52 protein-coding genes and 4 pseudogenes (1 of these 56 running past the window's edge) are annotated in these 55357 nt (G+C 70.4%); 25 read left to right on the top strand and 31 right to left on the bottom strand.

The features are described 5' to 3' along the window. Window positions 1-54: 54 nt before the first annotated feature. Window positions 55-1833 (top strand): multicopper oxidase family protein, encoded by a 1779-nt coding sequence (locus tag ACFY3J_RS07305; RefSeq protein ID WP_390840485.1) that lies wholly within the window; start codon window positions 55-57, stop codon window positions 1831-1833. Between the two features lie 198 nt (window positions 1834-2031). On the opposite strand, the pseudogene ACFY3J_RS07300 reads toward ACFY3J_RS07305, so the two are convergent. Continuing rightward, window positions 2032-2109: pseudogene (locus ACFY3J_RS07300) on the bottom strand (IS5/IS1182 family transposase); the annotation flags it as partial. A 10-nt stretch (window positions 2110-2119) separates the two neighbouring features. Here ACFY3J_RS07300 and ACFY3J_RS07295 point away from each other — a divergent pair. Beyond that, the gene (locus ACFY3J_RS07295) at window positions 2120-2581 is read left to right on the top strand and encodes a hypothetical protein (RefSeq protein ID WP_390840484.1); all 462 of its coding nucleotides are present in this window, start codon (window positions 2120-2122) and stop codon (window positions 2579-2581) included. A gap of 265 nt (window positions 2582-2846) precedes the next feature. Next, a complete protein-coding gene (locus tag ACFY3J_RS07290) occupies window positions 2847-3341 on the top strand; it encodes a hypothetical protein (RefSeq protein ID WP_384172221.1) in 495 nt (164 codons plus the stop codon). Between the two features lie 181 nt (window positions 3342-3522). On the opposite strand, the gene ACFY3J_RS07285 is transcribed toward ACFY3J_RS07290, so the two are convergent. From ACFY3J_RS07285 to ACFY3J_RS07265, 5 genes and pseudogenes are all read right to left on the bottom strand, one after another. Beyond that, complete coding sequence (locus tag ACFY3J_RS07285; protein WP_390840483.1) at window positions 3523-4653, bottom strand: hypothetical protein; 1131 nt, start codon at window positions 4651-4653, stop codon at window positions 3523-3525. A 514-nt stretch (window positions 4654-5167) separates the two neighbouring features. Further along, complete coding sequence (locus ACFY3J_RS07280) at window positions 5168-5620, bottom strand: SRPBCC domain-containing protein (RefSeq protein ID WP_384172216.1); 453 nt, start codon at window positions 5618-5620, stop codon at window positions 5168-5170. A gap of 298 nt (window positions 5621-5918) precedes the next feature. Continuing rightward, complete coding sequence (locus tag ACFY3J_RS07275) at window positions 5919-6338, bottom strand: hypothetical protein (protein WP_390840482.1); 420 nt, start codon at window positions 6336-6338, stop codon at window positions 5919-5921. A gap of 89 nt (window positions 6339-6427) precedes the next feature. Beyond that, a complete protein-coding gene (locus ACFY3J_RS07270) occupies window positions 6428-7087 on the bottom strand; it encodes a hypothetical protein (RefSeq protein ID WP_390840480.1) in 660 nt (219 codons plus the stop codon). 96 nt (window positions 7088-7183) lie between these two features. Further along, window positions 7184-7309, bottom strand: a pseudogene (locus ACFY3J_RS07265) (DUF4291 family protein); the annotation flags it as partial. A 289-nt stretch (window positions 7310-7598) separates the two neighbouring features. Here ACFY3J_RS07265 and msrA point away from each other — a divergent pair. Then, window positions 7599-8111: a peptide-methionine (S)-S-oxide reductase MsrA gene (gene msrA / locus ACFY3J_RS07260; RefSeq protein ID WP_390840479.1), complete on the top strand. Its 513-nt coding sequence runs from the start codon at window positions 7599-7601 to the stop codon at window positions 8109-8111. Between the two features lie 68 nt (window positions 8112-8179). Here msrA and ACFY3J_RS07255 read toward each other — a convergent pair. Further along, window positions 8180-8342: pseudogene (locus tag ACFY3J_RS07255) on the bottom strand (peptide-methionine (S)-S-oxide reductase); the annotation flags it as partial. Window positions 8343-8551: 209 nt separating this feature from the next. Next, entirely contained in the window at window positions 8552-9670 is a 1119-nt protein-coding gene (locus ACFY3J_RS07250; protein WP_384172204.1) for a hypothetical protein, read from the bottom strand. Window positions 9671-9801: 131 nt separating this feature from the next. Here ACFY3J_RS07250 and ACFY3J_RS07245 point away from each other — a divergent pair, with 131 nt between their 5' ends. Then, window positions 9802-10956: a cystathionine gamma-synthase gene (locus tag ACFY3J_RS07245; protein ID WP_384172201.1), complete on the top strand. Its 1155-nt coding sequence runs from the start codon at window positions 9802-9804 to the stop codon at window positions 10954-10956. A gap of 3 nt (window positions 10957-10959) precedes the next feature. Here the strand turns inward: ACFY3J_RS07245 and ACFY3J_RS07240 are convergent, their stop codons facing one another. From ACFY3J_RS07240 to ACFY3J_RS07230, 3 genes are all read right to left on the bottom strand, one after another. Continuing rightward, window positions 10960-11208 carry a hypothetical protein gene (locus ACFY3J_RS07240; RefSeq protein ID WP_384172198.1) on the bottom strand — a complete coding sequence of 83 codons (249 nt, stop codon included), beginning with the start codon at window positions 11206-11208 and terminating at the stop codon, window positions 10960-10962. A gap of 139 nt (window positions 11209-11347) precedes the next feature. Next, entirely contained in the window at window positions 11348-11851 is a 504-nt protein-coding gene (locus tag ACFY3J_RS07235) for a sigma factor-like helix-turn-helix DNA-binding protein (protein ID WP_384172195.1), read from the bottom strand. A gap of 155 nt (window positions 11852-12006) precedes the next feature. Next, entirely contained in the window at window positions 12007-12504 is a 498-nt protein-coding gene (locus ACFY3J_RS07230) for a MarR family winged helix-turn-helix transcriptional regulator (protein WP_384172192.1), read from the bottom strand. A gap of 161 nt (window positions 12505-12665) precedes the next feature. Here ACFY3J_RS07230 and ilvA point away from each other — a divergent pair, with 161 nt between their 5' ends. From ilvA to ACFY3J_RS07215, 3 genes are all read left to right on the top strand, one after another. Continuing rightward, the gene (ilvA, locus tag ACFY3J_RS07225; protein WP_384172189.1) at window positions 12666-13895 is read left to right on the top strand and encodes a threonine ammonia-lyase; all 1230 of its coding nucleotides are present in this window, start codon (window positions 12666-12668) and stop codon (window positions 13893-13895) included. A gap of 221 nt (window positions 13896-14116) precedes the next feature. Next, entirely contained in the window at window positions 14117-15136 is a 1020-nt protein-coding gene (locus ACFY3J_RS07220; RefSeq protein WP_384172186.1) for an ATP-binding cassette domain-containing protein, read from the top strand. Next, window positions 15133-15990, top strand: a complete 858-nt coding sequence (locus ACFY3J_RS07215) for an ABC transporter permease (protein ID WP_384172183.1) — start codon at window positions 15133-15135, stop codon at window positions 15988-15990. Before ACFY3J_RS07220 ends, ACFY3J_RS07215 begins: the two co-directional genes overlap by 4 nt. Window positions 15991-16098: 108 nt before the next feature. On the opposite strand, the gene greA is transcribed toward ACFY3J_RS07215, so the two are convergent. Continuing rightward, window positions 16099-16596 (bottom strand): transcription elongation factor GreA, encoded by a 498-nt coding sequence (gene greA / locus ACFY3J_RS07210; protein ID WP_141358977.1) that lies wholly within the window; start codon window positions 16594-16596, stop codon window positions 16099-16101. A gap of 205 nt (window positions 16597-16801) precedes the next feature. Continuing rightward, window positions 16802-17200 carry a DUF4307 domain-containing protein gene (locus tag ACFY3J_RS07205; RefSeq protein ID WP_390840478.1) on the bottom strand — a complete coding sequence of 133 codons (399 nt, stop codon included), beginning with the start codon at window positions 17198-17200 and terminating at the stop codon, window positions 16802-16804. Window positions 17201-17403: 203 nt separating this feature from the next. On the opposite strand from ACFY3J_RS07205, the gene mca reads away from it, so the two are divergent. Then, a complete protein-coding gene (gene mca, locus ACFY3J_RS07200) occupies window positions 17404-18282 on the top strand; it encodes a mycothiol conjugate amidase Mca (protein ID WP_281156665.1) in 879 nt (292 codons plus the stop codon). Window positions 18283-18288: 6 nt separating this feature from the next. Next, complete coding sequence (locus ACFY3J_RS07195; protein ID WP_172632864.1) at window positions 18289-18534, top strand: hypothetical protein; 246 nt, start codon at window positions 18289-18291, stop codon at window positions 18532-18534. 23 nt (window positions 18535-18557) lie between these two features. Here ACFY3J_RS07195 and ACFY3J_RS07190 read toward each other — a convergent pair whose 3' ends face one another. After that, a complete protein-coding gene (locus tag ACFY3J_RS07190; protein WP_384172175.1) occupies window positions 18558-21761 on the bottom strand; it encodes a tetratricopeptide repeat protein in 3204 nt (1067 codons plus the stop codon). 194 nt (window positions 21762-21955) lie between these two features. Here ACFY3J_RS07190 and ACFY3J_RS07185 point away from each other — a divergent pair, with 194 nt between their 5' ends. Then, complete coding sequence (locus ACFY3J_RS07185) at window positions 21956-24070, top strand: thioredoxin domain-containing protein (protein WP_390840477.1); 2115 nt, start codon at window positions 21956-21958, stop codon at window positions 24068-24070. Between the two features lie 39 nt (window positions 24071-24109). Here ACFY3J_RS07185 and ACFY3J_RS07180 read toward each other — a convergent pair whose 3' ends face one another. The 4 genes from ACFY3J_RS07180 to ACFY3J_RS07165 form a co-directional block, all read right to left on the bottom strand. Next, a complete protein-coding gene (locus ACFY3J_RS07180) occupies window positions 24110-24841 on the bottom strand; it encodes a Mut7-C RNAse domain-containing protein (RefSeq protein ID WP_390840476.1) in 732 nt (243 codons plus the stop codon). Between the two features lie 34 nt (window positions 24842-24875). Continuing rightward, window positions 24876-25514, bottom strand: a complete 639-nt coding sequence (locus ACFY3J_RS07175; protein WP_384172166.1) for a TetR/AcrR family transcriptional regulator — start codon at window positions 25512-25514, stop codon at window positions 24876-24878. A gap of 14 nt (window positions 25515-25528) precedes the next feature. Next, complete coding sequence (locus ACFY3J_RS07170; protein WP_390840475.1) at window positions 25529-27082, bottom strand: MFS transporter; 1554 nt, start codon at window positions 27080-27082, stop codon at window positions 25529-25531. A 138-nt stretch (window positions 27083-27220) separates the two neighbouring features. Next, entirely contained in the window at window positions 27221-27934 is a 714-nt protein-coding gene (locus ACFY3J_RS07165) for a hemolysin III family protein (RefSeq protein WP_384172161.1), read from the bottom strand. Between the two features lie 287 nt (window positions 27935-28221). Between ACFY3J_RS07165 and ACFY3J_RS07160 the strand changes: the two genes are divergently transcribed. The 3 genes from ACFY3J_RS07160 (at window position 28222) to rfbC (ending at window position 31904) form a co-directional block, all read left to right on the top strand. Then, window positions 28222-30069, top strand: coding sequence for a phosphoenolpyruvate carboxykinase (GTP) (locus tag ACFY3J_RS07160; protein ID WP_390840474.1), 1848 nt, complete (start codon window positions 28222-28224; stop codon window positions 30067-30069). Window positions 30070-30334: 265 nt separating this feature from the next. Continuing rightward, window positions 30335-31279 (top strand): glucose-1-phosphate thymidylyltransferase RfbA, encoded by a 945-nt coding sequence (gene rfbA / locus ACFY3J_RS07155; protein ID WP_390840473.1) that lies wholly within the window; start codon window positions 30335-30337, stop codon window positions 31277-31279. 25 nt (window positions 31280-31304) lie between these two features. Then, the gene (gene rfbC, locus ACFY3J_RS07150; protein WP_384172152.1) at window positions 31305-31904 is read left to right on the top strand and encodes a dTDP-4-dehydrorhamnose 3,5-epimerase; all 600 of its coding nucleotides are present in this window, start codon (window positions 31305-31307) and stop codon (window positions 31902-31904) included. Between the two features lie 273 nt (window positions 31905-32177). On the opposite strand, the gene ACFY3J_RS07145 is transcribed toward rfbC, so the two are convergent. After that, window positions 32178-32876, bottom strand: a complete 699-nt coding sequence (locus ACFY3J_RS07145; RefSeq protein ID WP_390840472.1) for a hypothetical protein — start codon at window positions 32874-32876, stop codon at window positions 32178-32180. Between the two features lie 90 nt (window positions 32877-32966). On the opposite strand from ACFY3J_RS07145, the gene ACFY3J_RS07140 reads away from it, so the two are divergent. From ACFY3J_RS07140 to rfbD, 3 genes are all read left to right on the top strand, one after another. Continuing rightward, window positions 32967-33170 carry a hypothetical protein gene (locus ACFY3J_RS07140; RefSeq protein ID WP_384172146.1) on the top strand — a complete coding sequence of 68 codons (204 nt, stop codon included), beginning with the start codon at window positions 32967-32969 and terminating at the stop codon, window positions 33168-33170. Window positions 33171-33343: 173 nt separating this feature from the next. Then, window positions 33344-34318 carry a dTDP-glucose 4,6-dehydratase gene (rfbB, locus tag ACFY3J_RS07135; protein WP_390840511.1) on the top strand — a complete coding sequence of 325 codons (975 nt, stop codon included), beginning with the start codon at window positions 33344-33346 and terminating at the stop codon, window positions 34316-34318. After that, window positions 34315-35226: a dTDP-4-dehydrorhamnose reductase gene (rfbD, locus tag ACFY3J_RS07130; protein WP_384172143.1), complete on the top strand. Its 912-nt coding sequence runs from the start codon at window positions 34315-34317 to the stop codon at window positions 35224-35226. The genes rfbB and rfbD overlap by 4 nt, the downstream gene beginning before the upstream one ends. A 55-nt stretch (window positions 35227-35281) precedes the next feature. On the opposite strand, the gene ACFY3J_RS07125 is transcribed toward rfbD, so the two are convergent. Next, the gene (locus ACFY3J_RS07125) at window positions 35282-35752 is read right to left on the bottom strand and encodes a tetratricopeptide repeat protein (RefSeq protein WP_384172140.1); all 471 of its coding nucleotides are present in this window, start codon (window positions 35750-35752) and stop codon (window positions 35282-35284) included. 343 nt (window positions 35753-36095) lie between these two features. Here ACFY3J_RS07125 and ACFY3J_RS07120 point away from each other — a divergent pair, with 343 nt between their 5' ends. Further along, complete coding sequence (locus tag ACFY3J_RS07120) at window positions 36096-37190, top strand: glycosyltransferase (protein ID WP_390840471.1); 1095 nt, start codon at window positions 36096-36098, stop codon at window positions 37188-37190. Between the two features lie 83 nt (window positions 37191-37273). Here ACFY3J_RS07120 and ACFY3J_RS07115 read toward each other — a convergent pair whose 3' ends face one another. After that, the gene (locus ACFY3J_RS07115) at window positions 37274-38548 is read right to left on the bottom strand and encodes a glycosyltransferase (RefSeq protein ID WP_384172135.1); all 1275 of its coding nucleotides are present in this window, start codon (window positions 38546-38548) and stop codon (window positions 37274-37276) included. Between the two features lie 657 nt (window positions 38549-39205). Between ACFY3J_RS07115 and ACFY3J_RS07110 the strand changes: the two genes are divergently transcribed. Together ACFY3J_RS07110 and ACFY3J_RS07105 are read left to right on the top strand one after the other, a co-directional pair. After that, entirely contained in the window at window positions 39206-39997 is a 792-nt protein-coding gene (locus ACFY3J_RS07110; RefSeq protein WP_384172132.1) for a DUF6445 family protein, read from the top strand. A gap of 396 nt (window positions 39998-40393) precedes the next feature. Beyond that, the gene (locus ACFY3J_RS07105) at window positions 40394-40684 is read left to right on the top strand and encodes a hypothetical protein (protein WP_384172131.1); all 291 of its coding nucleotides are present in this window, start codon (window positions 40394-40396) and stop codon (window positions 40682-40684) included. 211 nt (window positions 40685-40895) lie between these two features. On the opposite strand, the gene ACFY3J_RS07100 is transcribed toward ACFY3J_RS07105, so the two are convergent. From ACFY3J_RS07100 to ACFY3J_RS07090, 3 genes are all read right to left on the bottom strand, one after another. Beyond that, the gene (locus ACFY3J_RS07100) at window positions 40896-41333 is read right to left on the bottom strand and encodes a hypothetical protein (RefSeq protein WP_384172128.1); all 438 of its coding nucleotides are present in this window, start codon (window positions 41331-41333) and stop codon (window positions 40896-40898) included. A 102-nt stretch (window positions 41334-41435) separates the two neighbouring features. After that, window positions 41436-42647 (bottom strand): pyridoxal phosphate-dependent aminotransferase, encoded by a 1212-nt coding sequence (locus ACFY3J_RS07095; protein ID WP_384172125.1) that lies wholly within the window; start codon window positions 42645-42647, stop codon window positions 41436-41438. Between the two features lie 140 nt (window positions 42648-42787). Then, complete coding sequence (locus ACFY3J_RS07090) at window positions 42788-44287, bottom strand: DUF2079 domain-containing protein (protein WP_390840470.1); 1500 nt, start codon at window positions 44285-44287, stop codon at window positions 42788-42790. A 290-nt stretch (window positions 44288-44577) separates the two neighbouring features. On the opposite strand from ACFY3J_RS07090, the gene ACFY3J_RS07085 reads away from it, so the two are divergent. Then, window positions 44578-45450, top strand: coding sequence for a trypsin-like serine peptidase (locus ACFY3J_RS07085; RefSeq protein WP_384172120.1), 873 nt, complete (start codon window positions 44578-44580; stop codon window positions 45448-45450). Window positions 45451-45484: 34 nt separating this feature from the next. On the opposite strand, the gene ACFY3J_RS07080 is transcribed toward ACFY3J_RS07085, so the two are convergent. Further along, window positions 45485-47128: an amidohydrolase family protein gene (locus ACFY3J_RS07080; RefSeq protein WP_384172117.1), complete on the bottom strand. Its 1644-nt coding sequence runs from the start codon at window positions 47126-47128 to the stop codon at window positions 45485-45487. A 20-nt stretch (window positions 47129-47148) separates the two neighbouring features. Further along, a complete protein-coding gene (locus tag ACFY3J_RS07075; RefSeq protein WP_384172114.1) occupies window positions 47149-48414 on the bottom strand; it encodes an amino acid deaminase in 1266 nt (421 codons plus the stop codon). A 110-nt stretch (window positions 48415-48524) separates the two neighbouring features. On the opposite strand from ACFY3J_RS07075, the pseudogene ACFY3J_RS07070 reads away from it, so the two are divergent. The 4 genes and pseudogenes from ACFY3J_RS07070 to ACFY3J_RS07055 all read left to right on the top strand — a co-directional run. After that, window positions 48525-48737, top strand: a pseudogene (locus ACFY3J_RS07070) (sugar kinase); the annotation flags it as partial. A 164-nt stretch (window positions 48738-48901) separates the two neighbouring features. Further along, entirely contained in the window at window positions 48902-49663 is a 762-nt protein-coding gene (locus ACFY3J_RS07065; RefSeq protein ID WP_390840469.1) for an IclR family transcriptional regulator, read from the top strand. Continuing rightward, a complete protein-coding gene (locus ACFY3J_RS07060; protein WP_365430011.1) occupies window positions 49660-50079 on the top strand; it encodes a RidA family protein in 420 nt (139 codons plus the stop codon). The genes ACFY3J_RS07065 and ACFY3J_RS07060 overlap by 4 nt, the downstream gene beginning before the upstream one ends. A gap of 77 nt (window positions 50080-50156) precedes the next feature. Next, a complete protein-coding gene (locus ACFY3J_RS07055) occupies window positions 50157-50780 on the top strand; it encodes a hypothetical protein (protein WP_390840468.1) in 624 nt (207 codons plus the stop codon). A gap of 68 nt (window positions 50781-50848) precedes the next feature. On the opposite strand, the gene ACFY3J_RS07050 is transcribed toward ACFY3J_RS07055, so the two are convergent. The 5 genes from ACFY3J_RS07050 to ACFY3J_RS07030 all read right to left on the bottom strand — a co-directional run. After that, window positions 50849-52126: a hypothetical protein gene (locus ACFY3J_RS07050; protein WP_390840467.1), complete on the bottom strand. Its 1278-nt coding sequence runs from the start codon at window positions 52124-52126 to the stop codon at window positions 50849-50851. A gap of 56 nt (window positions 52127-52182) precedes the next feature. Next, complete coding sequence (locus ACFY3J_RS07045; RefSeq protein ID WP_384172101.1) at window positions 52183-52707, bottom strand: SigE family RNA polymerase sigma factor; 525 nt, start codon at window positions 52705-52707, stop codon at window positions 52183-52185. Between the two features lie 181 nt (window positions 52708-52888). After that, complete coding sequence (locus ACFY3J_RS07040) at window positions 52889-54598, bottom strand: chitinase (protein ID WP_384172098.1); 1710 nt, start codon at window positions 54596-54598, stop codon at window positions 52889-52891. Between the two features lie 150 nt (window positions 54599-54748). Then, window positions 54749-55144 carry a hypothetical protein gene (locus tag ACFY3J_RS07035; protein ID WP_384172629.1) on the bottom strand — a complete coding sequence of 132 codons (396 nt, stop codon included), beginning with the start codon at window positions 55142-55144 and terminating at the stop codon, window positions 54749-54751. A gap of 28 nt (window positions 55145-55172) precedes the next feature. After that, window positions 55173-55357: the 3' portion of a hypothetical protein gene (locus tag ACFY3J_RS07030; protein WP_384172095.1), read on the bottom strand. The gene runs 379 nt beyond the window's last position; 185 of the gene's 564 nt are visible here — the last part of the coding sequence; the start codon falls outside the window, past its right edge; the stop codon is at window positions 55173-55175.

The raw sequence follows: 55357 nt of genomic DNA, 5'->3' as shown, positions 1-55357 counted from the left end.
CTTGACCCGGCGGTGATACGGAAGTACGCGGCCGAACTTGTGATACCGCCCGTCATGCCGCTGGACAGCCGGGCCGGCCGGGACGTCTACACGATCGGCATCCGGCAGTTCCGGCAGCAGGTGCTTCCCCCGGGCCTGCCGGCCACCACGGTGTTCGGATACGGCTCGACCGGCCATCCCGAAACGTTCCACTGTCCCGCGTTCACCATCGAAGCCCGGCACGGGCGAGCGGTCCAGGTCAGGTGGGTCAATCAACTGGTCGACAAGAACGGCGGATATCTGCCGCATCTGCTGCCGGTCGATCCCACACTCCACTGGGCGAACCCCCCGGGCGGGGCCGAGCGGCGGGACTCACGCCCCACGTTCACCTCGACACCCGGGCCGTACGACGGGCCGGTTCCCGTCGTCACCCACCTGCACGGCGGAGCGAACACGGAGGAGAGTGACGGATACGCCGAGGCCTGGTACCTGCCCGACGCGCAGGGCATTCCCCCCGGTTACGCCCGAGTCGGCTCCTTCTACGAGGAGTTCGCGAAGAAGTCCGAGGCGAAGTCGGGTGTGCCCTGGGGCCCGGGCGAGGCCGTCTTCCACTACGCCAACCGCAGCCGGGCCGCCACTCTGTGGTTCCACGACCACACCCTGGGCATCACCCGGCTGAACGTGTACGCCGGAATGTCGGGCTTCTACCTGCTGCGCGGCGGGCCGTCGGACCTGGGGGAAGGCGTCCTGCCCGGGCCGGCGCCGAGACTCGGTGACCCGCCCGGCACGCGCTACTACGAGATCCCGGCCGTCATCCAGGACCGCTCCTTCCGTACCGACGGGACCCTGTTCTATCCAGCGAGCCGGGCGCTCTTCGACGGGTTCAAGGGCCCTTATGTGCCCGGAACCGACATTCCGCCGATCTGGAACCCGGAGTACTTCGGCAACGCGATGGTCACCAACGGCAGGACCTGGCCGGTGCTGCCCGTGGAACCGCGCCGCTACCGGTTCCGGTTCCTCAACGGCTGCAACGCACGCACCCTGATCCTGAAGATCGTCACCGACCGACTGGCCCGCAGGCCGGTACCGGCAAAGCTCCCCCTGTGGCAGGTCGGAACCGACGGAGGCTTCCTGCCTGCACCCGTTCGGCGCGACCAACTGCTGCTCGCCCCGGCCGAACGCGCGGACGTCGTCGTCGATTTCTCCTCGGCCCCGGTCGGCACGGAGCTGTACCTGATCAACGAGGGACCGGACGCCGTGTTCACGGGCGGCGCGGTCGGGACCGGTTTCCCCGCGGCGAACCCGAAGACCACTGGGCAGGTCATGAAATTCGTGATCAAACCGCTCGTCACGGCGGACACATCGACGCCTCCCGCACAGCTCACGCTGCCCTCCTTCGAGCCCCTCGGCGCAGCAGACCGCACCCGACAGGTCAGTCTCGGCGAGGTGGCCTCGGCCCGTGTGCCGGGCGTGAGCCCCCGCGAAGTTCTGCTCGGCGTCATCGGCCCGAACGGCAAATCGAGACTCCTGGGATGGGCCGATCCCATCACGGAGAACCCGGCCGTGGGATCGACGGAGATCTGGGAGATCCACAACCTGACGAAGGACGCCCACCCCATTCACATCCACGAAGTGCAGTTCCAGGTCGTCGACCGGCAAAAGCTCCCGGCCGGCGGCCGTCGTCCCCCGGAGGCATGGGAGCACGGTTTCAAGGACACGGTGCTCGCCTATCCGCAGGAGACAACCCGGGTCAAGGTGCGCTTCGGTCAGCCAGGCCGGTACATGTGGCACTGCCACCTGCTGGAACACGAGGACAACGAAATGATGCGTCCCCTGCGCGTCGGTCCGGCCTGACACTCCATCAGCCAGCTTGGCCCCCGCCCCGCTGTCCGAAAGGTGCCGCTGGTGCCACCGCTCAATGGTCAAGGGACGTCTCGCGCGGCGTACCGGAGCAGGGCGCCGAAGCGCAACCACCCCAGCAAATAAGCGTTCAGAGGTGCGACGCCCCGGGTGGACAAGGCGGTGGATTTCGCCGACCGCGTCGGCCAGGGTTCCGAGCATGGGCTGGTGAACGCCGTGGCCCTTGAGCCGGCAGTCCCGCAGGATCTTCCAGTCCTTCAACCGCGACAGGTCCGACGGCGTGCTCGAAGGGATGCCGTTGATCGATCCCACGAACGCCGTCACGCATGGCGTCGGCACTCTGCTCACCGAACACGGCGAGTCGATGCCGCAGCGGATCGCCGGGCTTGTTCCGGGAGTCCGGGGCGTGAAGGCGTTCCATCTCTTTCCCGCCGACCAGTGGACGAGCCCGCCCGGTGGTGGCCAGTCCCGTGTGACGGTGGTGATGTGCGGCGACGATGCGACGGCACTGCAGGTCGTCGGCGAACTGGTCCGTGATGTCGGCGGAGTTCCGGCGACTCCGGGAACGCTGGATCGCGTGCGCCAGTTGGAGGAGGTGGCGGGTTTCGTCATCGGCTCGGCCTTCGCAGGCTTCGACCCTGGTTCCGCCGTCCCTCACGTCCCTCGAACGACGGGAGCGCCGGCCCACAGGGGGAGGCGTATCGCCCCACGCTCGGTGATCTGTCACGGACAGGGTCTGTGAACGCGGCTTGATGACCCAAGTCAAGCCTCGCTCACAGACGTTGTCGTGCTGTGAGCGAGGTGCTCGCAGGTGAACCCTCACGTCTTCCTCAGGAAATGCGAGGAAGCTGGTAGCCCACCTCAAGCACTGGCATGATCGCGTCAGCGTCGGCATGTCCCGAGGAGTCGCAGGGCAGCAACCGCGTCCTCACCATCTCCACGCCGCCTTCGGGAGGACTGATATGTCTCACCAGCCCCGTGCAGGACTGAGCCTCCTGTGCGCTGCGATGATCTTTCCCGTCGCCGCGTGCACGACAGATCATCCGGATGCCAGGCAGGCCACGCAGCCCCTGCGTTCCTCCTCGTCCAGCCCGGCAACAGCAATCGCCGCGCCGATCACCACGCAGCCCTCCGTGCTGAAGCCGCCGGAGCTGGACAACGGCGAGGCTCTCGCCGGCCGTCAGAAAGTGACCAGCGGGAATGCCAGCATCGCCTACAGCAAGGGCAGGGAGGGCGACGCCCTCATTGTTTCGGTGCGCTGCCAGGGCGAAGGGAAGATCAAGGTTGTCGTACGGTCCGTACGCACCTCCTTCCCGCTGGAATGCGTCGCCGACGAGGTCAGCACCTTCTCCAACCAGATGGCCGTGACGGGGGCGGACCGGGACGGCATCGTCTCGGTCGAGGCGCCCTCAGCCGTGCGTTGGTCCATGACCATCGCCCATGGCGCACCAGCACAAGAAGAGCCACCCGAGGACGGCCAAGAGGTTGTCGACGCGGCTTGATGACCCACGTCAAGCCGTGTTCACAGACCTTTCGGCGGCGGTCCTCCGGCGGAATGGCGCCGGAAATCGCTCGTCATCCTGCGACCCTTGGACGGTCGGCTCTCCGTGTCACGGCGCACCCACACAGGCCGCGACACGGGTTCCACGGGACCCGGGTCTGGGAGACAGGGGCGCAGCTCCCTCACGCCCCGCGCATGTCTCCCGCCTCTGAGTCCTCGTCCGCCGCCTCGGACTCGATGACCCAGCTGCCTCGGGCCTGCACCTGATAGACGCCGGGCCCCGGCAGGCGGAGCGGCAGGTCGGCGTCGCCCTTGCCGCGGGCGGCCTCGGCCCACTCGGCGAGGTCGTCGTCCAGGGCCAGCAGCCGTACGTCGCCGCGCCCGCGGTGCCGCAGCACGGCCGGGCCGCCCGGGCCCGCGTACCGTACGAGGTCCCCACCGCGCCCGTGGATTCGCTCGGTGAACTTTGGTACGGCGTCGGCGGGTTCGGCCCACGCCTCCCAGTCAGCCCGGGCGGCTCCCCGGAACTCCACCAGGAACCGAGCCACTTCGCGGTTGCCCGAGAGCCGCAACGGCACCCGGGCGTGCACAGGCTCGAAGCCGTCGCCCAGCGTGAAGCCCTTGCGCTGGTTGTGGCGCAGCAGCAGGACGACGGTCAGCTGCTCGGCGCTGTCGCTCCGCACCACCAGCACGGCGGGCCGCCCCACGGCCGGCAGCCGCACCCGCGCGGATCCAGGTCCCTGCCCGTACGCCCGCTCGCCAGCCCCCTCACCCGCTGCAGGATGGGCGGCGGCCCGCAGGGGCCCCGGCTGCCGGAGCGCGGCCCCGGACCCCACCCGCCGGGGAACGGGAAGCCCCCCTTCTTCCCCGCCGCGCCGCTCCTCCAGCCGCACCCCGCACGCTGCGCACACCGCGACATTGCGGGTGGCCCCCTCCGCCGGGGCCCAGGGCAGCTCGCGCACGGCGCGTCCGTGCCGGGCGTCGAAGAAGCAGAGCGGCAGCCGACGGGGCAGCGGCAGTCCCGCCCGCCGGGCATCGAGACAGGCCAGCGCGTGCCACCCGTCATCCAGCGCCCGCAGCACGTCGAGGGCGTCCTCTCGGTCCCGGTCTCCGACAAAGGCCCGCTTGGCCTCCTCGTACGCGTCGAGGGCCCGCCCCAGCTCGGCGCGCATCGCATCGGTGGCCCCCGGCTCCCCCGGCGAGAAGTCGTGCTCGTCGAGCGCGGCCCCGAACGCGGTGATCCGTGCCTCCGCCTCGGCAAGCTCCTCCGCCCGCCGCCGAGCCGCCCCTCCGAACCATCCCCCTAGCCGCAATGACAGTGACTTAAGCGGCTACTGACGCTCCGGGCGAAGGCGTTTCCGCACGTCAGAGCCTCGAAGTGCTACATAAGTCATCGGTATTGCCCCTAGCCGCGCCCAGGAGCGTCTGTCCTCGGCCATGCGACCACCCCCCTCTGGGGTGATCGTAAGCCGGGGCGAGGTCTGGAAACTCCCCATCCCAGCCGCGCGCGAGCGGCCCGCGTCCTTGATCGCCATCATTGCGGTTCTGGTTCGGGTCTGATTGGCCGCTGCGCTCAACCTGAGCTATCCGAGCGGTGCGCGGCTGCACTCCGAGCGCGGACGGATCGCCCCACTCACCTGTCTGCGGCTCCGGCCGCTGGCGCCGCACAGGAGTCTGTCAACGCGGCTTGATGACCCACGTCAAGCCGTGTTCGCGACCCTTTTCCCGCACCAGATCGAACTGCTCAGTCGGTCGGCCGGGGGACAGGACCGGGCGTGTTCCGGCCTGCCGCGTGATCCAGGGCCGATGGTGAGCTGTGAGCGGGGTTCAGTCCCTCGCTCCATCGGCCAGGAAGGCGCTCAGGCTGTCGAGGAGCATGGTGCTGCCCTGCTCGGCCATGTCGCGTTCCTCCGCGGTGTCGCAGGTCTGGCGGAGCACGATCTGCGTGTGGTGGTCGTCCTGCTCGTCGAGTTCCATGGTCATGACCGCGGGCGCGGACTTGCCGGGTACGTCCATGCCGACCACCAGGAGGCGGTTCTCGACGACCTCAAGATAGGAGCCGGCCAGCGGGAACTGTCCGCCGTCGGGCGTGACCATCATGGCCTTCCACACTCCGCCCGGCCGCACGTCCATCTCGACGGAGCCGGCAGCGGCGTAAGCCCACTGGGCATACTGCTCGGGGGTGGTCCACGCCCGCCACGCCTTCACCGCGGGGGCGTCCAGCGTTCGAGTCAGCTTGTAGGAGAAGCCGTCGGCCGGGGTGGTCTGATCGGTGCTCATCTTTCGTCTCCTGATCTCATGTTGCTCGGGACTGTCGCACCTGTAGACGCCCGTGGGCGCGGAGATTCATCGGTCTGCTGGAACTTTCTTGCGCGGCCATGCTGGTACGGCACGAACTCGGCGAAGGAGCGGAGGCACAAGCCCGGTCTCTGTACCGACAGCTCTCCCACCCCCCACGGAACCGTTCGAGGATCTCAGGCTTGATCCATGTCAAGCCTCGCTCACAGACCTTGTGATGACTCTCTGAGGTCGGTTCGCGCGAAGTCGGTCGTCAGGTTGCCATTTCCGGCGACCGGCGTCAGGTATCAGATGCGTAGTAGGCGGCGTACCAGGCTGAGTGCCCTGCGGCGGAGAAGTCCTCGAAGTCGCCGGCCGCTTCGCAGCGGAGCAGTCGTTGCAGTGCCGCTTCGGCTTCGGGAAGGCGTAGGCCCGAGAGGTGTGCCTTGGTCCTGGCCAGTCCGCTTCCGCACAGCAACTGAATGTCGATCGAGCAGTCGGCATCCATGCTGGACGACTTGGCCTGCCAGATGAGCAGCACGTCGTCGAGGTTCGCGGCGTTGAACAGCTGTACGCAGCACAGTTTCATCAGCGCTGTGTCGCCGTCTCCCTGAGCACGCCTCTCCAGCCGGGTTTCTGCGGTGAGCAGGCCTCGTACTTCGTCGAGGTTCGCCCCGGTGGGGTGCAGGCCGTAGCGGTTCAGGCTCTCGTCTTCGTCCATCGCCATGCCTTCTCGGTCGGAGCGGTCAAGGATTGTTCCGGGTCACGCCATGCCGATCACCGTCGGATTCGACCCCAGGCTTGGTTCGGTCAGGCTTCGGCGCCGCCGACGTGGCTGTGGTCCGTCCTGCGTGTCCACAGTGAGATGTCGCTGCTCGTTGCCACGGCGATGGTCTGCCCGGAGGGCGAGAAGCCGAATGCGCGGAGTTCGGAGTAGCAGGAGTGGAAGATGTGCCACCACCGTTCTCCGTGGGGACCGGAGTGGGGCAGGCCTCCGTCGGCGGAGAGCAGGACACGGTCGTTCGGCCAGGCCGGGCTGACGATCTCCAATGTCCAGCCGTCCGCGGTGGTGGTGTGAAGCCCGCCGCCGAAGAGCCCCGCGATGCGCACGCGGCTACCGCTGACAGGCCCCAGTCCCGGGCAGGACAGGTCGGCAACCGCGTCGGGGGTGCTCTCCTCGGGGTCGGGGTCGCGATCCCGGGCGATCTTCTCGCCCGTGACCGCATCGAACAGGCCATGGCCGTCGTGCGATACGGCCATCACCAGGTCATGGCCGGTGACCGGGTGCGAGGCGAAGCCGATCCCGAGAAGCCCGCCGACCGGGACGTACGCGATGCGCTGCCAGGGCTTGGGCGCCGGCAGCACGGGAGCCGCGAGAAGCCTCTCCCGCAACGCCTGCTGATATGCGGAAAGCCCCGGTTCAAGGTCCGACTGCTCGACCGGAGCCTCCTTCTTCGTCCACCTCGTCATACATCCATGATCCACACTCCGGCCACTTCACCCGAGAGGGTTGACGCAGGCCAGTGAGCAGACGCGTGTCCCTGAGGTCTGTGAACGCCGCTTGGTGACCCACGTCGTCCTGTCCCGCTTCCAAGCTGCGGGGAAACGGCCGTCGCGGACGGTGGGCAGGCCGATTTCCGGGCAGTACGCCTGGTAGACGGTGATCGTGTATTCCGAGTGGGCCGCACGGATCGTATGGCGTACAGCGTGGAGTCGGCCGGTTCAGGCGGCCACTCATTTTCGGCTGCCGTCCCCCGTGACGGAGAGCGCCGGTGGGGCACCGTGCGGACAGCCGGCGCCACGGCTCTTCAGTACCTCGGCGCGCTCCTCGTGGTGGCCGGTGATCGGCGACCGCGGGGCGGGTTGGACGGGCACGGAATCGCTTCGAGGCCTCGCGCGTTGAGGGCAGTGGCATGGGATGCCGGTGGTGTGCGAGCCGAGCAGCCCGAGCGACCGAGCTGACAGACATTGGAGGGCCGTAATGGCTGCGCAGACGCAGAGGGCAGTGCTGGCCGGCGGATGCTTCTGGGGGATGGAGGAGCTGATCCGCCGGCTCCCGGGCGTGACGGCGACGCGGGTCGGATACACAGGGGGTGACGTGCCGAACGCGACGTACCGTAACCACGGCACGCACGCGGAGGCCATCGAGATCCTTTTCGACCCCGCGAAGACCGACTTCCGGGCGATCCTGGAGTTCTTCTTCCAGATCCACGACCCGAGCACCAGGAACCGCCAGGGCAACGACATCGGCCTCAGCTACCGCTCGGCGATCTACTACGTGGACGACGAGCAGAAGCGGATCGCCGAGGACACGATCGCGGATGTCGACGCCTCCGGACTGTGGCCCGGCAAGGTCGTCACCGAGGTGGAACCGGTCGGCCCCTTCTGGGAGGCCGAGCCCGAGCACCAGGACTACCTGCAGCGTTACCCGGACGGCTACACCTGCCACTTCCCGCGCCCGGGATGGCGGCTGCCCGCCCGCGCGGAGGACTGACCACGAGGCGGCTTGGCGGGGCGGCGCCGGCCCCGCAGGCGCGGCCCGGCTGTGGAGTCTCGGCCGGTCGGCGTCCGCACCACGCGAACCGCCTCCGTGTGGCCGGTCAGGCCCGAGCAGACCTCCTCGTAGGTGGGGTTGGTTCTCCGTGGAGCCGCCCTGGTAGCCCACCAGGGTCGTCCACACGCCCGTCGGGAGCTGCCAGAACTTGCGCTCGGCTCCCCAGAAGCACAGCCGAAGAGCGTGGGGTCTGGTCCGGGGCGGGCCCGTCCGTCACAACGGGCCCGTCGGTTTCGCCGCTCCCGCGTGCGCGGGCGGCGGCATAGAGGACAACGATCCTGCCGCCGCCGTCATTCCGGCGGGCGCACCGGCTTCCGCCGCGGCGGGGTCAGGCGGTCGACCCGGTGGCCGAGCCTGTCCGACCGCGCGGCCGGGACCGCTCAGTGGCGCAGTGTCGCCGGGCTGCCGCCGTTGGCCTCGTAGCCCGCCACGGCCAGGGCCCGGTAGACGGCGAACTCCGCCGCCGGGTCCTCGGACAGGGTCCACGGCACCGCACCCACATGGCCGTCGACGTGTATCAGCTGGCTCATCGCCTCCGCCCAGCGCTCGGAGCGGACCAGGAAGAAGAGCAGCAGGTGGCGGACATGGGCGAGCATCGGGTCGTCGGGACGGGCCGCGTGCACCGCGAAGAGCGCGCCGTGGACCGCCTTGGTCACGACCTCGCTCTGGTAGAAGCCCCTGACCAGGTTGACCTCGGGAAGGTGCTCGAAGACCGCGAACAGCGGCATGGCCGCCAGCAGCGAGCCCCGGGGCGCGCGAGCCGCGGCGGCCTCCGCGAAGGAGTACGCCAGCTCACGCGAGCCGTGCCACTTCTCGCACCAGTAGTGCAGGGCCGCCAGATGTGCCCCCGTGTGGGCCGGCGCCCGGTCGAGGATCTTCAGCCACAGCTTCTCGAACTCCGGCTGCGAGTACGCCAGGCCCCGCGCCACGGACAGCTCGACGATGTACGGGACCGGGTCGCCCGGGGCCAGCAGCGCCGCCTGCCCGCACGCCTCCCGGGCCTCCTCCATGATGATCCGGAACTCGTCCGTGCCCGGCGTCGCCGTACGCCATGCCTGCTGCACCAGGAACTCGGCGTGCACCGCCGCGCCGCCCGGGTCCTTGGGTGCCTCGGCCCGCCACACCCGCAGCCACTGCCCGCCGGGCGTCTCGCTGACCCCGCCCGGCCGCTGCTGGAGCTCCAGCGAGGCCGCCCCGGCAAAGGCCTGGATCCGCTGCCAGCGCAGCTCGCCCTCCTTCTCCGTGCCCGCCAGGAGCTGGGAGGCGGCGCGGTAGTCCTGCGTGCGCTGCACCAGCTCCAGGACGTCGAGCAGGTCCTGGTCCGGTCCGGGCATACGGACGTCGAGTTCCTCCTGCCGGACGAATCCGTAGTTCGCCGGGTCCGCGGCGTCCGGGTGTCCGGGCGCTACCTGCTCGATGCCTGCACGCCTGCGCCTGAGGAACGGGACCAGCACGAAGCCCAGCATGGCCAGCGCCATCAGGACCCAGAAAATCTCCATGCGACAAGCGAACCAGACGGCGCCGACACTTGGCCAACCTGTGCCGCGAGCCTGTGGACAACCCGGGCCTCCCGGGCGGCCCGGGGCCTGCCGTCCGCCACCACCCCCACAGGCGCATTACCCTCGGGCCCATGAGCGACAGGCACATCAGTGAGCACTTCGAGACGCTCGCGATTCACGCGGGCAACACCGCCGACCCCCGGACCGGGGCGGTCGTCCCGCCGATCTACCAGGTCTCGACCTACAAGCAGGACGGCGTGGGCGGACTGCGCGACGGCTACGAGTACAGCCGCAGCGCCAACCCGACCAGGACCGCCCTGGAAGAGAATCTCGCCGCCCTGGAGGGCGGCCGCCGCGGACTCGCGTTCGCGTCCGGACTGGCGGCCGAGGACTGCCTGTTGCGTACGCTGCTCAGCCCCGGCGACCACGTCGTCATCCCCAACGACGCCTACGGCGGCACCTTCCGCCTGTTCGCCAAGGTCGTCTCCCGGTGGGGCGTGGAGTGGTCGGTCGCGGACACCTCCGACCCGGCCGCGGTACGGGCCGCCATCACCCCGAAGACCAAGGCCGTGTGGGTGGAGACCCCCTCCAACCCGCTGCTCGGCATCACCGACATCGCCGCCATCGCTCAGGTCGCACGGGACGCGGGCGCGAAACTCGTTGTCGACAACACCTTCGCCACGCCGTACCTCCAGCAGCCGCTCGCGCTCGGCGCGGACGTGGTCGTGCACTCGCTGACCAAGTACATGGGCGGCCACTCGGACGTCGTCGGCGGCGCGCTGATCGTCGGCGACGCCGGGCTGGGCGAGGAACTGGCGTTCCACCAGAACGCGATGGGCGCCGTCGCCGGCCCCTTCGACTCCTGGCTGGTGCTGCGCGGCACCAAGACGCTCGCGGTGCGCATGGACCGGCACAGCGAGAACGCGACGAAGGTCGCCGACATGCTGTCCCGGCACGCGCGCGTGACGCAGGTCCTCTACCCGGGCCTGCCGGAGCACCCCGGTCACGAGGTGGCCGCCAAGCAGATGAAGGCGTTCGGCGGCATGGTCTCCTTCCGGGTCGAGGGCGGCGAGGAGGCGGCCGTCGAGGTCTGCAACCGCGCCAAGGTGTTCACGCTCGGCGAGTCCCTGGGCGGCGTCGAGTCGCTGATCGAGCACCCCGGGCGCATGACGCACGCGTCCGTGGTGGGCTCCGCACTGGAGGTGCCCGGGGACCTGGTGCGCCTGTCCGTGGGCATCGAGAACGTCGACGACCTGCTCGACGACCTGAGGCAGGCCCTCGGCTAGGGGTTACCAGCCGGTCACGGGTGGAGTCGTCTGCGACGGCGGCTCCACCCAGGGGCGGGCCGTGAGCGCCCACACCGTGAAGGCGACGGCCGCCGCGGCCAGCACCAGCCACATCAGCCGGCGGGCGGCCGTACGGCGGCGCAGCATCCGTCCTCCGCGGCGCACGGCCTCCTCGTACAGCTCGGTGGGCACCTGCGGCGGACGCTGTTCCAGGATCCGGCGTACGGCCGCCTCCCGCTCGGCCCTGTTCACGGCCGCCCCCACTCGTCCGGTCGTTCGCTCTGGCCGCACACGCCGCCGCACAGGCCACTCGCGCCGCATGCGCCTCTCAGACCGCATGAACCACTCAAGTCGCACGCCCCGCACACACTGCTCACGCCGCTCGTTCCACTCATGACGCCGCCGTCTCGGCGTCGCCGACCGCCGGTGCCGGGCTCGCCGGAGTGCGGGTGAGTGTGGTGATCGCGCGGTCGCAGATGACGTGGACGCGGTCCGTGGGCAGGCCCAGCAGCGCCGCCGCCTGTTCCTCGGCCACCCCCTCGTACAGCCTGAGGACGATGATCAGGCGCTCCTGGGGAGTGAGCGCGGCCAGGGCACCGGGTGGCCTCCGGCGGGCGCGGCCCGGAGCGCCGCGCTGATGCCACGCCTCGCGGGCGAAGCGGGCGGCCAGATGCCGGCGGGCCTGGTTGTACGGGTCCTCGCCGCGCAGCCGGTCCCAGCACGCGTACGTGTGCGCCAGGGCGAGGGTCAGCAGGCGTCGCGCGCGCGGGTTGTCGCCGGGGGCCTCGGCGGTGAGCAGCGTGGCGGCATGCAGCAGCCGCCCGGCCGCGCCCGCGACGAACGCCTCGAACTCCCGGGCCCGGCGAGCACCTTGGGCCGCCTGCCGTTCTCGCACCGCGCCTCCCCCCAAGGGCGACCGTGACCGCGGGACCCGTTCTCGCACGGCCTCCTGAACCGGGTACGACGAGGGCCCGGTCTCATATGAGGGGAGGGACCGGCTGTCGGTCAAGGGCCGCGTTCACAGCCGTCGGCCCGCGCCCGGTCGCGGCTTCACGACGCCGAGGGCGAGTCCGTCTGCGGTATGCCCTGGCGGGCGGAGAGGGCGTGGTTGAAGCGGGTCAGCAGTGAGCAGAAGGCCTCGCGCTCCGCCGGCTCCCAGTCCTGGGTCAGCTCGGCCATCAGCTGCCGCCTGGACGAGCGGACCTCCTCCAGCCGCGACAGCCCGCGCGGGGAGAGCTGGAGCACCACGGCCCGTCCGTCCTCGGGGTGCGAGGTGCGCTTGACGAGGCCGGTGTCGACGAGCGGCGCCACCTGACGGGTGACGGTGGAGGAGTCGATGCCCATGCTCGCGGCGAGCGCCTTGACGCCCATCGGGCCCTCTTTGTCGAGGCGGTTGAGCAGCAGGTACGCGGCGCGGTCCATGGAGTTGCGCACCTGTCCGATGCCGCCGAGGCGAGTCTGCTCGGCCCGGCGGGCGAAGACCGCCACCTCGTGCTGGAGGGTGTCGAGGAGACCGGTGTCACCGCCGGTCGTCATGTCCGTCGACATGTCGGGTGTTGTGGGCATGGCCGGGGGCTCGCTTCTGGAGAGCTGCTGGGTTGGGGGACAGGTTACGCGGCCGGGGGGCAAGTCGTACCGGCACTGCGCTATCCGGTCTCGGAGGATGGTCACAACGGTGTAGGCGGCCCGTGAACTGCGAGACTTGAGGCATGAGCTACAGCACGGCCGGCTCCCCCTGGCCCGTCACCCTGGACGATGTGCGCGGTGCGCAGAAGATGCTCTCCGGGGTGGCGCGGGTGACCGCGATGGAGGGCAGCAGGTACCTGTCCGACCTGGTGGGCGCGCCGGTGCACCTGAAGTGCGAGAACCTCCAGCGGACGGGTTCGTTCAAGCTGCGCGGCGCCTACGTCCGGATCGCGGGGCTGCTGCCCGAGGAGCGTGCCGCCGGGGTGGTGGCCGCGAGCGCCGGCAACCACGCGCAGGGCGTCGCGCTGGCGTCGTCGCTGCTCGGGGTGCACTCCACGGTGTTCATGCCCAAGGGCGCCCCGCTGCCGAAGATCAGCGCCACACAGGACTACGGCGCCGAGGTGCGCCTGCACGGCCAGGTGGTCGACGAGACGCTGGCCGCCGCCCAGGAGTACGCGGCCCGGACGGGCGCGGTGTTCATCCACCCGTTCGACCACCCCGACATCATCGCGGGCCAGGGCACGGTGGGCCTGGAGATCCTGGAGCAGTGCCCGCAGGTGCGCACGATCGTCGTCGGCATCGGCGGCGGCGGGCTCGCGGCCGGTATCGCGGTGGCGGTGAAGTCGCTGCGGCCGGACGTGCGGATCGTCGGGGTGCAGGCGGAGGGCTCGGCGGCGTACCCGCCCTCGCTGGCGGCGGGTCGCCCGGTGACGGTCGGCACTCCGGCGACGATGGCCGACGGCATCAGAGTCGGCCGGCCGGGCGATGTGCCGTTCGGGATCCTGCGCGAACTGCTGGACGAGGTGCGCACGGTCACCGAGGACGAGTTGTCCGCCGCGCTGCTGCTGTGCCTGGAGCGGGCCAAGCTGGTGGTCGAGCCGGCCGGGGCGAGCCCGGTCGCCGCGCTGCTGGGCTGTTCGGGCCCCGTGGCCGGTCCGGTGGTGGCGGTGCTGTCCGGCGGGAACGTCGATCCGGTGCTGCTCCAGCGGGTGCTGCGGTACGGCATGGCCGCGCAGGGCCGCTATCTGGCGGTCAGCCTGCGGCTGACCGACCGGCCCGGCGCGCTCGCCACGCTGCTGGGGGTGCTGTCGGCGGTCGACGCCAACGTCCTCGACGTCAGCCACGTCCGGACCGACCCTCGGCTCGGGCTCGCGGAGGCGGAGGTGGAGCTGCACCTGGAGACGAAGGGTCCGGCGCACTGCGCCGAGGTCGGCCAGGCCCTGCGTGAGGCCGGCTACACCGTCATCGACTGATCCCGCCCTCCGCCGGGCGGGCGGCGGGCGGGCGGAACGCGGAGGTCACAGCTCTTCATCACTCGTTCGAGCAAATCCGTTGAGTAGACGCGATACATCGCGTTATGGTGTGTCGTGTTCGCGAGGCGGCCTGCCCGGACGTGGCGCGGCGAAAATTCCCAGCGAAAAAACACCTGCCTCTCTAGGCTTTTCCGACCATCCCCGACGACGTGGAGACTCACATGCCAGGCGCCATCTATGCCGAAGGTCTGGTGAAGACCTTCGGCGACGTAAGGGCTCTGGACGGCGTCGACCTCGATGTCCCCGAGGGCACGGTGCTGGGACTGCTCGGGCCCAACGGCGCGGGCAAGACCACCACCGTCCGCTGTCTGACCACGCTGCTGCGACCCGACAGCGGCAAGGCCGTCGTCGCGGGTCTCGACGTTCTCAAGCAGCCCAACGAGGTGCGGCGTTCGATCGGCCTGTCGGGTCAGTTCGCCGCCGTCGACGAGTATCTGACCGGCCGCGAGAACCTCGAGATGGTCGGCCGGCTGTACCAGATGAGGGCCGCGGCGGCGAAGACCAGGGCGGGGGAGCTGCTGGAACAGTTCAATCTCGCCGACGCCGCGGACCGGTCGGCGAAGACCTACTCCGGAGGCATGCGCCGCCGGCTCGACCTGGCGGCGGCGCTCGTCGTCTCCCCGCCGGTGATGTTCATGGACGAGCCGACGACCGGCCTCGACCCGCGCAACCGCCAGCAGCTGTGGGAGGTCATCAAGCAGCTGGTCTCCGGCGGCACCACCCTGCTGCTCACCACGCAGTACCTGGAAGAGGCCGACCACCTGGCGCACGAGATCGCGGTGGTCGACCACGGCCGGGTCATTGCCCGCGGCACCTCCGACCAGCTCAAGGCCCGCACCGGCGGCGAGCGCGTCGAGGTCGTGGTCCACCAGCGCGAGCACATCCCCACCGCCGCCGAGGTGCTGCGCGGCTTCGGCAAGGGCGACACCAGCGTCGAGGAGCACACCCGCAAGATCACCACGCCCGTCAGCGGCGGCGCGAAGCTCCTGGCCGAGATCATCCGGGAGCTGGACACCCGCGGCATCGAGATCGACGACATCGGTCTGCGCCGCCCGACCCTCGACGATGTGTTCCTGTCCCTCACCGGCCATGTGGCCGAGGCCAAGGACGAGAACGGCACGAGCGGCGCCCGGGGCGCCGACGCCAGGGACCGCCGGCACAAGAAGGAGACCGTCAAGTGAGTGCCGCCACCGACAGCGCGCGGATCGCCCCGCCCGGCAACGCCCTGACCCAGTCCGTCCGTGACTCGCTGGTCGTCGCCAAGCGCAATCTGATCCGCATGACCCGCATCCCCGAGATGGTCATCTTCGGGCTCATCCAGCCGATCATGTTCGTGGTGCTGTTCACCTACGTGTTCGGCGGCTCCATGCAGGTGCAGGGCACCACCGATCCCAGCGTCTACAAGAACTTCCTGATGGCGGGCATCTTCGCGCAGACCGTCACCTTCGCCACCGCCAGCTCCGGCGCCGGCATCGCCGACGACATGCACAAGGGCCTCATCGACCGGTTCCGCTCGCTGCCCATGGCACGCGGCGCGGTGCTCACCGGGCGCACCTTCGCCGACCTGGTGCAGACGGCGCTGACCCTGTTCGTCCTCGCCGCCGTCGCCCTGCTCGTCGGCTGGCGGGTCGGGTCGTACGGCGACACCAACGCCGGCCGGGTGCTGGCCGCGTTCGGCCTGCTGCTTCTGCTCGGTTACGCGTTCACCTGGATCGGCGCCCTGATCGGCCTGTCGGTCCGCACGCCCGAGGCGGCCACCTCCGGCGGCCTCATCTGGCTCTTCCCGGTGACGTTCGTCTCCAACGCGTTCGTGGACTCCGGCAAGATGACGCCGTGGCTGCGCCATGTCGCGGAGTGGAACCCGTTCAGCGCCACCGTCCAGGCATGCCGTGTGCTCTTCGCCAACCCCGGCCAGTCCACGTCAAGCGCCTGGCCGATGCAGCACCCGGTCTGGGCCTCGCTGATCTACTCGGCGCTGATCATCCTCGTCTTCCGCACCCTGGCGGTGCGCAAGTACCGCTCGGCCACGGCCTGAGCGCGGGCGACGGCGGAGTCCGCCCGCCGGTGGTCCGGACATGACGAAGCCCCCGGTGCTCACGCGGAGCGCCGGGGGCTTCGGCGGAAGGCGGTGCGGTGCGGGGACTCAGCCGCTGTACGGCTCGGCCTTGAGGATCTTCACCGAGGCGATCTTGCCGTTCGGCAGCTCGTACTCCGCGTCCTCGCCGACCTTGTGGCCCATCACGCCGGAGCCCAGCGGGGACTGCGGCGAGTAGGTCTCGATCTCGGCGCTCGCGTACTCCCGCGAGGCCAGCAGGAAGGACAGGGTGTCGTCCTCGTCGCCGTCGAAGGCGATCGTGACGACCATGCCCGGCGCGACCGCACCGTCCGCGGCCGGCGGCTCGCCGACCTGGGCGGTCTCCAGGAGCTGGGTCAGCTGGCGCACGCGGAGCTCCTGCTTGCCCTGCTCCTCCTTGGCCGCGTGGTACCCGCCGTTCTCGCGCAGGTCGCCCTCCTCGCGCGCGGCCGCGATCTTGGCGGCGATCTCCGTGCGCGCAGGACCAGTAAGGTACGCAAGCTCGTCCTTGAGCTTGTTGTACGCCTCCTGGGTCAGCCAGGTGACGTTCTCGCTGGTCTGGGTCACAGGTGCTCCTCGTCGGTGCTGGGAATACAAAGCATCGCCCTACCCAGAAGAATGTTCCCTCATGGGTGGGCGAAACCACGAGCCTAACAATTCAGAGCTCAAAGGGGGAGGACATAAGCCGTGAGACCTATGTCGATGCAGGTCAGCGGCCGTGTATTCCGGCCGGCGTCGACGCGTCACCCGGCTTTTGGCCGACGCCGACGCGTCACCCGGTGCTGCAGCCCAGCAGCTCGGCCGTCGTGCCCCGGGCCGTCGTCCGCAGGGTGAGCACCTTGTCGACCTGCGAGGCGTGCTCGTCGAAGCGGAAGTCCGCCCGCCCGACCTCGGAGCCGTCGGCCGCCTGCGAGCGCAGCGTGCAGTAGCCGCGGGCGTCGGCGTCCTTGTGGACCTCCAGATGGATCTGCACCGAGTCCTTCGCAGTCTGGAAGGTGACGACCTGCGCGCTGATCTTGTTCTGGCCGAGGTAGTGGTAGGCGAAGTAGCCGATCAGGGCGAGCAGGGCCGCGCCCAGGACGGCACCGGCGATTTTGAGCTTGTGGTCGGCGCGCTCGTCCGGGGAGCGGCCGTAGCGGCCCTCGGGCAGACGGGTGCTCGCCGTGCTCATGATCGTCCTCTCGGCCGGTGCGGGACGGGCGTCCCGCGGGGGGCTTCCGGAGCCGGACCCCGGAATTATTCGCCCCCCGATTCGGTCACTATAGAAGCCCCCGCCCGCCCGACCGACCGCCACCCCGGACCGATCTCCCCGCGGGACGGCACCCCGTTGACTGCCCGCCGAACCGGGCACCGACTTGACCTGAGGACTGAGCCTTGACTGACCAGCTGCGACTGATGGCTGTGCACGCGCACCCCGACGACGAGTCGAGCAAGGGCGCGGCCACCATGGCCAAGTACGTTTCCGAGGGGGTGGACGTGCTGGTGGTGACCTGCACGGGCGGAGAGCGTGGCTCCATCCTCAACCCCAAGCTCCAGGGCGACAAGTACATCGAGGAGAACATCCACGAGGTGCGCCGCAAGGAGATGGAGGAGGCCCGCGAGATCCTCGGCGTGAGCCAGGACTGGCTCGGCTTCGTCGACTCCGGCCTGCCCGAGGGCGACCCGCTGCCCCCGCTGCCCGAGGGCTGCTTCGCCCTGGAGGACCTCGACAAGGCGGCCGGCGAGCTGGTCCGCAGGATCCGCTCCTTCCGCCCCCAGGTGATCACCACCTACGACGAGAACGGCGGCTACCCGCACCCCGACCACATCATGACCCACAAGATCTCGATGGTGGCCTTCGAGGGCGCCGCGGACGCCGAGAAGTACCCGGAGGAGGAGTACGGCCCGGCCTACCAGCCGCTGAAGCTGTACTACAACCAGGGCTTCAACCGTCTGCGCACCGAGGCGCTGCACCAGGCCCTGCTCGACCGCGGCCTGGAGTCCCCCTACGGCGAGTGGCTCAAGCGCTGGGAGGACTCGGGCCACAAGGAGCGCACGCTCACCACGCACATCCCCTGCGCCGACTTCTTCGAGATCCGCGACAAGGCGCTGATCGCCCACGCCACGCAGATCGACCCCGACGGCGGCTGGTTCCGGGTGCCGATGGAGGTCCAGAAGGAGGTCTGGCCGACGGAGGAGTACGAGCTCGCGAAGTCGCTCGTCGACACCTCGCTCCCGGAGGACGACCTCTTTGCGGGCGTCCGGCAGCCGTGAGGGACAATGCCTGACATGAGTGCAAGCGTGAGCCTGGCAATGACGCACCTGGTAACCCTCGCCGAGTTCGACAAGAACAAGGTCACTCCCGGCGTCCTCGGCTTCGTCGTCTTCGCGGTGATGGCCCTCGCGGTGTGGGGCCTGATGAAGTCCATGAACCGCCACATGGGCAGGATCGACTTCAAGGAGGCCCCGGACCCCGCCGCGCGGCCCGGTGCCGCCTCCGGCGAGGCCAAGGCCGAGCGGGGCTGACACCCGGGCGGGCGGTGCCGCTCTCAGCTCTCGCCGTCCGGCACCGCCACCCCCATCACCTCCCGCGCGTGCCGCTCGGGCACCATGCCCAGGCGCCAGGCCTGCCAGCCTGCCTCCAGGCTCACGCCGCGCTCCAGGAGGAGCCGGTAGGCCTCGACGTAGTCGTTCAGCTTCCCGTCGCGCAGCGGATGGCCGCCGCGGGCGAGCTGGGCCAGTTCCTCCTGGGCCACCGCCGTGCCGACCTCCGTACCGCCGGGGGCCGCGTACGGCAGCAGGGTGCAGCGCAGGAACCGGGCCCAGTCCTCACCGCGGCGGTCGCCGTAGGAGGCGAACAGGGCCAGCGCCTCGTCGCACAGGGACAGCGCCTGCTGGGTGCGCGCGTTCCCCGCGTCCACGACGGCCAGCTCCAGACACGTCCAGGCCTCGCCGTGCGCGACGCCGATGCGCTGGAAGTCGGCGCGGGCGTCGACGAGGAGCTGGCGGGCGAAACCGGAGTTGAGCAGTGACCCGGTCTGCGCCGCCCGCTGGTCCCGGGTGACCCGGGCCGAATGATGACGGGCGCAGGCCAGCCCGTACACGTCCCGCATACGGGAGAACATGGTGCGGGCGCGCTCCAGCTCGCGCACCGCCTGGTCGAGCCCGCCGGTCTCCTCCAGCGCCTGACCGAGGTAGTACAGCGTCCACGCCTCGCCGCGCGCGTCCTCGTTGTCCCGGTGCCGTGCGGCCGCCTGCCGCAGCTCCTCCACCGCCTCGGCCGTGTCGCCGGCCACCAGCCGGGCCCGGGCCAGCTGGGTGAGCGCCCAGGCCTCGCCGCGGGCGTCCTGGGTGCGGCGGTAGCGTTCCAGCGCCTGGCGCAGGTCCGCTTCGGCGCGCTGCACGTCACCCCTGCGCAGCGCGAGCTGGCCCAGCTGGAAGTGGGCCCAGGCCTCGCCGTGCACCGACCCGCCCTCCCGGTGCAGCACCAGCGACCGGGTCAGCAGCTCCGTCGCCTCGGCCAGGTGCGCCCGGTCCCGCTCCACCGCCGCCAGCGCGTGCATCGTCCAGGCACGGTCGGTCGCCAGCTCGGGCGCCGCCTGAAGGTCGAGGGCCTCCCGCAGCCGGGCCGCCGCCTCCGTCAGGTTGCCCTGGTGGTGCAGCGTGATGCCGAGCGAGTTCAGCGCGCGGGCCGCGCCCGCGTCGTGGTGGGCCTCCCGGTAGAGGTCGACGACCGAGGCCAGCGTGGTACGCGCCTTGTCCAGCTCGCCGAGCTGGCGGGCCGCGATACCGGTACGCCACTGCACCGACCGGACCAGCAGCCCCTGGTCGACGGCCTGGGTCAGCTCGCTGATCTCCCCCAGCCGGTACAGGTCGCCGCGCAGCAGGCAGTAGTCGCACAGGGCGCCGAGCAGGTTCAGCACGGCCCCCTGGTTCACGCCCTCCGCGTGCCGGAGGGCCGCCGTGATGAAGCTCGACTCGTCGTCCAGCCAGCGCAGCGCCTCGTCCAGGGAGGTGAAGCCGTGCGGGCTGAAGCGGTCGGAGCGGGTCGACATGTTCCCGTCGACCAGACGCAGCACCGAGTCGGCCAGCTCGGCGTAGTTCTCGATCAGCCGCTCCTGCGCCGCCGTCCGCTCGGCGGGGTCCTCCTCGTCCAGCAGACGCGCGTGCGCGAAGGCCCGCACCAGGTCGTGCAGCCGGTAGCGGTTGCCCCGCACATGGTCGATCAGGCCCGCCCGGGCGAGGGCCGCCAGGTGCCGGTTCGCCTCGGTCTCGTCCGTGGCCAGCAGCGCGGCCGCCGCCGCGCCGCCCATCGAGGCGCGTCCGGCCAGGGCGAGCCGCCTCAGCAGCCGGCGGGCCTGCTCCGACTGGTCGGTGTAGCGAAGCCACAGCGCCCGCTCCACCGGTTCCACCGGGCCGTACGCGCCCAGATCCGTGGCCAGTTGACGCGGCGAGCGCGGGCCGAGACAGGAGCCCGCGATACGCAGCGCCAGCGGCAGCCCGCCGCACAACCGCCCGATCCGGTCGGTGGATTCCGCGTCGTAGGGCCCCGAACTGTCCTGTGCGGCGGCGGTCAGGAGTTCCTCCGCGCCCACCGCGTCCAGGGCCTGGACGGGCAGCTGGTGCACCCGGGCCGGCAGGTCGGCGGGCAGCCGGAGCGGCTCCCGGGCGGTCACCAGGACCAGGCTGTCGGACCGCTCGGGCACCAGGGCGCGGACCTGCTCGGCGTCCGAGGCGTCGTCCAGCACGATCGTGACCGGCAGCCCCGTCAGATGCTGGTGGTACAGCTCGCCGAGCCGTTTGAGCTGCTGCTCGGGGGAGGAGCGTTCGCGGAACAGCAGTTGCTCGCGGGGCGCGCCGAGCCGGTTCAGCAGGTGCAGCAGGGCGTCGCGGATGGGCAGCGGCGGCTCCTCCTGGCTGCCGCCGCGCAGATCGACCACGACCGCGCCCCGGAACTGGTCCCTCAGATCGTGGGCCGCGCGCACCGCCAGCGCGCTGCGGCCGGAGCCCGGCGCTCCGTGCAGGACCACGACGGTCGGCTGGGTCTGGGTGGACGCGCGGGCCGCCTGCACCCACTGCCGGATCCGCGTCATTTCCTCCCGCCGCCCCGCGAACACGTCCTCCGAGTCGGGAAGTTGGCCGAACGACTGCTCCAGGACACTGCGTCTGCGGGCCGCCGCGCTCTTGTCCGTGCCGCGCAGCCTGGGCGCCGCCTTCTTCGGCGTGGTGGACGCGGTCAGCACGCGCTGCTGATCGAGGAACGGGCGGATGCCGCGCACCTCCAGCGCGGTCAGCCACTGCAATCGCAGCTGTTCCGGACCGCCGGGCTGGCCGGCCGCCCCGGCCCGGCGGTGGGCGGCGGGCAGATGGGTGGCGGTCACCTTCACGACGGTGGCGGCGGCGCCCACCACCCCGACGGTGACGCCCGCGCCGACGGCGGTGCCGCCGTCGGTGCCCAGCGCCAGGTCGGCCACGATGGCGGCGAGTGCCGCGGCTCCCGCGACGAGCAGGGGAGTTCCGCCGCCCTCGCGCGCGTAGCGCTGGGCGAACGTGAGCTGCCCCGCCGCCGACTCGTCCAGCGCCCGCGTGTAGGCCTCGTACTCCTCCGCCGCGGTCTCGGCCATGGTGTCCAGCGCGCCGCGCGCCCGGGACAGCAGCACGCTTCCGTCCACCCGGCCGCCCGAGCGGCGGACCTCCTCCTCCACGGCCCGAGTCAGCAGCCGCTCGGCGTCCGCCCGATGGCCATCCCGCATGTCCCGTCCCCCTCCGGCGACAACTCCGTTTCCTACGAGTGTCCTTCGGGTCGGCCGGGAGCGCGAGGGGGCGGCGATCACCGATGGCCCCGACCGGGTGCCGACCGCCCTGAGAAGAGAGCGGGGGGCCACAAGGAGTCGCCGGACGATCACCTTTCGCTTCCGGCGGGGCCGGGTGAGGCAGGATGGAGGGTATGCGGAACCGACTGGCCCACGAGACGTCCCCGTACCTGCTCCAGCACGCCGACAATCCGGTCGACTGGTGGCCGTGGTCGGCGGAGGCCTTCGAGGAGGCCCGGCGGCGCGATGTCCCCGTGCTGCTGAGCGTCGGGTACAGCAGCTGCCACTGGTGCCACGTCATGGCGCACGAATCCTTCGAGGACCCGGCCACCGCCGCCTTCCTCGGCGAGCACTTCGTCAGCGTCAAGGTGGACCGCGAGGAGCGCCCCGACGTCGACGCCGTGTACATGGAGGCCGTGCAGGCGGCCACCGGGCAGGGCGGTTGGCCGATGACCGTGTTCCTCACGCCCGACGCCGAGCCGTTCTACTTCGGCACCTACTTCCCGCCCGAGCCCAGGCACGGCATGCCCTCCTTCGGGCAGGTCCTCGAAGGGGTGCGGCAGGCCTGGCAGACCCGGCGGGAGGAAGTCGCCGACGTCGCCGGGAAGATCGTGCGGGACCTCGCGCAGCGGGAGATCGACTACGGCACCGCGCGGCCCCCCGGCGAGGAGGAACTGGCGCAGGCGCTGCTCGCGCTGACCCGGGAGTACGACGCGAGTCGCGGCGGGTTCGGCGGGGCGCCGAAGTTCCCGCCGTCGATGGTGATCGAGTTCCTGCTGCGGCACCACGCCCGCACCGGCTCCGAGGGAGCCCTCCAGATGGCGGCGGACACCTGCGAGCGGATGGCCCGCGGCGGCATCCACGACCAGCTCGGCGGCGGCTTCGCCCGGTACTCCGTCGACCGCGGCTGGGTGGTGCCGCACTTCGAGAAGATGCTGTACGACAACGCCCTGCTGTGCCGGGTCTACGCCCATCTGTGGCGGGCCACCGGCTCCGATTTCGCCCGCCGGGTAGCCCTCGCGACCGCCGACTTCATGGTGCGTGAACTGCGCACCGCCGAAGGCGGGTTCGCCTCGGCCCTGGACGCCGACAGCGAAGAAGAGGTGCCGCGCGATGGGGGTCCCCCCGGACGAAGTCCGGGGGAGCGTCTTCAGGGGGGCGGCGGTGGGAGAGGGGAGGCCGGCACGGGCCGGCACGTCGAGGGCGCCTACTACGTCTGGACCCCCGCCCAGCTGCGTGAGGCCCTCGGCGCCGAGGACGCCGAACTCGCCGCCCGCTGTTTCGGCGTGACCGAGGAGGGCACCTTCGAAAACGGCTCCTCCGTTCTGCAACTCCCCGTGCAGGAGGGCGTTTTCGACGCAGACCGGGTCGAGTCCGTCCGTCGCCGGCTGCTGGCGAAGCGGGCCGAGCGTCCGGCGCCCGGCCGAGACGACAAGGTCGTCGCCGCCTGGAACGGGCTGGCGATCGCCGCCCTCGCCGAGACCGGCGCCTACTTCGACCGCCCGGACCTGGTCGAGGCCGCGGTCGGCGCCGCCGACCTCCTGGTCCGGCTGCACATGGACGAGCACGCGGGGCTGCGCCGTACCAGCAAGGACGGCAGGGCCGGAGCCAACGCCGGGGTGCTGGAGGACTACGCCGATGTCGCCGAGGGCTTCCTCGCCCTCGCCTCCGTGACCGGTGAGGGTGTCTGGCTGGAGTTCGCCGGGCTGCTCCTCGGGCATGTGCTCACCCGGTTCGCCGACCCGGAGTCGGGCGCCCTGTACGACACGGCCACCGACGCCGAGCAGTTGATCCGCCGGCCTCAGGACCCCACCGACAACGCCACCCCCTCCGGCTGGTCGGCGGCCGCCGGCGCGCTGCTCGGCTATGCCGCCCACACGGGTTCCGAGGTCCACCGCACCGCCGCCGAGCGGGCGTTGGGCGTGGTGAGCGCGCTCGGCCCGCGCGTTCCGCGCTTCATCGGCTGGGGCCTCGCCGTCGCCGAGGCCCTGCTGGACGGTCCGCGCGAGGTCGCGGTCGTCGCCCCGTCCCTCGACGACAAGGCGGCCAAGGCCCTGCACCGTACGGCACTTCTGGGCACCGCCCCCGGCGCGGTCGTCGCGTACGGCACCCCGGAGAGCGGGGAGTTCCCACTGCTCGCCGACCGCCCCCTCGCCCACGGCGAGCCGACCGCCTACGTCTGCCGCAACTTCACCTGCGACGCCCCCACGACCGACCCGGACCGCCTGCGCACCGCACTGGGCGGCTGAGCCGGACCCGGACACCGGCCCCGAGACTGACCCCGGACGTCAGCTCCGGTCGGCGTACCCGGCCAGGGCGCGTTCCACGATGGCCTCCAACTGGTCGTGGTGGGCGCCCTTCCAATAGGCGCGGCCGCAGTCGCCGCAGCGGGCGAAGACGTCGTACGTGCGATGAGTGCCGTGCTCGATCTGGTCGGCCACCTCGTCCTTCGTGGCGTCCCGCAGCAGGCCGTTGCAGGCGGTGCAGCGGGTCCAGGGGCGCAGCTCGGGGCGGAAGCGGTCGAGGACGTCGTGGAGCTGGTCGTCGGGGCGGGTGCTGTAGACATAGGCGCCCGCCCACAGTTCACGGCGGCGCAGCAGGCCACGGTCGCGGCTGAGCATGACCCGCTTCTCGGCGGCCGAGCGGGCGGCGAGCGCGGGGTCGCCGATGTCGGTGGACTCGTAGGCCGTGTCGACGCCCAGCAGGCGCAGCCGGCGGGCGAGGGTGCCCAGGTGCACGTCCAGGAGGAAGCGCAGGGGAGCGCCGGGGACCTGCTGGGGCCGGGCGACGGCGCGCACCTGGACCGTCTCGTCCGCCCGCGGCACGTGCGACACCGGCACCTCACGGCCGTCCACCACCAGCGCGCCGACCTCGGTGAGCGGCACGCCCAGGGACTCCACGACGTGGCCGAGCGTCGAGACGCCGTCCGTGACCACCGCGGTGCTGCCGCGGCGCCGGGCGTGCGGGACGAACAGGTGCAGGCCGGGGGCGAACCCGACGTGGATCTCGGGACCGTTCACCCCGACAGGATGGCACGGGCGCGGGGCCGCGGGCTCACGGATTTCCGCTGGGCAGGCCGTGTTCCAGGACGTCCATGGCGCGGACCATGAGGGCGGTCAGGTCCTCCCTGTGTTCGTTCTCGGCCCAGTACATGGAGACCTCCATCAGACCGCCGATGAGGGACATCGCGTAGACCCGCACCTCCAGGCTGTCCTGGTCCAGGCCGGTGCGGGCCGCGATGGCCTGGCGGATGAGCAGGCCGGTGGCCGACATGCTCTCCATCATCCGGGAGCGGACCGCGGGCACCTCGGCGCCCAGCCGGGCCCGCAGCCGGGTCATCTCGGTCTCCTCGCTCAGCCCGAGGTCGAGGGCCTTGCGCATCACGTGCCGGAGCGAGTCCATCCACGGTTCGTCCGCGGGCCGGGAGCGCAGTTCCTCCAGCATGACCGCGTCGTACTCGTCCGTGAGGACGATGTCCTCCTTGGTCGGGAAGTAACGGAAGACGGTCGACGGCGACACCTCGGCGCGGTCGGCGATCTGCTCGATCGTCGTGGCGTCGTACCCCTGCTCCTCGATCAGCGCGAACGTCGCCGAGCGGATCGCCTGCCGGGTCTTGAGCTTCTTGCGCTCCCTCAGTCCCATCGGGGGGCGGTCGGCGGGGGTCGTGGTACGTGCGGCCGTCATGAAGGTCATTGTCCGGCATCCGGTCAGGGGTGGGCCATGGCCGGGTCCTCCTCCGGATCGGCCCGTACGGCGCCCTGGGCGCCGCCCGGCAGGAACGCGGCCGCCAGCAGCGCCGCCACCACCGAGGCGATCCCGCCCACCAGCAGCACCAGGCCCATGCCGTGCACGTACGCCGCGTTCGCGGAGGCCGCCAGGTGCGCCGAGCCCGTCCTCTCGGCGACCAGGTGGGCCGCGACCACGGACTGCCCGGCGGCGTGCGCCGTCTCGGCGGGCAGCCCGGTGACGTCGAGCCGGTGCCGGAAGGCGCTCGCCAGGAGGCTGCCGAGCAGGGCGATGCCGACCGCGCCGCCGACCTGGCGCAGTGTCATCAGCAGACCGGATCCGCTGCCCGCCCGGTCGGCGGGCAGTGCGGCCAGCGCCCCGTCCATGGCCGGGACGACGGAGAAACCGAAGCCGACACCGGCGATCGACAGCCACAGCGCGGTGAAGCCGTAGCCGGAATCCACGGTCGTACGGCTGCCCAGCAGCGCGGCGAAGGCGAGCACCACCAGTCCCGCGGCGACCACGGCCCGCGGTCCGAACCGGGCGACGACCGGCTGCGCGCCCTTCGCGGCGACCAGCAGCCCGCCCATCATGGGCAGCAGCCGCACGCCGGTGCCGAGCGCGTCGTGGCCGAGCACGGCCTGGAGGTAGGGCGGCAGCACGAACATCAGGCCGCTCAGCACGAACATCACCAGGGTCGCGGCGATCACGTTGAACAGGAAGCCGCGCCGGGCGAGCAGCGTCATGTCGAGCATGGGGCGGGCCTCGCGGCGCTCGCGCAGCACGAGCCCGGCCAGGAGGACGGCGGCCGCCGTGAACGCGGCGAGCACCAGCGGGTCGCCCCAGCCGCGGTCGGGCGCCTCGATGATCGCGTAGACGAGCCCGCCGAGACCGGTGGCGGTGAACGCCGTGGACAGCGCGCCGACCTTCGGGGAGGCCGGATCGCGGGTCTCGGGGAGCAGCAGGAGGCAGGCCGCGACGCCGAGGCCGGCCATGGGCACGTTGATGAGGAAGACCGAGCCCCACCAGAAGTGGTTCAGCAGCCAGCCGCCGATGATCGGGCCGAGCGGCAGGCCGAGCGCCGAGGCGGCCGAGATGACGCCGACGGCCTTCGCGCGCTCCTCGGGCCCGAACATCGAGGGCAGCACGGACAGCGCCAGCGGCATCACGAGTGCCGCGCCGACGCCCATGACCGCCCGGGCGGCGATCACCCCGCCGACGTCGCCGGTCAGGGCGCCCACCACGGAACCGGCGAGGAAGACCGCGAGCCCGGCGATCAGCATCAGCCGACGTCCGAACCGGTCGCCGAGGAGTCCGGCGGGGAGCATCAGCGCGGCGAAGACGACGATGTACGCGTCCGCCATCCACTGCTGCTGCCCGGTCGAGGCGCCGAGTTCCCTCGCCATGGTCGGCAGGGCGACGTTGAGGATCGTCATGTCGAAGCCGAGCACCAGCATGCTCGCGACCAGGGCCGCGAGGGCCCACCAGCGGCGGGGATCGTGCCGCACGTCTTCGGCGTGGGTGGGAGTAGCCATGAAATGACAGTAGCTCTCAAAAACTAGCCTCTGTCAATCGGTGTCGACTGTCGAACCTGTTCTCCTCCGAGCCTCCGGGCGCACGGAAAAGGCCACGGCTCGTGTGAGCCGTGGCCGGGTGGGGGAGGGGGTGACGCGTTACGCGTGCTGGTAGGCCACCAGCGAGATGCCCACGTAGTGCACCACGAAGGCGGCCAGCGTGAAGGAGTGGAAGACCTCGTGGAAGCCGAACCAGCGCGGTGACGGGTTCGGCCGCTTGATGCCGTAGACGACGCCGCCCGCGCTGTAGAGGAGCCCGCCGACGACGACCAGGACCAGGACGGCGATGCCGCCGGTGCGCAGGAAGTCCGGCAGGAAGAAGACGGCCGCCCAGCCCATCGCGATGTAGCAGGGGGTGTAGAGCCAGCGCGGGGCGCCGACCCAGAAGACGCGAAAGACGATGCCGGCGGCGGCCGCGACCCATATGCCCCACAGCAGCCACTGCCCCTTCGCGCCGGGCAGGAGCAGCAGCGTGAGCGGTGTGTACGTGCCCGCGATGATCAGGAAGATGTTCGCGTGGTCGAGCCTGCGCAGCACGCCGCCCATGCGTGGTCCCCAGTTGCCCCGGTGGTACAGCGCGCTGACGCCGAAGAGCAGGCAGGCGGTGAGGACGTAGATCCCGCAGGCGACGCGTCCGCGGGTGGAGCCCGCCAGCGCGGTGAGTGCGAGCCCCGCGACGAGTACGGCCGGGAACATGCCGAGATGCAGCCAGCCGCGCAGCTTCGGCTTGACCTGGTGCGGCAGGGAGGGCGCGACGGGACCACGGCCGGCGACCGGCGTGTCCAGGGGCGCGTCGGAGGCGGACGCAGTCATGCGCGCATCGTACCTACGGCACCGTACGTCGCGTATCAGTGTCGGACGGTGAGCGCGGCGAACGGGCCGAACGCAAAAAGACCTTCAGTCGAATCCAACGTGGACGCAAAGAATCGCGGGAATCGTGGCATTACTCACGTCGCTCACCTGTGACTCCCCCTGGACAGATGGGCGCTCTCGTCGGATGATCAAATGAGTGCGGTCGGCACCGGATGAGCGGCTACGAAGCATCCGGGTCGCAGCCCCCACGGGGCGACAAGACAAAAACCCCTCATTTAGGAGCGATCGTGGCGCGCGACATCGCGGCTCCCCCCGTCATCCCCACCCACCACAAGGAACTGATCTCGTGGGTCAATGAGATCGCCGAACTGACGCAGCCGGACAGCGTGGTCTGGTGTGACGGATCCGAGGCCGAGTACGAGCGACTGTGCGAGGAGCTCGTCCAGAAGGGCACCTTCCGGAAACTCGACCCGATCAAGCGCCCCAACTCCTACTACGCGGCGTCGGACCCGTCCGACGTGGCCCGCGTGGAGGACCGGACGTTCATCTGTTCCGAGAAGGAGGAGGACGCGGGTCCGACCAACCACTGGAAGGCGCCCGCCGAGATGCGGGAGATCTTCCAGGGGGCGGACGGCGAGGGAGGGGTCTTCCGCGGCTCGATGAAGGGCCGGACGATGTACGTCGTCCCGTTCTGCATGGGCCCGCTGGGCTCGCCGCTGTCCGCGATCGGCGTCGAGATCACCGACTCCGCCTATGTCGCGGTGTCCATGCGCACCATGACCCGCATGGGACAGCCGGTGCTGGACGAGCTCGGCGACGACGGCTTCTTCGTCAAGGCCGTCCACACCCTGGGCGCCCCGCTGGAGCCGGGCCAGGAGGACGTCCCGTGGCCGTGCAACTCCACCAAGTACATCTCGCACTTCCCGGAGACCCGCGAGATCTGGTCCTACGGCTCCGGCTACGGCGGCAACGCGCTGCTCGGCAAGAAGTGCTACGCCCTGCGCATCGCCTCCGTCATGGCGCGCGACGAGGGCTGGCTGGCCGAGCACATGCTGATCCTCAAGCTCACCCCGCCCACCGGTGAGGCCAAGTACGTCGCCGCCGCCTTCCCGAGCGCCTGCGGCAAGACCAACCTCGCCATGCTGGAGCCGACGATCTCCGGCTGGACCGTCGAGACCATCGGTGACGACATCGCGTGGATGCGGTTCGGCGAGGACGGCCGGCTGTACGCGATCAACCCCGAGGCCGGCTTCTTCGGCGTCGCGCCCGGCACCGGCGAGCACACCAACGCCAACGCCATGAAGACGCTGTGGGGCAACTCGGTCTTCACCAACGTCGCCCTCACCGACGACGGCGACGTGTGGTGGGAGGGCATGACGGAGGAGACCCCGGCGCACCTCACCGACTGGAAGGGCAACTCCTGGACCCCCGCGTCCGAGACGCCCGCCGCCCACCCCAACGCCCGCTTCACCACGCCCGCCGCGCAGTGCCCGATCATCGCGCCGGAGTGGGAGGACCCCAAGGGCGTGCCGATCTCGGCGATCCTCTTCGGCGGCCGCCGCGCCTCCGCGGTGCCGCTGGTGACGGAGTCCTTCGACTGGAACCACGGCGTCTTCCTCGGCGCCAACGTCGCCTCCGAGAAGACGGCCGCCGCCGAGGGCAAGGTCGGCGAGCTGCGCCGCGACCCGTTCGCCATGCTGCCGTTCTGCGGCTACAACATGGGCGACTACATGGGCCACTGGATAAAGGTCGGCAAGGCCGCCGAGCAGCGTGACGGCGACCAGTCCAAGCTGCCGAAGATCTACTACGTCAACTGGTTCCGCAAGAACGACGAGGGCAAGTTCGTCTGGCCCGGCTTCGGCGAGAACAGCCGCGTCCTGAAGTGGATCGTGGAGCGCCTGGACGGCACCGCCGAGGGCGTCGAGACCCCGATCGGCGTCCTGCCGACCAAGGCGGCCCTGGACACGGACGGCCTCGAACTGTCCGAGTCCGACCTGGAGTTCCTGCTCACGGTCGACAAGGACGTGTGGCGGGAGGAGGCCGGCCTGGTGCCCGAGCACCTGAACACCTTCGGCGACCACACGCCCAAGGAGCTGTGGGACCAGTACCGCTCGCTCGTCGAGCGCCTGGGCTGACGCGGTCCTCGACCCACCCCCTCCTGAGCTCCGCGGCCGGCTGACCGACCTGCCCTGACCTGCAACGTCGCCCGGTCGGCCGCGGCGACACCCCCGAGAGGCCGGGTGCGCACAACGGCGTGCGCACCCGGCCTCTTCGGCGTGCGCGCGTGTACCCGCGGCGATAGGGCCTGTTCGCGCTGTGGTGTGCGGGCACGCCCGGCACGGACGCGGCAAGGGGCGCCCAAAAAGCCGCATTCATGGGCAATTCACCTATGGTGATGCCATGCGCGGAATCCTGTTGGCCGGGGGCACCGGCTCGCGACTGTGGCCGTTGACCCGCACGGTGTCGAAGCAGCTGCTGCCCGTCTTCGACAAGCCCATGATCTATTACCCGCTTTCCACACTGGTGATGGCCGGAATCCGGGAGATTCTGATCATCACCACCCCGGAAGACCAGCAGCAGTTCCACCGGTTGCTCGGCGACGGAAGTCAACTCGGCCTGCAATTCAGGTACATGGCGCAAGAGCGCCCGGAGGGAATCGCCCAGGCCTTCCTGCTGGGGGCCGACTTCATCGGCGACGAGCCGGTCTCCCTGATCCTGGGCGACAACATCTTCCACGGCAGCGGCCTCGGCACCCGGCTCACCCACAACGTGGATCTCAAAGGCGGCCGGGTATTCGCCTACCCGGTGGCCAACCCCTCGGCCTACGGCGTCGTGGAGTTCGACGAACTCGGTCAGGCACTGTCCATCGAGGAGAAACCGGCCCGGCCCAGGTCCCGGTACGCCGTGCCCGGACTGTACTTCTACGACAACCAGGTCGTCGATATCGCCCGGAGTCTGCGGCCCAGCGCCCGGGGCGAGTTGGAGATCACCGACCTCAACCGTGCCTATCTGGAGTCCGGGAACCTGCACGTCGTCCGGCTCGACCGGGGAACCGCGTGGCTGGACACGGGGACCTTCGCCTCCATGGTCCAGGCCTCGGAGTACGTCCGTGTGGTCGAGGAACGCCAGGGCTTCAAGATCGGCTGTGTCGAGGAAGCGGCCTGGCGGGCCGGCCTGATCGACGACGCCCGGCTCCGCGAACTGGCCCAGCCGCTGCTCAAGAGCGGATACGGCCATTATCTGCTGGGCCTGCTGGAGGATCCCCGGTCCGTCGTCATGCCCCAGCCGGGCAGCGGATCGCGCCGGGAAGAACTGCTGCCAACCGGGCCGGGCGTTCCCGCGTGACGGCCGGCGGAAAGGAGTTGTACACGTGAGACCACTTCGCATCGAAGGGGCCTGGGTGGACACGCCCCAGGTTTTCACGGACGACAGAGGACGATTCCACGAGTGGTTCAAGGGCGAGGGGTTCCAGGATTCCATCGGCCAGGGGCTCCGGCTCGCTCAGGCAAACTGCTCGCGCTCCGTTCGAGGTACTGTCCGCGGTATTCACTTCGCGTCGGTCCCGCCCGGGCAGGCCAAGTACGTCACCTGCGTCAGTGGCGCGATCCTCGACGTCGTGGTCGACATCCGCACCGGCTCCCCGAGTTTCGGGGAATGGGAGGCGGTTCGGCTCGATGACACGACGCACCGCAGTGTCTATCTTTCGGAGGGACTTGGCCACGCCTTCATGGCGCTGGAGGACAACTCCACGGTCGTATATCTGTGTTCACAGGGATATGCGCCGCAACGTGAGCACGGCATCAACCCGCTCGACCCGAGGTTGGCTATTGCCTGGCCCGAGGGCGTCGCCATGCGGCTTTCTGAAAAGGACGCCGCGGCACCCACGCTGGACGAAGCCGAGAGGCAGGGCCTGCTGCCTTCCTTCGAGAACTGCCGCGGCTATCGCGGAGGGCTCGTGGGCAGCGCCTGAGGCAGGCGTGTCCCGCGAATTCGCACACGCCACCAAACGGAAGCCCGAAACGATATCGGTTGAGGCTGCTCGGGTGATTTGCCCAGCCCGCTGTGTGTTGGCTTCGCAAATTCCCGGCCGCGGTGAGCAAAGAATGTTCTAGTCCGTGGCCAATGGCACGTGACACGCATGCGAACGAAGCGCACCAAGTGCGCGCGCTTGCGGTTTGGTCCCTCCCAGTTGCTGAGGAAGGTTCTCTTGAACCGTAGAACGATCCGAAGTTCACGCTTGAGGTCAGCCACGCTGGTGTCGGCGAGCGCGCTTGCCATGGCGCTCAACGTCGCCCCGAGTACCGTCGCCATCGCCGACGCGATCGAGAGATCCAGCAGTCGTACAGTGATGGCGACGGACGATCCGAACGACGTAAGAACCGTCGAGGGGCACCGCAACGACCGTGGTCCGCGGGGTCACCAGGGTCCGAAGGGCCACGATGGCAAGCGAGGTCCGCAGGGCCCACAGGGCAAGCCGGGTCCGCAGGGTCCGCAGGGCCCACAGGGCAAGAAGGGTCACCAGGGTCCGCAGGGCCCACAGGGCAAGAAGGGACACCAGGGTCCGCAGGGCCCGCAGGGTAAGCAGGGCCCGCAGGGTAACCAGGGTGAGCAGGGTAACCAGGGTTTCCAGGGCAACCAGGGCCACCAGGGTGCACAGGGTAACCAGGGTGAGCAGGGCAACCAGGGTTTCCAGGGCAACCAGGGCCACCAGGGTGCACAGGGTAACCAGGGTGAGCAGGGCAACCAGGGCTTCCAGGGCAACCAGGGCAACCAGGGCAACCAGGGCCACCAGGGTGCACAGGGTAACCAGGGTGAGCAGGGTAACCAGGGCTTCCAGGGTAACCAGGGTCCGCAGGGCTTCCAGGGCAACCAGGGTCCGCAGGGCTTCCAGGGCAACCAGGGTCCGCAGGGCTTCCAGGGCAACCAGGGTCCGCAGGGCCACCAGGGTGCACAGGGTAACCAGGGCAACCAGGGTGCACAGGGCCACCAGGGTGCACAGGGCGCACAGGGTACGGTCGGCACCACCTACGTCGTGAGCGAGACCGGCACGCACTCGGTGACCGCGTCCTGCCACACCGGTGACTTCGCCACCGGCGGCGGTGCCCTGGCCACGAACGGCGACCTCATCGAGACCTTCCCGTTGGGCACCAACCCGCCCACCGGCTGGCAGGCCACCACCACCGCGAACAACGAGAACGACATCACCGCGTACGTGGTCTGCGTTCACCCGACGTAACCCTCGGGCGATCGCCGGTGCCGTAGCGGCCGCCGGCTTCACCCGCGAATGAGTGACAGTGCCCCGGGGCCTCGGCTCCGGGGCGCCGTCCGCGTTGTGCCCGCGCCCGCGACTTCGGCACCGGCAGGAGACCCCGGTGCCGAAGTCGCAGGCAGCAAGAAAATCGGAGAATGATGCGCATCCTCGTAACCGGCGGTGCCGGATTCATCGGTTCGGAGTACGTCCGGCGGCGGCTGGACCCGGATCCGACGGCGCGGATCACCGTCCTCGACAAACTCACCTACTCCGGCGTCGAGGAGAACCTGGCACCGGTGGCGGAACACCCGGGCTATGCCTTCGTCCGGGGCGACATCTGCGATCCGGACGTGGTCGACCAGGTGATGGCGGGCCACGACGCGGTGGTGCACTTCGCTGCCGAGTCGCACGTGGACCGGTCGATCGACGGGGCCGGTCCGTTCGTCCGCACCAATGTGATGGGTACTCAAGTGCTCCTCGACGCGGCCCACCGGCACGGCGTCGGCCGATTCGTCCATGTGTCCACCGACGAGGTGTACGGCTCGGTCAGCGAAGGCTCGTGGACCGAGGGGTGGCCACTGGCACCGAACTCCCCTTACTCCGCCTCGAAGGCCGGCTCCGACCTGCTGGCTCTTGCCTACCACCGCACCCACGGCCTGGACGTGGTCGTCACCCGGTGCACCAACAACTACGGGCCCCGCCAGTTCCCCGAGAAGGTCATCCCGCTCTTCATCACCAACCTGCTCGACGGGAAATCGGTCCCCCTGTATGGCGACGGCAGCAACGTTCGCGACTGGCTCCACGTCTCCGACCACTGCCGGGGCATCGACCTGGTCCTGCGCGGCGGCCGGGCCGGGGAGGTCTACAACATCGGCGGCGGAACCGAGCTGACCAACCACAAGCTCACCGGGCTGCTGCTGGACGCGGTCGGCGCGGGCTGGGACCGGGTCGAGTACGTGGCCGACCGCAAGGGCCATGACCTGCGCTACTCGCTGGACGACGGCAAGATCCGCGAGCAACTGGGCTACACCCCGCAGGTGTCTTTCACCGACGGCCTGGCCGCCACGGTCGACTGGTACCGCACGCACCGCTCCTGGTGGGAGCCGCTGAAGGAGAGGGCCGCGCTGCGATGAGCACGACCTGGCTGGTGACCGGTGCACACGGGCTCCTCGGGCAGGACGTGCTGGCCGAACTCGCCGCCGATCCGGACGCCGTCGTGACGGGACTGAGCCGGGAGCAGCTGGACATCACCGAGGCGGGGGCCGTCCGCGCGGCCGTCACCGGTCACCGCGTGGTCGTCAACTGCGCCGCCTGGACGGACGTCGACGGTGCCGAGCGGTCCGAGGCGGCGGCCACGGCCGTGAACGGCACCGGCGTCCGCCACCTCGCACACGCGTGCGCGGACAGCGGCGCCCTCCTGCTGCACGTCTCCACCGACTACGTGTTCCCCGGCGATGCCCGCCGACCGTACTCCGAAGACGCGCCGACGGGGCCTGTCAACGCGTACGGGCGAAGCAAACTGGCGGGGGAGCGGGCTGTCGTCGAACTGCTGCCGCGCACCGGCTACATCGTGCGAACCGCCTGGCTCTACGGCGCCCACGGCCCGAACTTCGTGACCACCATGCTCGAACTCGCCGCCCGGCGCGACACCCTGGACGTGGTGGCAGACCAGCACGGACAGCCGACCTGGTCCCGGGCGCTCGCCCGGCAACTGGCCGCCCTCGGCCGTGCCGCGCTGACCGGGTGGGCACCGGCCGGCATCTATCACGGCACCGCGGCCGGCCGCACCACGTGGTGCGGCCTGGCGCGTGAGGCCTTCCGGCTCAGCGGCCTCGATCCCGAACGGATCCGCCCGGTGGGCTCGGACAAGTTCCCACGTCCGGCCGCCCGCCCGGCCTTCGGTGTCCTCGGGCACGGCAACTGGCCGCGGGCCGGCCTCGTCCCCCTCGCTCCGTGGGACGACCAGCTGACGGCCGCGCTGAATGCACCCGAGTTCGCCGCCCTGGCCGCGGCGGCGCGCACGAGTACCCGGCGCACGTAGCAGACGCCCGGCGGAACCTCATGGTCCGCCGGGCGCCTTCGGAGTCACCGGGCCATCACCGGCTCACCGCGTCCCGGAACCCCTCCGGCACCTGGGAGAGGAGCTTGTGATCGACCGCGACGGCACGACGGAACGCATCGCCGGCCTCGCCCGTGCGGCCTTTCTCCGCGAGGAGCTGACCGAGTTGCAGATGGATCGCGGCCGCCTTCGGATCGGTGGCAGCGGCACGCCTGAGGAGTTCAATGGCCCGGTCGGGGTCACTCGATCTCAGCATGTGCGCCTCGCTGTAGAGAGCGGACATGAAGTGCGGATCGATTTCGAGAGCCTTCTCGAAGTCTGTCCGGGCGTCCGCCATCCTTCCGTACTGCTGATCGATGAGCCCGAGGCCGTACCAGGCGTTCTTGTTCCGGGGGTCCATTTCCAGGACGCGCCGGTAGTCCTGGGCAGCCCCAAGGGGATCCTGGTTGACCTGGCGCTGGAGGGCGGACCGCAGAAGCGCGTCTGCCGACTTGGCGTTCCCGGCCACTGAACCGGCCCTGGATCCCGACGGCCCGGCCGACGGGGAGTGAATCGCCCAGACGGCCACCCCGGTGGCAACCGTCGTGGCCGCGGCGAGTCCTGCCCACAATCTCGTACGTTTCACTGTGTCACTTTTCGTGGAGGGTGGCGGACGGATGGAGTTGGCCAGTCACAGGTGGTCGGCATCGACGTTACGAGGCAGCCCTGATGATGCGGCCGTTCGGCAGGCGCCCGGGCCGTTCAGACCACTCGAATGCACGAGCCGTCGTGATCGTGTCGGCCCAGCCTGTTTGCGTGGCTTTGAGCGGCTGGATTGGATGGCACCCGTGAAGTCAACGGTCTGTTTGAACATGATCGTCAAGGACGAAGCTCCGGTGATCAGGCGGTGCCTCGAATCAGTACGGCCCTTGATCGACACATGGGTCATCGTGGACACCGGCTCCACCGACGGCACGCAGGACATCATCCGCGACGTCTACAGCGACCTGCCGGGCGAACTGCATGAACGACCCTGGAAGGGGTTCGACGGCAGCCGTACCGAGGCGATCGAACTCGCCCGCGCCGCCGCGGACTACCTGCTCTTCATGGACGCCGACGACGTGATGGACGTGGCGCCCGGCTCTCGAATGCCGGAGCTGAAGCGCGACGCCTACTGGATCGGCGTCAGCAGCGGACGTATCAGATACCGGCGCCGCGCCCTGGTCTCGACCCGGTTGCCGTGGCGCTACGTCGGCGTCCTGCACGAGTACCTCGACTGCGGTTCGCAGTACACCCAAGGGAATCTGGAAGGCGCCACCATCGTCATCGTGGGCGGAGGGGGACGCAGCAGGGGCAAAAGCCCGCGGGAGAAGTACCTGGGAGACGCAGAGATCCTCCAGCAGGGCCTGATCAAGGAGCCTGACAACGAGCGTTATGTGTTCTACCTGGCCCAGAGCTGGCGCAGCGCCGGTGAGCTCGAGAAGGCGATCGAAGCCTATGACCGCCGGGCGGGCATGGGCGGCTGGGACGAGGAGGTCTTCTGCTCCCGCCTGTTCGCGGCGCAGTTCGCCGAAGAGCTGGGGCGGCCGCCGGCCGAGGTGATGGACCGCTACCTCGGTGCACACGAGAGCCGCCCCAAACGCGCCGAAGCGCTCGGGGAACTCGCGCGCTGGTGCCGTCTCAACGGGCAGCGCTGGCCGCTCGCCCACCTGTTCGCGCGAGAGGCGGCACGCCTCCCGTATCCGAGCGACGACCACCTGTTCGTCGCGTCCGACTGGTACGAGTGGCGCGCACTCGACGAACTCGCGGTGTCCGCCTACTGGGTCGGGGAGTACCAGGAAACGGAAGAATGCTGTGAACGCCTGCTGGCAGGCGGCAAGTTGCCCTCCGAGCACCGTGAGCGTGTGATCGAGAATCTCGAGTTCGCGCGACGCCACCTGCGCTCAAGGGAATTCGTCGGGGTCTGAGGCGGCAGGAGTCAGGCCCCCAGGACGTCAGAGGCGCCCGGTGGAACCTCATGGTCCACCGGGCGCCTGTTGTTCCGCGGGTCCTAGACCAGCAGCAGTCCGCCGCACCGGGCGGCGCCCTCCTTCATCGCGATCAGGTTGGCGACCACGTAGGAGATGTTGTTCTTCGAGTGCCACTCGGTCGGGAAGTAGGTGACCAGCCGGGAGGACTGGAACCGGGCCTCGAGTTCGGGAACCATGGACCGGTACTGGTCGTCGGTGTAGTACCAGAACGAGTTCTCGTTGTAGTGGGCGACGTGCGACGGGTCCTGGTACGCGCCGCGGCCGTCGGAGCTGGGCGTCAGACTGAGCAGCATGCCGCCGGGTGCCAGCAGCCGGTACAGCTCGTTGATCAGCGCCACCTTCGAGGGCACGTGCGGGAGGAAGTCCACCGCCCGCATCAGGCCGACGGAGCCGTCGGCCAGGTCCAGCTTCCCCGGCAGGGACGCGACGATGTCCACGTTCTTCCCCGGGACCCGGTCCACGCCCACATAGCCGGGCGGTCTGCGGTCGCCCGGTTGGAAGTCCAGCGCCAGCAGCCCGCGCCGCTGGGTCCAGGCGAGGGCGTTGGCCTCGATGTACTTGTCGTACAAGGCGACCGTTTCGCTCTGGATGTGGGCGTTGATCTCCGGATCGCGCTGGGTGTTCGCCGGGTGCACCCGCTGGAGGTACAGACAGCGGTTGATGTGGTGGAAGTCGCCGACGTGGAACAGGCGGCACATCAGGTCCTGGTCGTCCAGGACCGCACGGGTGGGGTCGTACCCGCCGGCCTTCTCGTAGCTCTTCCTGCGGAACGCCCGCACATGGTTGGGCGCGTACCAGATGTAGGCGACGTTGTGCGGGGTCGGCGCCAGGGAGATGGCCTGCAAGAACTTGCGGCCGTCGACCCTCACCTCCTCGTACTCCCAGCCGAACCTCGCGTCGAAGCGATCGTTGTCCCGCTTGCCGTTCTCGGTGATCTGCGCGGTGTTGCTGTAGACGAAGACGGCCTCGGGGTGGGCGTCGAACGCCTTGCCGAGCTCTGCCAGACACGCCTTCGCCAGCAGGTCGTCGTGGTCGAGTTCCACGAGGATCTCGCCCCGAGCCAGTTCACAGGCTCGGCGCTTCGTGGCTCCGACCCCCTGGACGTCGTCCGCGATCTCCACGCGGACCCGGTCGTCGGGGCGCTCGGGCCGCCACCGGGCACCATTGTTGAGCAGGACGATCCACTCCCAGTCCGGACAGGTCTGCGCCTGCAGCGACGCGAGACACTCATCGAGGAAACGGGGCCGGTGGCTGGGGGTGAAGACGGAGAACCTGGGTGTCGCGGTCGACGTCATCTGGTCTTCCCTGCGTGGCTCGATGTCGGTGCGGGGCGTACGGAGTTACGGAGGCGTTCCTGTGTCTGGGAAAGCAGTGCGGGATCGGCTGTGACGGCACGGCCGAATTGCGTCCCGGCCTCGCCGTCGCGGCCCTTGGAAATCTCCGCCGCACCGGCGGGCGCTGCCCACAATCGCCTACGCTTCACGTTGCCACATCTCGTGGAATGGAAAGGACGGACGGATGTGGTTGATCTCAACCGACCGTATTTCCGCCGACGTTACGAGGCCGTCTTGACAACGTCGCCATTTGGCAGGCCTGTGGGGCGTGCAGACCACTCGAATGTACGCAAGAAGGAAGGGGGGACGCGAGCTTTCACGGTGTGGGCTTGATCGGGGCGAGTGCGCGGTCGCGATGCGACCGGTGGTGATCGACCGCGGCGGAGTGGTGGCGCCGGCCGACGAGTTCGGCGAGGGTGAGAGCGAGGGCCGTGTTGCGCAGGCCGGCCGTGGCGCGTGGCGCGGTGCCGGTGTGGATCTCCGGGCAGCAGGACGGTCAACGCGACCTGACGGGCGCTTGCGCCGATTTGGGTAATTATGCGGCGAAACTCGGCATTTGTGAGGAGCTGCCCCGTAATCTTCGAGCGTCAGTCAATGTACGGGGAAGGAAGTGTGACCATGCCATTCAACCCGGGGGAGCAGGTCTACTTCGGCGGTGAGGGTGCCGTCGTGCTGGAGGACCACGGTGACGGTGGCTACCTGATCTCCAGTGGCTCGGCGCAGCTGCCGATCGTGGTCCCCGCCGACACCCTTGAGGACGCGCAGCGCAAGCCCGCCGCCAAGCGGCTGTTCACCCCCACCCCACCGCACCTGCTCTCCGTGGACGACTTCCTCGACGACCCGGACGAGGTGCGCAAGATCGCGCTCAGCGTCGGATACCACACCGGCGCGCAGTACTTCAAAGGTCTGCGCAGCGACCACCGGTTCCTCTGGCCCGGCCTGCGTGAGGAGTTCTCGCGGCTGCTCGGCACTCCGGTCACCGAATGGCTCAGCCACAACGCCAACGGCGTCTTCCAGCAGACCGCGCACGACGACCCGCTGGTCTGGCACCACGACGCGCAGAGCTACGCCGCCGCGATCTACCTCAACCCGAACCCGCCTGCCGGTGCCGGCACCAGTTTCTGGCGCGACAAGACCCACGGCTGCCGGCGTGCGCCCACCCACCCGAAGGAGGCGGTGCGCCTCGGCAGCCCCGAGGCCATCGAGGCCGCACGCTCGGTCGTCTACGACCCGTACAACCTTGAGCACGAGGACAACTGGGAGCTGATCGAGTCGATCTCCGGCCAGTACAACCGGCTGGTGATCTGGGACGCGAAACTCATGCACTCGGCCACGTCGTACGAGCACTTCGCCGGGGAGCACGGCACCCACCGCCTGGTGCAGCTCTTCTTCTTCGACATCAACATCTGAGCTTGACGTCCGACCGCAATCAGGGCTGGGGCGTCGTCGGGTGACGAGACGGTCGGGTGTGTTGTCGGCTTGACGGCGTTGGTGAAACGAGACGCGGCCTCGGATGGTCAAGGTGTCTGTCTGAAGTTGTTGATCGCAACCGAAGCCGCGTCCGTATTCCCTCCTCCCTGATCCCCGCCGTCACTCGCCGCCGCGACCGCCTGCCGGACACCTCCGACCAGGACGCTCACTGCTTGGTCGGCCTGGCCGGTGTCCTGGATCGCGTGCCCGACCCGGGCCGGGTCCGCGGCCGCCGCTACGGCTCGGGGCCTTGCTGGCGCTGTGCACCACGGCCGTGCCGGCCGGGGCCGCGACCCGGGTCGGCATCGTCCGCTTCGCCGCCGGACTCGACAGATCGTGCGCCGCCACCGCGTCCTGGCCACCGGCAAGCTCACCATCGAACGGGTTCACGCCGTCACCGACCTGACAGTGCATCAGGAACGCACTCGCGAGCACTGGGGCGTGGAAGCCCTGCACCACCTGCGCGACGTGACCCTGCGCGAAGACGCCTCGACGATCCACACAGGCACCCCGCCACGGCCGGCCTGCGCGACACGGCCCTCGCCCTCGCCGAACTCGCCGGCCGGCGCAATCACTCCGCCGCGGTCGATCACCACCGGTCGCATCCCGACCGCGGACTCGGCCTGATCAAGCCCACACCGTGAAAGCTCGCGTCCTGGGGATCACGGTGTTCACTGTGATCCGGTGTCGTGGATCCCGTGCCGCGGCCTGTCGGTTCGCCGTGGCTGTGCTGTTACCCGGCGGCGGGGAAGGCCGGCCCGGGTGTCATGGCGCCCGGTCTGCGTGTCGCTGCGGGTGCACGCGGACCGGGGCCGATCGGGAAGCCCTCGGCGGAGGGCTAATGGGCGGCGCCACTGAACTTCTGCGGTTCACTCTGCGTGGCAGCGGCATGGGCATCCATCCGCTCGGCCGCCAGGATCGCCACCGCCGTGTCGGCCCGGGAGGCGGCGACGACGAGCGTGCGCCCGGCGAGCGCGTGCGCCCGCTGGTGCAGCGCCGACGGCTCGCGGGCGGCGGCCACCGACGCGCGGGCCGGAGCACGGCCTCCTCCCAGTCGGGCCACCTGCTCGGCGAGCCGCTCGGCCGCGGTGTCCAGATCTGTGGAGGGGGTCAGTGCGCGCAGTTCGTCCGTGACGGCGAGCAGCGCCGCCAGATGGCCCGCGAGCTGGATGTCCAGCTCCTCCTCGCGGGAGCGGTGGGGGAAGTCGGAGGTGGTGCCGGCCATCGGGCTCCGGACGGACCTGCCGGAAGGCCCGGTGCGGATCGGTTCGTACATGGGATGGCCTCCTGTGCGCTGACAGAAGACATCCTAGCTTAGAACATGTCTAAAGTTGAGTCCGCTCGCGGAACCGGTCCGTAGAGGCACCGAACGTGAGCGTCAGTCCTGGCTGTAGCCGTCCAGGAAGGTGCCGATCCGCCCCACCGCGTCCCGCAGGTCGCCGACCGAGGGGAGTGTGACGACCCGGAAGTGGTCCGGTTCCGGCCAGTTGAAGCCCGTACCCTGGACGACCATGATCTTCTCGCGGCGCAGCAGGTCCAGGACCATCCGCCGGTCGTCCTTGATCTTGAAGACCGCGGGGTCCAGGCGCGGGAAGAGGTACAGCGCGCCCTTCGGCCGTACGCACGTCACGCCCGGGATCTGCGTGAGCAGCTCGTAGGCGACGTCCATCTGCTCCTTCAGCCGCCCGCCCGGCAGGACCAGGTCATTGATGCTCTGCCGTCCGCTGAGCGCGGCCACCACGCCGTGCTGGCCCGGCATGTTCGCGCACAGGCGCATGTTCGCCAGGATCGTCAGGCCCTCGAGGTAGGAGTCGGCGTGCGCGCGGGGGCCGGAGACGGACATCCAGCCCACCCGGTAGCCGGCCACCCGGTACGCCTTGGACATGCCGTTGAACGTCAGGGTCAGCAGGTCCGGCGCGACCGACGCGGTCGGGGTGTGCGTGGCGCCGTCGTAGAGGATCTTGTCGTAGATCTCGTCGGAGCAGACCAGCAGGTTGTGCCGGCGGGCGATGTCGGTCAGCCCCTTGAGCACGGCCGGGTCGTAGACCGCGCCGGTGGGGTTGTTGGGGTTGATGATGACGATCGCCTTGGTGCGGTCGGTGACCTTGCGCTCCACGTCGGCGAGGTCGGGCATCCAGTCGGACTGCTCGTCGCAGCGGTAGTGGACGGCGGTGCCGCCGGACAGGGAGACCGCGGCCGTCCACAGGGGGTAGTCCGGGGCCGGTACGAGGACCTCGTCTCCGTCGTCCAGCAGCCCCTGCATGGCCATCACGATCAGCTCGGAGACGCCGTTGCCGATGAAGACGTGCTCGACGTCCGTCTCGATCCCGAGGGTCTGGTTGTGCATGACGACCGCGCGTCGGGCGGCCAGCAGGCCCTTGGCGTCGCCGTAGCCGTGGGCCGTGGAGACGTTGCGGAGGACGTCCTCCAGGATCTCCGGCGGGCACTCGAAGCCGAACGCCGCCGGGTTGCCCGTGTTCAGCTTCAGGATGCGGTGACCGGCCGCCTCCAGCCGCATCGCCTCCTCGAGTACGGGGCCCCGGATCTCGTAGCAGACGTTGGCGAGCTTCGTGGACTGGATCACCTGCATGTCCGTGAGCTTACGGCCACGTGGCACCGATTGTGGGGAGTTTTCCATCACGTGAGACAGGGGATTTGATCGCTTTTGGTGTCAGTGGCGCTGTTCACCGGATCTCGTTGCGTTTCGGCCGGTATGCGGGCGTGGTCGTCTCAGTCGCGGTGGTGCAGGAGTGCGAAGCCGTCCTGCAGTGCCACCAGCTCGTATCCTCTCTGGCGGTCGGCCGTCAGGTGCTGCTGTTCGGCTTCGGCGCTCAGCGGGGCGCCCAGCCACCCTCGCGCTCCGGGCGGAGCCCAGGTGTCCACCATGATCCACTGGGGGTTGGGGCGGTTGCCTTCGGCGCCGTAGATGCTGACGCTCGTGCGGTTGGTCAGTTGGGGCACCAGATGGTCGGACGCCTGGACCGTGGCGCCGTCGGGGATGAAGTTCATCAGACGACGGGCGACGGCGACACGGGGATCGGTCCGCCAGGTGTCCGGCTGGAACAGCTGGAACAACGCGAAGCTCGGAAGGATGGCGAGGGTGATCGCGGCGGAGCCCGCGAGGTAACGCCGCAGACTGGGCCCGCTCGTCCCGCGCCGCACCAGGGCGTCGACGAACGCCGCGAACACGATCGGCATCAGGATGAGCGAGTAGTGGAAGCCGGTCCCCCAGTGCAGGCCGTTGTTGGACGCGAAGCGCCACACCAGGGTCGGCACGGCGACCCACAACAGGGGGGACCGCAGCGCCAGGAACAGGGTGGGGGCCAGCACCAGGAGGAGAGTCGTCACCTTGGTCTGCGGGGTGACGAGACCGATCGTGCCCCGGTGGAGCAGGTCCAGCAGGCCGCCCGCACCGCTTCCGGCCGTTCCCGGGGCGCCGGAGGAGCCCTGCAACAGGGACCAGTAGGCGAAGGACCCGTTCGGGCTGAACGCCGGCAGAATCACGAAGAGCGCGAGTGCCGCCCCGACGAGACCGACCGCGGCCGCGAACAGTCCGAGCCTGCGGTTGCCGCGCCGGGCGATGACGAGACCGATGGCGAGAACCGTGAGCCCGAGGTCTTCCTTCACGAGCAGGAGGGGCAGGGCCCAACACCCCGCGGCGACGAGCCGGTCGTTGCCCAGGGCGGTGAGTGAGAGGGTCAGGAGCGGCACGGCGAAGGCGACTTCGTGGAAGTCGTAGCCGACCGCGCTGGCGATTCCCCAGGACAGTCCGTAGCAGGCACCGATCACCGCGGCGGCCGGAACGCCAAGGGTCCGACGCGCCCAGAGAGCCAACGGGACCACGCTCACGGCGATCAGAGCGGCCTGCACGACGAGGAGGGTCTCCGCTCCCTGATACACCCAGTAGAGAGGCGCCATCAGCGCCAGGATGGGAGAGAAGTGATCCCCCAGGACGGGAAAGCCCTGCCCCTTCACTTCGGAGACCGGCAAATGCCCTTCCGCGTAGGAGCGGACGACCTGCTCGAAGATTCCCAGGTCGTAGCTGCTGGTGATCATCCGATGGTGGAGGTGCAGCGACAGCGCCGCGTACATCACGAAAAGCGTTCCCGCCAGGGCCCAGATCCACCAGATGCCGGCGAAGCGGCCTGAGTACGGTGATTCGGCCGCCTCCGATTTCTTGGACGACGACTGTGCGGGGACCGCTGCGCTTTTGGTGGACTGTGCTTGCATTGAGAGCCCTTCGGGGAACCGGAATTGGCAGCCATCAAGATGCCAGCCGTATGCGGTATTCGACTGTGACGCGGCGTCGACCAAACTCCCGTGTGGTCAGAATCCGCCGAATGGCCGCATGAGAGGGCGGTGCGCCCTCACCGGCCCCGCCGAGGCTCGGCGCGCTCCGTCTTCTGCCGACCGCCCCCGACTTCTTGTGGCCGACCCCTCACGCCATCACAATGCACATGACAAGACAGTGGGACCGGAAGATCTCCGGTCCCTCACGTCTGAAGAGGGGACCCCCACAGATGAACAAGCCTCTCCTTGCCGCGCTCGCGACCCTGGTGATCACCGGGGCGGGCATGGCACCCGCGGCCGCCGCCACCCAGACCAGCGGCGCGGCGTCCGCCCCTGCGAAGGGGACGGCCGGCGCGAGTCCCGCGCTCGCGGCCGTCGACTTCGCCGGCACCGTCGCGCTGAGCAACTGCTCCGGTTCGGTCGTCCGCCTCCCCGGCTCCGCGGACGCCGACCCGGCGCTCGTGCTCAGCAACGGCCACTGCCTGGAGACCGGCTTCCCGTCGCCCGGCCAGGTCATCGTGGGCCAGACGTCCAGCCGCACCTTCGGCCTGCTCAACTCGGCCGGCACCCAGGTCGCGACGCTCCGGGCGAACAAGGTCGTCTACTCGACCATGACCGACACGGACGTCACGATCTACCAGCTCACCAGCACCTACGCGCAGATCAGGAGCTCCTACGGCATCAACGCGCTGGCCCTGAGCGACACCCACCCGGTCGCCGGCACCGCCATCAAGGTGGTCTCCGGCTACTGGAAGCGGATCTACAGCTGCAACATCGACGGCTTCGTCTACCGCCTGAAGGAGGGGAACTGGACCTGGAAGGACTCCGTCCGCTACACCTCCGCCTGCGACACGATCGGCGGCACCTCCGGCTCGCCCGTCATCGACACCGCCACCGGCAAGGTCGTCGCCGTCAACAACACCGGCAACGAGAGCGGCGGCCGCTGCACCGTGAACAACCCGTGCGAGGTCGACGCGAGCGGCACCATCACCGTCCGGCGGGGCATCAACTACGCCGAGCAGACCTACCAGATCCCCGCCTGCTTCGGCACCGGCAACCAGCTCGACCTGACCAGGAGCGGCTGCACCCTGCCCAAGCCCTGACCGGAGAAGCACAGGGCGGGGCGGGCGGCCGGCACTAGGTCCGGCGGACCGCCCGCCCCGCCAGTACGTCGGTGCGCCGGCCGTCCTCGATCACGAACCGGCCGTCGATCAGGACGTACGGAATCCCCGTCGGCAGCGCGCGCGGCCGTTCGAAGGTCGAGCCCGGCGCGACCGTGGCCGGGTCGAACAGGACCAGGTCGGCCCGGTACCCCTCGCGGACCACACCCCGGTCCGGCAGCCGCAGCCGGGCCGCCGGGCGCCCCGTGAGGTGCGCGACGCACTCCTCCAGCGACAGCACGCCCAGCTCCCGTGCGTACCGGCCGAGGTATTGCGGGAAGGTGCCGTAGGCCCGTGGATGCGGCTTGGTGCCCCGCAGGATGCCGTCGGAGCCGCCGGTGTGGACGCGGTGGCGCATGATCGCCCGGACGTTCTCCTCGTGGCCGACGTGCTGGAGGACCGTCGTGCCCAGCCGGTCCTCCACCAGCAGCCGCCGGGCGGTGGTCCAGGGCTCCTCGCCGCGCCGGGCCGCCGCTTCCCGGACCGTCAGACCGACGTACCCGGCGAGCGCGGGGACGGTGACCCCGGAGATCTCGATCGTCTCCCACTCCACCGGGACCCCGTGGCAGCCGTCCGAGCCGGTCACCTCCAGGTGCCGGCGGATCCGCTCCGCGGTGTCCTCGTCGGCCAGCCGCCCGAGGACCGCCTCCGGGCCGCCCTCGCCCGCCCAGCTCGGCAGCAGGGCCACCAGGGTGGTGCAGCCGGGGGTGTAGGGGTACGTGTCCAGGGTGATGTCGGCGCCGGCGGCGAGCGCCTCGTCGAGGAGGGCCAGCAGTTCGCCGGCGCGGCCCTTGTTCGGGCCGAAGTTCATGGTGGCGTGCGCCAGGTGCAGCGGGCAGCCCGCCTCGCGCGCGAGCCGCACCGTCTCCGCGTACGCCTCCAGGGCTCCGGCGCCGTAACTGCGGTGGTGCGGGCAGTAGTAGCCGCCGTGCGCCGCCACCACCCGGCACAGCTCGGTCAGTTCGGCGTCCCCCGCGTACATCCCGGGGGTGTAGGTGAGCCCGGCGGACATGCCGACCGCGCCCTGCTCCATGCCCTCGGCGACCAACCGCCGCATCCGGTCCAGCTCTTCGGGCGTGGCCGCACGGTCCTCCCAGCCGACGGCGAGCGCGCGGACGGTGCCCTGCGGGACCAGGTAGGCGGCGTTGACGGCGATGCCCTCGCCGTCGAAGCCGTGGTCGAGCCGGTCCAGGTACTCGCCCACCGAACGCCAGGTGAAGTCGATGTCGTCGCCGTCGCCGTTCCAGCCGCTGATCGCCCGGCGCACCTCGGCGAGGGTGCGGTCGTCGACCGGCGCGTACGACAGCCCGTCCTGCCCGACGACCTCCAGCGTGACGCCCTGCGCGGCCTTCGCGCTGTGGTCGGGGTCGCGCAGCAGGGCGAGGTCGCTGTGGGCGTGCATGTCGATGAAGCCCGGGGCCAGAACCAGGCCCTCCGCGTCCAGCTCCCGCCGTGCCCGCGGGCGCTGGCAGCCGGCCGCCGCGGCCTCCTTGACGACGGAGACGATCCTGCCGTCCTTGACGGCCACGTCGGCGCGGTAGGAGAAGGCGCCGGTGCCGTCGGCCACGTCCGCGTCCCGGATGACGAGATCGGCGTAGTCGGCGAGCTCCACCGGGTCCATGGCGGCGCCTCCCGAAGCCCCTAGAAGAACGTACGGACGTATTCGACGACGGTACCGTCCGCCTCGGCCACCGGGATGAGCGGCCACTTGTCGAAGGACGTGCACGGGTGGGAGAGCCCCAGGCCGACCCAGTCGCCGACCTCCAGCTCCGCCCCGGAGGCGGTGCTCAGCCAGGCGTGCTGGTCGGACAGGCCGGTGACCTCCACCCCCGTCGCCGGGCGTTCGACGCCGTCCCGGCGCACCACCTGGGCGATGGGCAGGTCGAGGTCGTAGGCAGCGTCCCGCTTGCCCGCGTTGGCGAAGGCCTGTTCGGGGCTGGGGCGGGAGACCACCTGCGCCCAGAGGCGGAAGGCGGGCTCCAGGGCGCCCTCCGCGGGGACGCGGTTGAAGGGCGTGATCCTGCGGTAGTGCCCGTCGTCGTGCGAGACGTACGCGCCCGAGCGCAGCAACTTCAGTACCGGCAGGGAGAGTTCGGGGATCCCGGTGAACACCTCGGCCACCGCGTCGAACCAGGCGCTGCCGCCCGCGCTCACCACGATCTCCTCTGTGCGCGCGAACTTCCCGGCCTTGTCGAGGTCCACGGCCAGGGCGACGAGCCGGGCCAGCCACGCCCGCACCCGCTCCGGGTCGGCCTGCGGCACCTCGCCCTCGTAACCGGCGACCCCGACGAGACGCAGGGTGTCCGCGGCCGCCACCGCGTCGGCGACCGCCAGGCACTCGGCCTCCGTGCGCACACCGGTCCGCGCGCCCTGCCCGGCTCCCAGCTCGACGACCACGTCCACCGGACGGGCGGCCCCCTCCAGCGCCTCGTCCATCAGCCGCACCCCGCGCACGGAGTCGACGTAGCAGACGAAGCGGAAGGAGGGATCGGCGGCCAGTTCCGCGGCGACCCAGCGCAGGGCCGCCGGGTCCACCAGCTCGTTGGCCAGGAAGACCCGGCTGATGCCGAACGCCCGGGCCACGCGCACCTGGTGGGGCACCGCGAGCGTGATGCCCCAGGCGCCGTGCTCCAGCTGGCGGTGGAAGAGCTGCGGGGCCATGGACGTCTTGCCGTGCGGGGCGAAGGCGAGGCCGTGGCGGGCCGCGTAGGTCTCCATCAGCTTCAGGTTGTGCTCCAGGCGCTCCGCGGAGAGGGCGAGCACGGGCGTGCTGAAGCCGTCGGTGAAGAGGTTGCGGCGCTGGGCGGTCAGCTCGCCGACGGTCAGGCCGTCCGCGTCCGGCGGGAGGCCCTTGAAGCGGTGGTCGACGCGTTCCTCGGCCAGCCGGGCGAGCGCTTCCGTGCTCATCGAGCTCCCTTCAGAATCGTTGCAATGTGTGCAACGGTCATTGCGTACAGTGCTTGTCGGTGTCTAGCATCTCGCCGAAGTCGGGTCAATGTCCGCGGCCCGCCGGGTCGATGCCGGCGCCCCGGACCCCGAAGGGAGTCACCATCGTCGACGCCGCCCACGGAACGTCCGGCGCGCCCGCCGTCGTGGACGTCGTCACGCTCGGCGAGTCGATGGTCACGTTCCCGCCCTCCCGTCCGGGCCGCCTGGCCGGCATGCCCTCCTTCGAGTGGGCCGCCGGCGGTGCCGAGCCCGATGTGGCCTGCGCCCTCGCCGCAGCCGGGCGCCCCGGCACCGCGCCCACCGTCCCCGGCGACCTCGCCACGCCTCCCGCCCGGCACCACGCCGGCCGGCCGGCCGTCCTGGGCGAGGCGGCGTGGGGAAGACTGCGACTCGGCCCCGGCCGGACGGGCTCCGCGCAAGGGGCCGAGGAGGAGGTACGTACGCCATGAGCCAGACCGTCGACCGGGCGCTGAGCATCCTGCCGCTGCTCGCCGAGGGTCCCGCCGACCTCGGGCGGGTCGCCGACCGCCTCGGCGTCCACAAGTCCACCGCGTTGCGGCTGCTGCGCACCCTCCACCAGCACGGGCTCGTCCACCGCCAGTCCGACCAGCGCTACCGGCTCGGCGCCCGGCTCTTCGCCCTCGCCCAGGAGGCGATGGAGAGCCTCGACGTGCGCGAGATCGCCCATCCCCACCTGCTGGGCCTCGGCGAGCAGTGCGGGCACACCGTGCACCTGGCCGTCCACGAGGACGACGAGGTGCTCTACATCGACAAGGTGGACAGCCGCTACCCGGTACGCATGTACTCCCGGATCGGCAAGCCCGTCGCCATCACCGTCGCGGCCGTGGCCAAGCTGCTGCTCGCCGACCTGTCCGAGGCCGAGCGGCGCGTGATCGCCCAGAGGATCGACTACCCCATGTACACGGCCCGTTCGACACCGAACGCCGCCGCCTTCCTGAAGGAGCTGGCGACGGTGCGCGAACAGGGCTGGGCCGCCGACCTCGGCGGCCACGAGGAGTCCATCAACTGCGTCGCCGCGCCCATCCGCGGCGCGGACGGCCGGGTGGTCGCCGCGATGTCGGTCTCCGCGCCGAACGTCGTCGTCACCGCCGACGAACTCCTCGCCCTGCTCCCGCTGGTGCGCCGTACCGCGGACGCCATCAGCGACGAGTTCTCCGGCAGAAACCCAGTGAAGGACCCCGTATGAGCGACACGACGGCCAAGATCGCCCTCACCCCCGCGACGCACACCACCCCGCCCGCGAAGTTCTCCCACGGGGTGCGGAAGGGCAACATCCTCCAGGTCGCCGGCCAGGTCGGCTTCCTGCCCGCCGAGGAGGGCGTGCCCCCCACCCCGGCCGGCCCGACCCTGCGCGAGCAGACCCTCCAGACCCTCGCCAACGTCAAGGCGATCCTGGAGGAGGGCGGCGCGACCTGGGACGACGTGATGATGATCCGCGTCTACCTCACGGACGTGGACCACTTCGCGGAGATGAACGACCTCTACAACACGTACTTCGAGGAGCAGGGCCTCACCCAGCCGCCCGCCGCCCGCACCACCGTCTACGTCGGCCTGCCCGCGGGCCTGCTCATCGAGATCGACGCGCTCGCCGTGCTCGGCTGACGCGTCTTGGCCATCTTCGTATAACGAAGTCGGGGCTGGTTGTGTCCGGCACAGGTTCGTCGACCATACTGCCCGCTGTGGAGCAGCGCATAGGTTCGAGCAGCCAGCCCCTGAAGGCCGAGCCCGTGAAGGGTGCCGGGTTCGACCCGGCCCACATCCCCGGGCTCACCGCACCCGCGACGGCGGAACCGGAGGACGCCCGGCCGCGGCAGGCCGAGCAGCCGCCGGCCTCCGAGCCGCCGTCGGCCGCGGAGGCGGTCACGGACGACGCCGGGACCGCCGGGAAGGCGGAGCGGCAGGAGGAGGAGCGGTCGGAGGAGCGGCAGGAGGAAGTCGTCGACGGTCCGGTCTTCGAGGCCGCCGACCGCCGGGCCCGCATCGTCGCCGACCACAGGGGCGTAAGCCTCTGCCTGGACGACCAGGAGTGCGAGTTCCGCTGGGACGAGATCGGCGCCGTCGAGACGGCGACCCCCCGTTTCGGCAAGCGGTTCACCATCACCGTCCACACCCCGGACCGGCGCTGGTACCCCATCGAGATCGAGGCCCCGGCCAGGGCGCGCTTCGATGAATGGGAGACGCGACTGGACGCGGTCCTGGACGCGTACTTCGAGGACGGCGCGGCGGACGAGGACGGCACCGCCGACAAGGACGACGCCGCCGACAAGGACACGGCGGACGAGTCGCCTACCGGCGACGCCTGACCCCGACGATCCCGACCCCGGCGGTACCGGGCCCCGGTGACTGCCGGGGCCCGGTACCACGTCGGAGATCAGCCCTGCGGATGCCACCTCGGGTCGGTGGCGATCGCCTTCAGCTGCTTCATGGTGAGCGCCGGCTTCTCGCGGGTCGCCGGAGTGTTCTGCGCCCCGGAGTTGAAGGCGCTGATCACCACGCGCCGGCCGTCGGGCCGGATGGTGTCCACGCTCCACAAGACGATCCCGGAGATGCCCTTCTCGCCGGACTGCCGGCGCGTGACCACCTTGGTGCCGTCGGACAGGACCTCGGCGTCCGGACCGAACAGCTCGTCATCGACGTCGCCCCGCGTGTCCAGCTGGACGTTGACCTGCACGAGGCTCGTGCCCCTGCCGTCGTCCAGGACGACGTAACCGAAGCCGTCGTCGTGCGGACCGCTCTTGCTGACGATCTTGATCCCGGGCGGCACCAGACGGCTGAGCACCGCCGAGATCGAGCCGCCGGGGGTGAGCGGCCCCGGGTCCGGCTCGGCCGGGCGGTCGCCGAGGGGCATGGCGTCGGCGGCCGCACGCAACTCGTGCGCGGTGGCGAGCGCCTTCAACCGAGGCAGGTCAAGGGGTGGTTGCTCCCGGGAGACGGGCGAGTCCTTCTCGGTGGCGCTGTTCCACTCCTGGATGCCGATGTGCCCGCCCGCCGGCGTGACGAGGTCGGCGGTCCACCGCTTCGTGCCATTGCGGCTGTTCGGGTACTCGTACCCCTTCAGGAGCATGAGGGCGGAGCCGTCGGAGAGCTTGGTGGAGGTGCAGGAGTCGTAGACGATGAACAGCTTGTCCGGGCACTGGGTGGTCTGGCGGGCCTCCTGGCTCCCCGGCTGCACACGGTTGAGGTACACGGCGACGGCCGCCTTGCCCCCGCCGTCGTCGTACACGACGCTGGCGTAGGAGTCGTGGTCCGTGCTGCCTCCGTCCTTGTTGCTGATCCGCCCCTTGGGAAGCAGCGTTTCGAGGGTGCGGACGAGCTCGTCGCCGGACATCACGGTCGCGGCGGTCGTCTCCAGGGCGGTGGTCTTGGGGGCGGTGGCGCCGGCCCGTGCCGAGGGTCCGGCGGCCGCGGACCGCTGTCGTACGCCGTCCCCCTGGCCGCCGGGAAGGAGCAGGGCCCCGCCCAGCCCGACGAGCGCCACCGCGGCCGCACCGCCCACGACGGCGGCGGCCCGCCGTCGCGAACGCAGCCGCCGCCCGTGCGCTTCGCCGCGGGCGGCCAGCGTCTGCTGGTCGGTTCCGAACGTGGTGCCGGTGTCCCGCAGGACGTCGGCGAGCCGTTCCTCGAAGGGGTCGTGGTCTGCATCAGGCATGGCGAACCGCCGTTTCCGCATGGGTGGTCGTTGATCCGGTCGTGGGCGGGAGCAGGTCAGAGACTCGCGTACTCGGCGAGCGAGTCGCCGAGCAGCGCACGCAGCCGGGCGAGGGCGCGGACGCACCGGGTCCGGACGGCGGCCGAGCTGGCGTTCAGCGCGGCGGCCGTCTCCTCGATGCTGCGGTCCTCCCAGTACCGCAGGACGACTACCGCCCGGTCCTTGGCGGACAGCTGTCCGAGTGCTTCCAGGAGGGTCAGCCGCAGCGGCGCGTCGCCGCCGCTCTGCGGCTCGGGCATTTCGGGAAGGACGTCGGTGGTGCGTTCCCTGCGGCTGCTGTGGCGACGCCGGTGGGCGAGGAACGCGCGGGTCAGGACGGTCTGGGCGTACGCGGCCGGGTTGTCGGCGCGGGAGATCCGGCCCCAGCGGAGGTACACCCGGCCGAGGGTCTCCTGGACGAGGTCCTCGGCGAGATGGGTGTCACCGCCGGTGAGCAGACAGGCCGACCGGTACAGATGCCCGGCGCGTGTCACCGCGAACTCCTGGTACGCGTCGGTCCAGTCGTTCCGGTCCTGCCCCATGTGCCCTCCTTGTGTTCCCCGCGCGTTCCGTGGCCCCCCGAACGCGCCCCCACCTCATTGATGCGGTGAAACCCCCGGAATGTTTCACGGGACTTCGGCGCGGGCGGGCGGGAACGCCGAACGGCTGCCGCCGCGCCCCCGGAGGAGGGCGTGACGGCAGCCGTGAAGGGCTTCCGTGGCGTTACGGCAGGGCGTGCACGTGGGGGCCCACGGTGTTCGACCAGGCGTTGCCCGCCGTCGCGTCCCAGTTGGTGGACCAGGTCATGGCGCCGCGCAGGGCCGGGTAGGTCTTCGAGGGCTTGAAGGAACCGCAGTTGGTGCCCTTGGCCAGGCAGTCCAGGGCGTTGTTCACCACCGTCGGCGAGACGTAGCCGCTGCCCGCGCCCCTCGTGGAGGCGGGGACGCCCAGGCCGACCTGGGACGGGGCGAGACCGCTCTCCAGCTGGATGCAGGCGAGGGCGGTGAGGAAGTCGACCGAGCCCTGGCTGTAGACCTTGCCGTCGCAGCCCAGCATGGAACCGCTGTTGTAGTACTGGGTGTTGACGACCGTGAGGATGTCCTTGACGTTCAGCGCGGTCTGGAAGTAGCCGGCCGACGTGGACTGCATGTCGATGGTCTGCGGGGCCATCGTGAGGATCAGCGACGGGCCCGCCTTGCCGGACAGGGCGCGCAGGGCCTGGGTCATGTAGGTGGCGTTCAGGCCGTTCTCCAGGTCGATGTCGACGCCGTCGAAGCCGTACGTCTGCATCAGCGAGTAGACGGAGTTGGCGAAGTTGGTCGCGGAGGCCGAGTCGCTCACCGAGACGGTGCCCGTCTCACCGCCGACCGAGATGACGACCTTCTTGCCGGCGGCCCGCTTGGCCTTGATGTCCGCCTTGAACTGGTCGACCGTGTAGCCGTTCAGGCCGGCCGAGTCGAGGGTGAAGTTCACCGCGCCCCGGGTGGCGGTCGCGTCGGCGAAGGCGACGGCGATGATGTCGTACTGCGACGGCACGTCCGAGATCTTCTGGACCGTGGCGCCGTTGTTGAAGTTCTGCCAGTAGCCGGTCACCGCGTGCTTCGGGAGGCCGCCCCCGCCCCCGCCGGAGGACGCCGTCGTGCCCGTCACGGCCGCCGACCTCGCCGACTCGCCCGCCGCGTTCGTCGCCGTCACCTGGAAGGAGTACGAGGTTGCGGCCGCGAGACCGGTCACCGTCGCCGACGTGCCGCTCACCGCGGTCACCTTCGAGCCGTCCCGGTAGATGTTGTAGCCGGTGGCACCCGAGACCGTGTTCCAGGACAGCGACACCGACGAGGACGTCGTGCCCGTCACCCCCAGGCCGCCCGGCGCGGACGGCACCGTCGGGGCCGGGTCACCGCCGCCGCCCCCGTCGGGGCCGAAGACGGAGACGTCGTCGGCGAAGTACGCCGCCTGCCCGTACCAGCCGTGCAGGTACACCGTCACCGAGGTCGTCGAGGAGCCGGTGGTGAAGGTGGTCGAGAGCTGCTTCCAGCTCGCCGAGTCGGGCGTCCAGGTGGAGACATCCGTGGTGCCCGTGCCGGTCGCGCCGAGGTAGGTGTACCCGCCCTGCACCCATGCGCTCAGCGTGTACGTCGAGTTGGGCTTGACCGCGACCGCCTGGGTGCACTGGGCGTTGTCCAGCCCGGCCGGTGTGGCCTTCAGCGCGGCGGAGCCGCCGTGCACGGGGGAGGAGACGGTCGTACCGCTGCCGGCCGAGCAGGACCAGTTGCTCAGGCCGGACTCGAAGCCGGCGTTCTTGGCGTTGTTGACGTCCGCCGCCGACGCCTGGCCGGCCCCGGCGAAGGAGAGGGCGAGGGCGGCGGTGACGGCTCCCGACCACAGGCGCAGCCGTCCTGTTCTGGGTCCGGGCATGCCTGGTACGCGGTCCACTGGGGCCTCCGGTGGGGGAGAGGGGGTGAAGGGGAGGGCAGGACAAACGGTGGCCACCGCTTGGCGTACAAGTTGGTCCAGACCATTTGGCTTGTCAAGAGGTCCAGACCAAAGTCGCCTCCGGTCCAACGCCCCTGTCCCGCGCTCCCGTTACGGCCGCGCCTCTTCCTGTCGGCGCTCCAGCAGGAGGCCCAGCGCGCACCCGGCCAGCAGCACCCCGGTCGACATCCACATCGCCAGGGACGACAGTCCCGCACGCTCCCAGTGCAGCGACACCGTCAGCAGCTGCGCCGCCACCGGAACCGCGCACGCCGCCACCGCGTGCCGCGCGGGGATCTCCCGCCACGGTGCCGGATGCACCCGCGCCGCGGCCCAGGTCGCCAGCACGACGCACACCAGGTTCGGCAGGTGGACCAGTGCCAGCGCGGCGCCGAACGAGCCCACGCCCCGCGGGCCGACCAGATTCCCGTACAGCAGCGTCATCTGCGCGTACTCGGTGACGACGAGTACCACCACGCCCACCGCCCAGGCCCGGACCAGCGGCATCACAGGAGCCCTGCCTCCGTCCCCACCACTAGTGCACCCGCACCGAGTCGATGATCCCGCGCAGGTCCGCGGACGACAGCACGCCCCGCGCCGCGTCGATCCGGATCGCGAAGGTCCGGTCGGTCGAGTCCAGGCCCGTCAGGATCACGCCCCGGATCGGCGTGCCCTTGGGCGGGTCGCCGTCCTCGCCGGTCGACTCGAAGGTGAAGTCGA

Origin of the sequence: Streptomyces sp. NPDC001231, assembly GCF_042896885.1 — a bacterium.
Taxonomy (GTDB): domain Bacteria; phylum Actinomycetota; class Actinomycetes; order Streptomycetales; family Streptomycetaceae; genus Streptomyces.
This window is presented reverse-complemented; position numbering and strand designations above follow the sequence as displayed.

What these genes read in the sequence shown, in the direction of transcription:
- ACFY3J_RS07120 (WP_390840471.1), top strand. Translation starts at nt 36,096, where the DNA reads ATGATCGTCAAGGACGAAGCTCCGGTGATCAGGCGGTGCCTCGAATCA.
- msrA (WP_390840479.1), top strand. Translation starts at nt 7,599, where the DNA reads ATGGCTGCGCAGACGCAGAGGGCAGTGCTGGCCGGCGGATGCTTCTGG.
- ACFY3J_RS07165 (WP_384172161.1), bottom strand. Translation starts at nt 27,934, where the DNA reads ATGACTGCGTCCGCCTCCGACGCGCCCCTGGACACGCCGGTCGCCGGC.
- ACFY3J_RS07045 (WP_384172101.1), bottom strand. Translation starts at nt 52,707, where the DNA reads ATGGGGCAGGACCGGAACGACTGGACCGACGCGTACCAGGAGTTCGCG.
- ACFY3J_RS07090 (WP_390840470.1), bottom strand. Translation starts at nt 44,287, where the DNA reads ATGCAAGCACAGTCCACCAAAAGCGCAGCGGTCCCCGCACAGTCGTCG.
- ACFY3J_RS07190 (WP_384172175.1), bottom strand. Translation starts at nt 21,761, where the DNA reads ATGCGGGATGGCCATCGGGCGGACGCCGAGCGGCTGCTGACTCGGGCC.
- ACFY3J_RS07185 (WP_390840477.1), top strand. Translation starts at nt 21,956, where the DNA reads ATGCGGAACCGACTGGCCCACGAGACGTCCCCGTACCTGCTCCAGCAC.
- ACFY3J_RS07280 (WP_384172216.1), bottom strand. Translation starts at nt 5,620, where the DNA reads ATGAGCACCGATCAGACCACCCCGGCCGACGGCTTCTCCTACAAGCTG.
- ACFY3J_RS07250 (WP_384172204.1), bottom strand. Translation starts at nt 9,670, where the DNA reads ATGGAGATTTTCTGGGTCCTGATGGCGCTGGCCATGCTGGGCTTCGTG.
- ACFY3J_RS07275 (WP_390840482.1), bottom strand. Translation starts at nt 6,338, where the DNA reads ATGGACGAAGACGAGAGCCTGAACCGCTACGGCCTGCACCCCACCGGG.
- ACFY3J_RS07170 (WP_390840475.1), bottom strand. Translation starts at nt 27,082, where the DNA reads ATGGCTACTCCCACCCACGCCGAAGACGTGCGGCACGATCCCCGCCGC.
- ACFY3J_RS07080 (WP_384172117.1), bottom strand. Translation starts at nt 47,128, where the DNA reads ATGGACCCGGTGGAGCTCGCCGACTACGCCGATCTCGTCATCCGGGAC.
- ACFY3J_RS07205 (WP_390840478.1), bottom strand. Translation starts at nt 17,200, where the DNA reads ATGAGCACGGCGAGCACCCGTCTGCCCGAGGGCCGCTACGGCCGCTCC.
- rfbD (WP_384172143.1), top strand. Translation starts at nt 34,315, where the DNA reads ATGAGCACGACCTGGCTGGTGACCGGTGCACACGGGCTCCTCGGGCAG.
- ilvA (WP_384172189.1), top strand. Translation starts at nt 12,666, where the DNA reads ATGAGCTACAGCACGGCCGGCTCCCCCTGGCCCGTCACCCTGGACGAT.
- ACFY3J_RS07290 (WP_384172221.1), top strand. Translation starts at nt 2,847, where the DNA reads ATGATCTTTCCCGTCGCCGCGTGCACGACAGATCATCCGGATGCCAGG.
- ACFY3J_RS07270 (WP_390840480.1), bottom strand. Translation starts at nt 7,087, where the DNA reads ATGACGAGGTGGACGAAGAAGGAGGCTCCGGTCGAGCAGTCGGACCTT.
- ACFY3J_RS07100 (WP_384172128.1), bottom strand. Translation starts at nt 41,333, where the DNA reads ATGTACGAACCGATCCGCACCGGGCCTTCCGGCAGGTCCGTCCGGAGC.
- ACFY3J_RS07110 (WP_384172132.1), top strand. Translation starts at nt 39,206, where the DNA reads ATGCCATTCAACCCGGGGGAGCAGGTCTACTTCGGCGGTGAGGGTGCC.
- ACFY3J_RS07230 (WP_384172192.1), bottom strand. Translation starts at nt 12,504, where the DNA reads ATGTCGACGGACATGACGACCGGCGGTGACACCGGTCTCCTCGACACC.
- ACFY3J_RS07085 (WP_384172120.1), top strand. Translation starts at nt 44,578, where the DNA reads ATGAACAAGCCTCTCCTTGCCGCGCTCGCGACCCTGGTGATCACCGGG.
- ACFY3J_RS07035 (WP_384172629.1), bottom strand. Translation starts at nt 55,144, where the DNA reads ATGCCGCTGGTCCGGGCCTGGGCGGTGGGCGTGGTGGTACTCGTCGTC.
- ACFY3J_RS07245 (WP_384172201.1), top strand. Translation starts at nt 9,802, where the DNA reads ATGAGCGACAGGCACATCAGTGAGCACTTCGAGACGCTCGCGATTCAC.
- ACFY3J_RS07060 (WP_365430011.1), top strand. Translation starts at nt 49,660, where the DNA reads ATGAGCGACACGACGGCCAAGATCGCCCTCACCCCCGCGACGCACACC.
- rfbB (WP_390840511.1), top strand. Translation starts at nt 33,344, where the DNA reads ATGCGCATCCTCGTAACCGGCGGTGCCGGATTCATCGGTTCGGAGTAC.
- ACFY3J_RS07175 (WP_384172166.1), bottom strand. Translation starts at nt 25,514, where the DNA reads ATGACCTTCATGACGGCCGCACGTACCACGACCCCCGCCGACCGCCCC.
- ACFY3J_RS07095 (WP_384172125.1), bottom strand. Translation starts at nt 42,647, where the DNA reads ATGCAGGTGATCCAGTCCACGAAGCTCGCCAACGTCTGCTACGAGATC.
- ACFY3J_RS07075 (WP_384172114.1), bottom strand. Translation starts at nt 48,414, where the DNA reads ATGAGCACGGAAGCGCTCGCCCGGCTGGCCGAGGAACGCGTCGACCAC.
- ACFY3J_RS07220 (WP_384172186.1), top strand. Translation starts at nt 14,117, where the DNA reads ATGCCAGGCGCCATCTATGCCGAAGGTCTGGTGAAGACCTTCGGCGAC.
- rfbA (WP_390840473.1), top strand. Translation starts at nt 30,335, where the DNA reads ATGCGCGGAATCCTGTTGGCCGGGGGCACCGGCTCGCGACTGTGGCCG.
- ACFY3J_RS07305 (WP_390840485.1), top strand. Translation starts at nt 55, where the DNA reads ATGCCGCTGGACAGCCGGGCCGGCCGGGACGTCTACACGATCGGCATC.
- ACFY3J_RS07195 (WP_172632864.1), top strand. Translation starts at nt 18,289, where the DNA reads ATGCCTGACATGAGTGCAAGCGTGAGCCTGGCAATGACGCACCTGGTA.
- ACFY3J_RS07115 (WP_384172135.1), bottom strand. Translation starts at nt 38,548, where the DNA reads ATGACGTCGACCGCGACACCCAGGTTCTCCGTCTTCACCCCCAGCCAC.
- ACFY3J_RS07050 (WP_390840467.1), bottom strand. Translation starts at nt 52,126, where the DNA reads ATGCCTGATGCAGACCACGACCCCTTCGAGGAACGGCTCGCCGACGTC.
- ACFY3J_RS07065 (WP_390840469.1), top strand. Translation starts at nt 48,902, where the DNA reads ATGAGCCAGACCGTCGACCGGGCGCTGAGCATCCTGCCGCTGCTCGCC.